This window comes from Anaeromassilibacillus sp. An250 (genome assembly GCF_002159845.1).
Classification (GTDB): domain Bacteria; phylum Bacillota; class Clostridia; order Oscillospirales; family Acutalibacteraceae; genus Anaeromassilibacillus; species Anaeromassilibacillus stercoravium.
In genome coordinates, this window is sequence record NZ_NFJK01000010.1 from 1 (window position 1) to 56824 (window position 56824).

The 56824-nt window shown below is 53.6% G+C and carries 55 protein-coding genes, 1 tRNA gene and 1 pseudogene (1 of these 57 cut by a window edge); 33 read left to right on the forward strand and 24 right to left on the reverse strand.

Annotated features, from left to right (window positions below):
- Positions 1-946: 946 nt before the first annotated feature.
- Positions 947-3406, forward strand: coding sequence for a SpaA isopeptide-forming pilin-related protein (locus B5F54_RS09975; protein ID WP_087233833.1), 2460 nt, complete (start codon positions 947-949; stop codon positions 3404-3406).
- A 252-nt stretch (positions 3407-3658) separates the two neighbouring features.
- On the opposite strand, the gene thiE is transcribed toward B5F54_RS09975, so the two are convergent.
- From thiE to thiW, 3 genes are read right to left on the reverse strand one after another with little or no spacing between them, the layout of a single operon-like run.
- Positions 3659-4312 carry a thiamine phosphate synthase gene (gene thiE, locus B5F54_RS09980; RefSeq protein ID WP_087233837.1) on the reverse strand — a complete coding sequence of 218 codons (654 nt, stop codon included), beginning with the start codon at positions 4310-4312 and terminating at the stop codon, positions 3659-3661.
- Positions 4309-5148 (reverse strand): hydroxyethylthiazole kinase, encoded by an 840-nt coding sequence (thiM, locus tag B5F54_RS09985; RefSeq protein WP_087233840.1) that lies wholly within the window; start codon positions 5146-5148, stop codon positions 4309-4311. The genes thiE and thiM overlap by 4 nt, the downstream gene beginning before the upstream one ends.
- Positions 5145-5651 (reverse strand): energy coupling factor transporter S component ThiW, encoded by a 507-nt coding sequence (gene thiW, locus B5F54_RS09990; RefSeq protein ID WP_087233843.1) that lies wholly within the window; start codon positions 5649-5651, stop codon positions 5145-5147. The genes thiM and thiW overlap by 4 nt, the downstream gene beginning before the upstream one ends.
- 699 nt (positions 5652-6350) lie before the next feature.
- On the opposite strand from thiW, the gene B5F54_RS09995 reads away from it, so the two are divergent.
- Complete coding sequence (locus B5F54_RS09995) at positions 6351-6557, forward strand: hypothetical protein (protein WP_087233846.1); 207 nt, start codon at positions 6351-6353, stop codon at positions 6555-6557.
- Positions 6554-6898: an RNA polymerase sigma factor gene (locus B5F54_RS10000; RefSeq protein ID WP_087233849.1), complete on the forward strand. Its 345-nt coding sequence runs from the start codon at positions 6554-6556 to the stop codon at positions 6896-6898. The genes B5F54_RS09995 and B5F54_RS10000 overlap by 4 nt, the downstream gene beginning before the upstream one ends.
- A 6-nt stretch (positions 6899-6904) precedes the next feature.
- Here the strand turns inward: B5F54_RS10000 and B5F54_RS10005 are convergent, their stop codons facing one another.
- Positions 6905-7177: a Smr/MutS family protein gene (locus tag B5F54_RS10005; protein ID WP_087233852.1), complete on the reverse strand. Its 273-nt coding sequence runs from the start codon at positions 7175-7177 to the stop codon at positions 6905-6907.
- Between the two features lie 134 nt (positions 7178-7311).
- On the opposite strand from B5F54_RS10005, the gene B5F54_RS10010 reads away from it, so the two are divergent.
- Both B5F54_RS10010 and B5F54_RS10015 read left to right on the forward strand, forming a co-directional pair.
- On the forward strand, positions 7312-7578 hold the full coding sequence (locus B5F54_RS10010) for a hypothetical protein (protein ID WP_087233854.1): 267 nt from the start codon (positions 7312-7314) through the stop codon (positions 7576-7578).
- Positions 7579-7581: 3 nt separating this feature from the next.
- Positions 7582-7848: a hypothetical protein gene (locus B5F54_RS10015; protein ID WP_087233857.1), complete on the forward strand. Its 267-nt coding sequence runs from the start codon at positions 7582-7584 to the stop codon at positions 7846-7848.
- 90 nt (positions 7849-7938) lie between these two features.
- Here B5F54_RS10015 and B5F54_RS10020 read toward each other — a convergent pair whose 3' ends face one another.
- Positions 7939-9000 (reverse strand): LCP family protein, encoded by a 1062-nt coding sequence (locus tag B5F54_RS10020; protein WP_237966955.1) that lies wholly within the window; start codon positions 8998-9000, stop codon positions 7939-7941.
- Between the two features lie 203 nt (positions 9001-9203).
- Complete coding sequence (gene yfbR, locus B5F54_RS10025; RefSeq protein WP_087234005.1) at positions 9204-9854, reverse strand: 5'-deoxynucleotidase; 651 nt, start codon at positions 9852-9854, stop codon at positions 9204-9206.
- A gap of 469 nt (positions 9855-10323) precedes the next feature.
- On the opposite strand from yfbR, the gene B5F54_RS10030 reads away from it, so the two are divergent.
- The 10 genes and pseudogenes from B5F54_RS10030 (at position 10324) to B5F54_RS10075 (ending at position 20401) form a co-directional block, all read left to right on the forward strand.
- A complete protein-coding gene (locus tag B5F54_RS10030; RefSeq protein WP_087233862.1) occupies positions 10324-12804 on the forward strand; it encodes a YfhO family protein in 2481 nt (826 codons plus the stop codon).
- Positions 12801-12962: a hypothetical protein gene (locus B5F54_RS17630; RefSeq protein WP_172749680.1), complete on the forward strand. Its 162-nt coding sequence runs from the start codon at positions 12801-12803 to the stop codon at positions 12960-12962. Before B5F54_RS10030 ends, B5F54_RS17630 begins: the two co-directional genes overlap by 4 nt.
- A 3-nt stretch (positions 12963-12965) precedes the next feature.
- Positions 12966-13958, forward strand: coding sequence for a glycosyltransferase family 2 protein (locus B5F54_RS10035; RefSeq protein ID WP_195450719.1), 993 nt, complete (start codon positions 12966-12968; stop codon positions 13956-13958).
- Positions 13959-13966: 8 nt separating this feature from the next.
- The gene (locus tag B5F54_RS10040) at positions 13967-15793 is read left to right on the forward strand and encodes a MutS-related protein (RefSeq protein WP_087233865.1); all 1827 of its coding nucleotides are present in this window, start codon (positions 13967-13969) and stop codon (positions 15791-15793) included.
- Between the two features lie 133 nt (positions 15794-15926).
- Complete coding sequence (locus B5F54_RS10045) at positions 15927-16190, forward strand: hypothetical protein (RefSeq protein ID WP_275532233.1); 264 nt, start codon at positions 15927-15929, stop codon at positions 16188-16190.
- Positions 16191-16231: 41 nt separating this feature from the next.
- A pseudogene (locus B5F54_RS18125) lies at positions 16232-17061 on the forward strand (prolipoprotein diacylglyceryl transferase).
- 155 nt (positions 17062-17216) lie between these two features.
- Positions 17217-17579, forward strand: a complete 363-nt coding sequence (locus tag B5F54_RS10060) for an ArsR/SmtB family transcription factor (protein WP_087233874.1) — start codon at positions 17217-17219, stop codon at positions 17577-17579.
- A 23-nt stretch (positions 17580-17602) separates the two neighbouring features.
- Positions 17603-17821: a cation transporter gene (locus B5F54_RS10065; protein WP_087233876.1), complete on the forward strand. Its 219-nt coding sequence runs from the start codon at positions 17603-17605 to the stop codon at positions 17819-17821.
- Between the two features lie 66 nt (positions 17822-17887).
- A complete protein-coding gene (locus B5F54_RS10070; protein WP_087233878.1) occupies positions 17888-19786 on the forward strand; it encodes a heavy metal translocating P-type ATPase in 1899 nt (632 codons plus the stop codon).
- Between the two features lie 180 nt (positions 19787-19966).
- Positions 19967-20401: a hypothetical protein gene (locus tag B5F54_RS10075; RefSeq protein ID WP_087233880.1), complete on the forward strand. Its 435-nt coding sequence runs from the start codon at positions 19967-19969 to the stop codon at positions 20399-20401.
- Positions 20402-20616: 215 nt separating this feature from the next.
- On the opposite strand, the gene B5F54_RS10080 is transcribed toward B5F54_RS10075, so the two are convergent.
- Complete coding sequence (locus B5F54_RS10080; protein ID WP_087233882.1) at positions 20617-21315, reverse strand: alpha/beta hydrolase; 699 nt, start codon at positions 21313-21315, stop codon at positions 20617-20619.
- Between the two features lie 109 nt (positions 21316-21424).
- The gene (locus tag B5F54_RS10085) at positions 21425-21787 is read right to left on the reverse strand and encodes a DUF6483 family protein (protein ID WP_087233884.1); all 363 of its coding nucleotides are present in this window, start codon (positions 21785-21787) and stop codon (positions 21425-21427) included.
- Between the two features lie 175 nt (positions 21788-21962).
- Between B5F54_RS10085 and B5F54_RS10090 the strand changes: the two genes are divergently transcribed.
- The gene (locus B5F54_RS10090; RefSeq protein ID WP_087233886.1) at positions 21963-22331 is read left to right on the forward strand and encodes a sulfite exporter TauE/SafE family protein; all 369 of its coding nucleotides are present in this window, start codon (positions 21963-21965) and stop codon (positions 22329-22331) included.
- Positions 22328-22717 carry a sulfite exporter TauE/SafE family protein gene (locus tag B5F54_RS10095; RefSeq protein WP_087233888.1) on the forward strand — a complete coding sequence of 130 codons (390 nt, stop codon included), beginning with the start codon at positions 22328-22330 and terminating at the stop codon, positions 22715-22717. Before B5F54_RS10090 ends, B5F54_RS10095 begins: the two co-directional genes overlap by 4 nt.
- 41 nt (positions 22718-22758) lie before the next feature.
- On the opposite strand, the gene B5F54_RS10100 is transcribed toward B5F54_RS10095, so the two are convergent.
- Positions 22759-23532 (reverse strand): heparan-alpha-glucosaminide N-acetyltransferase, encoded by a 774-nt coding sequence (locus B5F54_RS10100; protein ID WP_087233890.1) that lies wholly within the window; start codon positions 23530-23532, stop codon positions 22759-22761.
- A gap of 115 nt (positions 23533-23647) precedes the next feature.
- On the opposite strand from B5F54_RS10100, the gene B5F54_RS10105 reads away from it, so the two are divergent.
- The 3 genes from B5F54_RS10105 (at position 23648) to B5F54_RS10115 (ending at position 25797) form a co-directional block, all read left to right on the forward strand.
- Positions 23648-24031, forward strand: a complete 384-nt coding sequence (locus B5F54_RS10105) for a thioesterase family protein (protein ID WP_087233892.1) — start codon at positions 23648-23650, stop codon at positions 24029-24031.
- Between the two features lie 247 nt (positions 24032-24278).
- Entirely contained in the window at positions 24279-25406 is a 1128-nt protein-coding gene (locus tag B5F54_RS10110) for a hypothetical protein (RefSeq protein WP_087233894.1), read from the forward strand.
- A gap of 193 nt (positions 25407-25599) precedes the next feature.
- Positions 25600-25797 (forward strand): YlcI/YnfO family protein, encoded by a 198-nt coding sequence (locus B5F54_RS10115; RefSeq protein WP_087234009.1) that lies wholly within the window; start codon positions 25600-25602, stop codon positions 25795-25797.
- Between the two features lie 113 nt (positions 25798-25910).
- Here the strand turns inward: B5F54_RS10115 and mnmA are convergent, their stop codons facing one another.
- Together mnmA and B5F54_RS10125 are read right to left on the reverse strand one after the other, a co-directional pair.
- Complete coding sequence (gene mnmA / locus B5F54_RS10120; protein WP_087233896.1) at positions 25911-26981, reverse strand: tRNA 2-thiouridine(34) synthase MnmA; 1071 nt, start codon at positions 26979-26981, stop codon at positions 25911-25913.
- Complete coding sequence (locus tag B5F54_RS10125) at positions 26981-27559, reverse strand: hypothetical protein (protein WP_087233898.1); 579 nt, start codon at positions 27557-27559, stop codon at positions 26981-26983. Before B5F54_RS10125 ends, mnmA begins: the two co-directional genes overlap by 1 nt.
- A gap of 273 nt (positions 27560-27832) precedes the next feature.
- On the opposite strand from B5F54_RS10125, the gene B5F54_RS10130 reads away from it, so the two are divergent.
- Positions 27833-28486, forward strand: a complete 654-nt coding sequence (locus B5F54_RS10130; RefSeq protein ID WP_087233900.1) for a CpXC domain-containing protein — start codon at positions 27833-27835, stop codon at positions 28484-28486.
- A 49-nt stretch (positions 28487-28535) separates the two neighbouring features.
- Positions 28536-30386 (forward strand): asparagine synthase (glutamine-hydrolyzing), encoded by a 1851-nt coding sequence (asnB, locus tag B5F54_RS10135; RefSeq protein WP_087233902.1) that lies wholly within the window; start codon positions 28536-28538, stop codon positions 30384-30386.
- Between the two features lie 244 nt (positions 30387-30630).
- On the opposite strand, the gene B5F54_RS10140 is transcribed toward asnB, so the two are convergent.
- On the reverse strand, positions 30631-31806 hold the full coding sequence (locus B5F54_RS10140; protein ID WP_087233904.1) for a hypothetical protein: 1176 nt from the start codon (positions 31804-31806) through the stop codon (positions 30631-30633).
- 503 nt (positions 31807-32309) lie between these two features.
- Between B5F54_RS10140 and thiT the strand changes: the two genes are divergently transcribed.
- Both thiT and B5F54_RS10150 read left to right on the forward strand, forming a co-directional pair.
- A complete protein-coding gene (gene thiT, locus B5F54_RS10145) occupies positions 32310-32879 on the forward strand; it encodes an energy-coupled thiamine transporter ThiT (RefSeq protein ID WP_087233906.1) in 570 nt (189 codons plus the stop codon).
- Between the two features lie 161 nt (positions 32880-33040).
- Complete coding sequence (locus tag B5F54_RS10150; RefSeq protein ID WP_087233907.1) at positions 33041-33526, forward strand: hypothetical protein; 486 nt, start codon at positions 33041-33043, stop codon at positions 33524-33526.
- A 118-nt stretch (positions 33527-33644) separates the two neighbouring features.
- On the opposite strand, the gene B5F54_RS10155 is transcribed toward B5F54_RS10150, so the two are convergent.
- From B5F54_RS10155 to B5F54_RS10205, 12 genes are all read right to left on the reverse strand, one after another.
- A complete protein-coding gene (locus B5F54_RS10155; protein ID WP_087233909.1) occupies positions 33645-34163 on the reverse strand; it encodes a hypothetical protein in 519 nt (172 codons plus the stop codon).
- Between the two features lie 76 nt (positions 34164-34239).
- A complete protein-coding gene (locus tag B5F54_RS10160) occupies positions 34240-34884 on the reverse strand; it encodes a hypothetical protein (protein WP_087233911.1) in 645 nt (214 codons plus the stop codon).
- Between the two features lie 209 nt (positions 34885-35093).
- A complete protein-coding gene (locus B5F54_RS10165) occupies positions 35094-35531 on the reverse strand; it encodes a hypothetical protein (RefSeq protein WP_140400358.1) in 438 nt (145 codons plus the stop codon).
- An 18-nt stretch (positions 35532-35549) separates the two neighbouring features.
- Positions 35550-36239 carry a hypothetical protein gene (locus B5F54_RS17320; protein WP_140400359.1) on the reverse strand — a complete coding sequence of 230 codons (690 nt, stop codon included), beginning with the start codon at positions 36237-36239 and terminating at the stop codon, positions 35550-35552.
- Positions 36240-36621: 382 nt separating this feature from the next.
- Positions 36622-37170, reverse strand: coding sequence for a hypothetical protein (locus tag B5F54_RS10170; protein ID WP_087233916.1), 549 nt, complete (start codon positions 37168-37170; stop codon positions 36622-36624).
- Between the two features lie 389 nt (positions 37171-37559).
- The gene (locus tag B5F54_RS10175; RefSeq protein WP_087233918.1) at positions 37560-38372 is read right to left on the reverse strand and encodes a hypothetical protein; all 813 of its coding nucleotides are present in this window, start codon (positions 38370-38372) and stop codon (positions 37560-37562) included.
- A gap of 23 nt (positions 38373-38395) precedes the next feature.
- Positions 38396-38956 carry a hypothetical protein gene (locus B5F54_RS10180; RefSeq protein WP_087233920.1) on the reverse strand — a complete coding sequence of 187 codons (561 nt, stop codon included), beginning with the start codon at positions 38954-38956 and terminating at the stop codon, positions 38396-38398.
- A gap of 722 nt (positions 38957-39678) precedes the next feature.
- Entirely contained in the window at positions 39679-40188 is a 510-nt protein-coding gene (locus tag B5F54_RS10185; protein ID WP_087233922.1) for a hypothetical protein, read from the reverse strand.
- A gap of 307 nt (positions 40189-40495) precedes the next feature.
- The gene (gene mfd, locus B5F54_RS10190; protein WP_087233924.1) at positions 40496-43987 is read right to left on the reverse strand and encodes a transcription-repair coupling factor; all 3492 of its coding nucleotides are present in this window, start codon (positions 43985-43987) and stop codon (positions 40496-40498) included.
- Between the two features lie 251 nt (positions 43988-44238).
- The gene (gene pth, locus B5F54_RS10195; RefSeq protein WP_087233926.1) at positions 44239-44853 is read right to left on the reverse strand and encodes an aminoacyl-tRNA hydrolase; all 615 of its coding nucleotides are present in this window, start codon (positions 44851-44853) and stop codon (positions 44239-44241) included.
- A 309-nt stretch (positions 44854-45162) separates the two neighbouring features.
- Positions 45163-46119 (reverse strand): ribose-phosphate diphosphokinase, encoded by a 957-nt coding sequence (locus tag B5F54_RS10200; RefSeq protein ID WP_087233928.1) that lies wholly within the window; start codon positions 46117-46119, stop codon positions 45163-45165.
- A 54-nt stretch (positions 46120-46173) separates the two neighbouring features.
- Positions 46174-47211 carry a sugar phosphate nucleotidyltransferase gene (locus B5F54_RS10205; protein WP_087233930.1) on the reverse strand — a complete coding sequence of 346 codons (1038 nt, stop codon included), beginning with the start codon at positions 47209-47211 and terminating at the stop codon, positions 46174-46176.
- A 338-nt stretch (positions 47212-47549) separates the two neighbouring features.
- Here B5F54_RS10205 and ppdK point away from each other — a divergent pair, with 338 nt between their 5' ends.
- The 9 genes from ppdK to B5F54_RS10255 all read left to right on the forward strand — a co-directional run.
- On the forward strand, positions 47550-50177 hold the full coding sequence (gene ppdK, locus B5F54_RS10210; protein WP_087233932.1) for a pyruvate, phosphate dikinase: 2628 nt from the start codon (positions 47550-47552) through the stop codon (positions 50175-50177).
- A gap of 443 nt (positions 50178-50620) precedes the next feature.
- Positions 50621-50854: a helix-turn-helix domain-containing protein gene (locus B5F54_RS10215; protein ID WP_054323805.1), complete on the forward strand. Its 234-nt coding sequence runs from the start codon at positions 50621-50623 to the stop codon at positions 50852-50854.
- 569 nt (positions 50855-51423) lie between these two features.
- Positions 51424-52563 carry a DUF5050 domain-containing protein gene (locus B5F54_RS10220; RefSeq protein ID WP_054323804.1) on the forward strand — a complete coding sequence of 380 codons (1140 nt, stop codon included), beginning with the start codon at positions 51424-51426 and terminating at the stop codon, positions 52561-52563.
- Between the two features lie 372 nt (positions 52564-52935).
- Positions 52936-53012: transfer RNA gene (locus tag B5F54_RS10225), tRNA-Arg, on the forward strand.
- Positions 53013-53581: 569 nt separating this feature from the next.
- Positions 53582-53785, forward strand: coding sequence for a hypothetical protein (locus B5F54_RS10235; RefSeq protein ID WP_223385014.1), 204 nt, complete (start codon positions 53582-53584; stop codon positions 53783-53785).
- Positions 53782-54711, forward strand: coding sequence for a DUF6017 domain-containing protein (locus B5F54_RS10240; RefSeq protein ID WP_002304312.1), 930 nt, complete (start codon positions 53782-53784; stop codon positions 54709-54711). The genes B5F54_RS10235 and B5F54_RS10240 overlap by 4 nt, the downstream gene beginning before the upstream one ends.
- Positions 54712-54717: 6 nt before the next feature.
- A complete protein-coding gene (locus B5F54_RS10245) occupies positions 54718-55545 on the forward strand; it encodes a ParA family protein (protein ID WP_002304313.1) in 828 nt (275 codons plus the stop codon).
- The gene (locus B5F54_RS10250) at positions 55502-56428 is read left to right on the forward strand and encodes a ParB/RepB/Spo0J family partition protein (RefSeq protein ID WP_002304314.1); all 927 of its coding nucleotides are present in this window, start codon (positions 55502-55504) and stop codon (positions 56426-56428) included. The genes B5F54_RS10245 and B5F54_RS10250 overlap by 44 nt, the downstream gene beginning before the upstream one ends.
- An 8-nt stretch (positions 56429-56436) precedes the next feature.
- On the forward strand, positions 56437-56824 hold the 5' portion of the coding sequence (locus B5F54_RS10255) for a hypothetical protein (protein WP_002304315.1). 140 nt of this gene lie beyond the right edge of the window; only the first 388 of its 528 coding nucleotides appear in the window; the start codon lies at positions 56437-56439; its stop codon lies beyond the right edge, outside the window.

Below are 56824 nucleotides of genomic sequence, written 5' to 3' on the forward strand. Positions count from 1 at the left end.
GATCGCGGTTGGATTTTGTGGCTGCCGCCCGTAGGCGCGAAAGGTACTGTGTGTCCCGTGTCCCGGCCGGAGGTCCGCGAAAGACGCTGCGCGTCCGATCGGCTAATCTAAAATAAACGGGAAGGCTTCTTCCCGATAACGGTAAGGCCCCCACCCCGGGAGTTCCCAGGGTGGGGGCCTTCTGTATTTGATCCTTCTATTTCTCACATGTGGTGGGCTGTGATGGCTGCCTTTATGAAGATTTTTACCTTGCTTTCGTAGGGAACGCCGTAGGCGCGAAAGACGCTGCGCGTCCGCCGTAGGCGCGAAAGGCACTGCGTGCCCGCCGTAGGCGTGAAAGACGCTGCACGTCCAGTGAAGCACTGTGCAGTGACGATTGGCTAAGTGCTTTTGTAGAAAGGGTTACGAAATAGAAAAAGGTTCTTTCTTAAATAAATGAAATAGCAAGGCCCCTTCCCCGGAATTTTCCGGGGAAGGGGCCTTTTGCATTTTTCTTTTCAATTCGGAGGTGTGATTCGTCTGTAAGAAAATACAAAGGAAACTCGTATGGATGGACTCTTAGAGAAAAGATAGTTTAAAGCAGGTTTATCCGATGAATGGACGATGTTAATATCAACAATTTTGGGTATAATCCCGCCGGAAAATCTTGCTTTTTGTGAACAAATATGATAATATAAAAAACATTCCTAAAGCCGTATCTTAATAAGATCATAAGAATCTTATTAGAATTCCGATGCTTGTTTGCCTCTGCAAGAAACAGCGCGGTGCTTACATTGGCAACCAGCATTTTGAAGGCTGTGGGTGCGATCGGGTGCAGCAAATGGGAGGAGGCGGTATGGCCACGGACACAGCGGTATGCATGCTGTCTGGTGGCGGAGAACGAACCAGGAATTAGGACCCCAGGAAGGGGGCTTCCCAGATATGCTAGAAAGGAGAACAAAATTTTATGAAAAGGAACATGAAAACACGTCTGTTCAGCGGCCTTATCGCATTGTGCATGCTGCTGACATTCCTCCCGACGACAGCGTTTGCAGCAGACGGCGACGTGGCGCAGGTTGGAGATAAGACGTATGCAACGCTGGATCAGGCGGTGGAAGAGGCGCCGGAGGGTTCAACGATCACCCTGCTTCAGGACTGCGAATTGACCAAAGGTTTTAATAAGACGTTGACCTTTACCGGAAATGGTAAAATCACCATTGACCGCCAGCTTACCAGCAACGGCGAAGGTTGGATGTGCTTTGGCCTCAATGACCCCAGCCGCGTTTTGACCTTTGACGGTGCCGGCGTTTCTGTAGAGTGGACGTCGGATGGTACGTCTCCTTGGTTGATGCTGTCCTTGAGCGGCACATTGAATGTCACAAATGGAGCGGAGCTGACCTTTAAGTTTGATAGCCGGACAACCGGTGCCCGCAACGCTATTTATATGAATGCTGGATCGAAGATTAATGTGACGGATGGATCGACGTTCCAGATTCTTGGCGTTGGTACGGAGGGCAATGCGGGCCAAGGAATCCAGCTGGATGCAGCGGGCACCGCCAATGTAAATGTCACCGGCGGCAGTAAATTCCTGATTGACGGCACAAACCGCGGTTATGTAAACAGCCCGACGATTTATGTCGAGGATTCGACGTTCGCTATCCAGAATTGTACAAGCAACGCTTCAAATGGCGGTAAATTTACCGCCATCAATTCGCAGATTACCTTTGAGAACAACAACGGCCATGGGCTGTCTGCCAGCAATGTGACCATTGAGAACTCCGTGCTGAACTGCAATAACAATGCCCTCTATGGAATTACCTATTCCGGCGATATGACGATGGATGCAACATCGGTCATCAACGCGAACGAAAACGGCTATGGGTCTGCGGGCGGCGGCCTGCGTGCCCACGGCGTTTCCACCGTGGAAGCAAAAGCGGAAATCAATATCTTGAATAACGTCCGCAACGGCATGGAGAACTACGGAACCTTCAACATTGCAGAAGGCGCGAAGTTTACGGTTACAGGCAACGACGAGCCTTCTACCAACGGCGGCGGTATCTATAACGGCGGCAGGCTGGTTTTGCCCAGCACGGCTGTTATTATGAACAATTCCGCTCATCAAACGGGCGGCGGCATCTGCAATGCCGGAACCGTTACGATCCCTGTTGGCGTAAAGCTGTACAATAACCACGCCGGTACTGCAGGCGATGATCTCTACAACCGCAACGGAGCAAACGCCACTTTGACGGATGTAGGCGACATGTGGGTATTGGACGATTGCGACCACCTCATCGACGGCTGGTACGACGACGCTGCGGATGCCCGCTGGGAAGCCCATGCGGAAACCGAAGATGGAAACCACATCGAAGAATTCACGGATTTCTCCGAAGAAACCGGCTTGGCTACTGTTAGCGGCCTGACCTCTCTCAAAGCAGCCCACGGCAAAGACCCCATCGATAAGACCAGCTTCCCGGGCCTGGATAAGGTCATTGTGACAGAAGAAGGCGACAAGAAAGAGGATACGGCAGCAGCGGGCGATACCGTGGATTTCAAACTGACGTCCAACGTGCCGGACGACCTGCTCAACTACATAAAACCCGAAGAAGCGGACGATCCTGAGGTGGTCAACACTTTGGCAAATGTGCCCGTGGAAGATCGCGGCGAGTATAAGCTCACCTTCCATGACGACATGAATGACATGTTCATTGATCCCACTAATTTCGTGGTCAAGGTTGGGGATGACGAACTGATTCAGCCTGACCAGTATACGATCAACTACGAACCGGCGCAACATGAAGATGGCACAACCTGCGATTTTGAGATCACCGTGGACCTGGTCAATCTCTACGAGATGGGGGCCATCGACGACGAAGACATCGCAAACGCTACGCCGATCACCGTGACCTATACGGCCACATTGTCCGAGGAAGCAACGGCTGGCAGCTATCAGAACACCGCGTGGGTTACCTATCCGGACGGCGAGACAGAGAAATCCATCGTCAAGGTCAATACATATAAGATCGATGTCTTTAAGTACGACCAGACCAATGAGGAGAAAGGCCTGGAAGGTGCGAAGTTCGAGTTCTACCAGAAAGATGGCGAAGGAAATCCCATCAATGTCGTCGTTGAGCTGACTTCGGACGCGAATGGCCATATTATTCTGGATGGCCTCGATGCCGGCGTCTACTACCTGAAGGAAACAGAAGCGCCCGAGGGTTATGTTTGCAGCAACGAGGAACTGACCATTACCATTCCCGACCAGGCAGATGCGAGCAATGTTGTTACTGTCAAGTTTGCCAACAGCCCGGTCCCGCACACCGGCGGCACGGGTACCATGCTGTTCACCGTTGGCGGTATGGGTATCCTTGCAGCAGCAGGCGCCGTGATGATCGTCCCCCGCAAATTCCGCAAAAAAGAAGAATGCTGATTTACTCCCTTTCAACCGTTTCTAAAGCAGTAGGAACAGAGGATAAAAAAGGTCCCTGCTGCTTCGGCGGCGGGATTGCCGCAAGGGCCAGCGCTGTCCGATAAGCGTTTCAAAAGCGAGGCAATCCCCCAATGGCTATGCGTTGAATTATGATCGAAAAATCTTCATAAAACAGGGAAGCTCCCGTCCTGGATGTTCCAGGGCGGGAGCTTCCTATTTTATAAATCCGTATTTGTAGCCCTTTTCTCCGCATTAGGCGTTTTTGGCGCGTCCAAGTTCTACAAGCTTCTTTGCCATAGCCGCCAATTCCCGCGCGGCTATGCCCGGGGTTGCGCTCGACATAATGGCGGATACCACGGCAATCCCGCTGATGGGGCATCCTTCCAGCACAGACAAGTTGTCCTGTTTGAGCCCTCCAATGGCCACAACCGGGATGTTCACTGCCCGGCAGACCTCGGAGAGGGTCCCCACACTGGTGGGGATTGCGGCGGCTTTGGTCTGCGTTGGGAAAATAGCCCCTGTCCCCAGGTAGTCGGCTCCCTGGGACTGTGCTTCCAGCGCCTGTGCCACGGTTTTGGCCGTTGCCCCGACGATTTTGCCGGGCCCTAGCAGTTTCCTTGCCACGGAGACGGGAAGGTCGCTTTGCCCCACATGTACGCCGTCCGCGTCCACCGCCAGGGCGACATCGATGCGGTCGTCGATCAGAAGCGGCACATGATACCGCTTGGACAATTCCTTGACAGCCAGGGCCTCTTCATAAAATTCCCGGCCATCCTTGTCTTTTTCGCGGAGCTGCAACAGGGTTACCCCGTTTTGCAAAGCTTCTTCGATCACGCGGAGAAACGGTTCCCGTGCGAGGTGGTCGCTGTTGGTGACGAGATAGAGCAGGCAGTCCGATTGGTTCATAGGGATGCTCCTTCCATATGTAGATTCTGCGCGAGCGCTTCCGAGGAAATCGTCGATAAGGCGTCCAGCAAAGCGGCGTGGAATGTTCCGGACCCCCGGCCGCGCGCCCTTGTCTCTGCGGCAGCTTGTTCGCCGCAGATCCCCATGAGGGCAGCCGCTGTGACAGCGGCCTCCAGCGGCTGTCCACCGGCACAACAGGCCCCCGCCAAAGCGCTGGACATGCAGCCCGTCCCGGTGATTTGCCCCAGCATCGGGTCGCCGTTGGAGAGGAACCAACAGGACTGCCCATCCGATACGATGTCCACCTCGCCCGAGGCGGACGCCACGCAGTGAAAGCGGCGCGCGGCTTCAACGACCCATCGCGCCTGCTGCTTCGCCGTGCTGCGGGTGATCTTGTCATCCGCGGCAACGTCTACGCCGTCCGTGGTGGAATCGCCGCTGCATAGGGCGCGGAGCTCCGAACTGTTGGCCCGGATGATGGAAAATGGGGCGATCCCCGCTAATTCTGCAAAAAATGCCCGGCGCAATGGGCTGCACCCCACCCCGGCAGGGTCGAGCACGATAGGGATACCAGATTTCCCGGCGGCGCACGCCGAGCGCCGCATAGCTTCCATGCGGGAGGCGCTGATATTCCCTAGGTTTAAGACCAGGGCTTGGGCGTGGCCGGTGATTTCCGCAGCCTCATCCGGATGTTCGGCCATGATTGGGCGTGCGCCGAGCGCCAAAACCGCATTGGCGCAGTCATTGATGGAGATGTGGTTTGTGATACAATGGATCAACGGCGCCGTTTGCCGCAAATTTTTGAGAAGCAGGGCCATGGATTCCATTTGGTTCATTGGTTCGCCATCCTTTGCAGCCGGGTCAACAGCCCGTTTTTGGAAAGTGCGATTAAAAAGAGATACCCGGCAAAGCCACCGATGATCGTGCCTGCCAAGAACGACGGCACATAGGTGAACAAAACAACGCCGTCCATATGATAGAGGAACGCCATCACCGGATACGAGGCCATCGCGCCGATGATGCCGGTCCCGACGATTTCACCCGCCACGGCGGCGAGCATTTTGCCGGTCGCCCGATAGAGCAGCCCGGAGAGCACCGCCCCAAACACCGCGCCTGTGACCGCCAACAGATTGACGCCCAGAAGCCACATGCGCAGAAGGGCAATCAGCACTGCGCAGGCGAGGGCGTACCACGGCCCCAGCAAAACGGCAACAATGACGTTGATAAAATGCTGCATGGGGGCCATGCCGGGGACGCGCAAAATCGGGGATAAGACGACGCCCAGCGCGACCATCATGGCGAGAATGGCCATTTTTTTCACATTCGTTTTGGCTTTCATAGTATGCCATCCTTTTTGATACAGAAAAATAGGACACGCTGGCGGCATGTCCCTTTGAAACGATTACCTGGCAAAAATCCCCTAAAAGGCCGGTTTTCCTGCGGCCTTTGATAAGCTATCCAGACAGAAAGCTAGGGAAATGTGCAAGGACCAGCCCGGCCGCCTGCAAGGGATGACCGGTCCAAAGTCTGTTTTATGCTAGCATATTTTTCCGAAGCTTGTCAAGAAAAGGGGGCTTGTGTCGTCCGTACAAAGATGCCGCCATAGTATATGCGGCACGGAAATACACGAATCTACGCCTCGAAACTTACGAGGCGCTCTGGCCAATAACCAGTTGGAAGCTCCAAAAGTCCGCTGCGTTGCATCATGCTCTGGAAGGGAGGCAACAAGTGCAAAAAATATAAAAAGCCATTGAAGATTGCTCTTCAATGGCTGGAATATACGGACCTTACCGCCGATCCCGGCAGTATGCATTGGGTATGCATGGCGCTAATTCAAATATATCACGCGAACTTACGATTGTTCTGTCCTGTATAACTGATATTAGTATATGATAAAAAGGAATCGTTGTCAAGGGGATTTTTAAAATTTTTTAGAAAACATTTGTTCTATTTTGGTTGACTTTTTTCACCTATAGTGTTAGCATAAAATTAAAAAGAATCTTATTAAGATTCAAATGCGTTAAGGAGAAATGTCAATATGGATTACCTTGTATGGGGGGAGGAATACCTGCGGGAGGCGGAACATCTCCGCGAGCGGGTGCGTCTGCTGCGGCGTCAAGCCGCGGACGCGACAGAGGAAAAAGAGGCGGACAAGCTGGAGGGGCGGATACAACTCCTGTATGGGATGTATCTGGACTGCCTCCATGTGGGGAACTACCTGATCAAATGTGGGAGGTTGCGATGAGGCGAAAATCCAATCTGAGCTTAGAACTCTTCGGGGACCGGCTGCCGGCGATGCAGGGAAGCGGCGGCGAACCGGATGCGGAATATCGAAAGATGCTGCGGGCCTTACACGCCGCTATGGAGGGGGAGTTGACCCAGCGGCAGCGGGAATGCATCCAACTGCGGTATTTCGAGCAGATGCGCGTAAATGAAATTGCCGGGCTGCTGGGGCTTACGCCGGGGACGGTATCCGTCCATATCAAAAAGGGGCGGGAGCGCCTGGGGAAGGTCATGCGCTATTCATTCAGCCGCCTGGACCCCTCCGGGAAACCTTCACCGGAGGAAGATTTTTCGCGCACATAACACAGGCTATTTGGAATGGGGGCGCGCGGGAGGAGAAAGCAGCAGCCGGGTCTCCCCGGGGTTCAGGCAGAGGATCTTTGCGCGGATGCGTGGATGCTTCAGGCGCTGGCGCACCATATTGCCCAGGGCTTGCCCACCGTGGTACCCGTGGATTACGATGACCTCGGTTACACTGGCGGGCAGGCGGGACAAAAATTGTTCCAGCTTCCGTTTGGCGTCCGCGGTTGTGAGGCCGTGCAGATTGATTTCCACAGTGGTTTTGCGGGGATTTTGAAGCATGTGATCGCGTCCTTGTGTGAAAATTTTTCTCAAAAAAGATTCTTTATTGGATTTTATGGGGGTATATGTTAAAATGAAAGAAAGAAAATCCGGAAAGGCCCGATGGGTCGCAAGATGTTAAAGGAGGGAGGACCATGCGGTTCTTAGGCAGGTGGAAAGAACTCTATTGCGGGTGCTCCGATCAGGAAAGCGCCCGTATCTGTGCGCTTTTGGATGCGGCAGGCATCCCATATCGTTACCGGGCGAAATGCGGGCATGCGGGCGCCGCAGCCAGCGGCTGGATGCGCTTTGGCTCCTTTGGAAAATATCCCGCCGGTGTGGTGATGCAATATGTCGATGTCCGCAGGCAGGACCTAGAAATAGCAAAATTTCTTCTGGAACAAGCAGCGAGGGAGGGATAATCAATGCTGTGCTTTTGGCGATGGAAGCAGGTTTACGCCAGCACTTCCACGGTGGACTGCGACCAGGTCTGCAATGCGCTTTCCGAAGCCGGCGTCCGCTATATCCGCAAGGGAAAAACAGGCCATCCGGTGTTCTTTTTGGGTGGGGACACCGGCGCGCGCATGATGGCAAGCGCTATGATGGAAACTCCGGAGCATTCGACCATGTACTATATCTATGTACGGCGGAAGGACGAAGGAAGGGCCAACTATTTGCTATACCGCCGTTGACCGTGCGCATCGGCGGGAGGGGCTTTCCGGAAAAAGAAAAGGATTTGGAAGACAACCGTTTTCCAAATCCTTTTTGTTATGCATAGCGGGTTAATCGGAGGATTTCCCCGGGACATCGCCCTCAAAGATAAACTCAACCAGGCTTTCCGAGCACTGCTCACGGTATGGAACCAATACAGACCCCACATCTACGCGGGTGGCATAGTATTCGTCATCCCCCGGAACGCGGTGTTCTTCCATCGAATAGTTCATATAGGTGAGCGCATTTGCCGCAAGGAAAAATACCTCGTCCTTTGTCATATTGGTCTGGACCAGGCCCAGGCAATCGTACAGCGCTTTGTTGATCGTCCCAATATTGGAATTTTTAAACTTGTTCACCAAGCTGGTCAATACATTGCGCTGGCGCTGCGTGCGCTCGAAGTCGTCGCCGATCGCGCGGATACGGGAGTAGTAATGCGCCTGCTTGCCAGTGAGATTATGGGTACCCTCGGTCAGGTTGCGGCTTGGATCGCCGGAATACTGGTTGATCAGCCGGGCCTCCGCCGCTGTCAGCGTGATCTCCACGCCGCCGAGGTTGTCGATGATCTGGTCGAACGCCGAGTTATCGATCAGCACAAAGCGGTCGATATCCACGCCGAAATTGGCTTCGATGGTGGAGACGGCCAGTTGCCCGCCCCCCGCTGCGCCGTTCTGTTGATACCCCAGAGGGTAGGCGGCGTTCAGCTTATTGCTGCCATGGTAGGGGATGGCCACATACAGGTCGCGCATGAAGCTGGTCAGCTTCAATTTTTTGTGGCGGGTGTCGATAGAAACCATCATCATGCTGTCGCTGCGGCCCACATCGTTCGCTTGGTAATCATCCACGCCGAGCAACAGGATGTTGGTGATGGCATCGTCGTGGTACAGCCCACCCAACAGGTTGGGATCGCCCAATGTCTCGTCTGTGGAAGACGTGTCTTCATCGCTGCTGGAGACAGGGCTGGAACTGCTGGAAGGGGGCGCCAGCGAACTCAATTCCGTATAACCGATTTGGCTCAACAGCATGTCCGCATAGACGAGGCCGCTGCCAAATACCACCAACACCAGGCTCAAAAGCAAAACAGCAATGTTGCGGATCAGACGGATCCGCTTTTTTTTCTTATCTTGATTCACAGTATCATTCCTTAAAGCAACGGCCAAGCGGCTGTGCGAAAAATTTTTCGAAAAAAGGCGCATTAACTCGTATATTATACTGGTTTTGCAAGGAGATATAATTTTAAATAAGAAATTAAATATTTGTTAATCCCTGTATCAAATGGTATATGCAAATTCCCTCCCTTGAGAACGTGTGGAAAGGGAAAACATGGGGGATTCCACTATCCCCGGCCTTCTCCGCCCGTTCCCGGCTTGTCAGGGAAGGGACCCTTCGCGTGCAATTGGCCGGGCTGGGTTTCGTCGAGCGTCAGGGAATAGGCCGGGAGGAATTCGTCGAGGAAACAATCGGCCTCCGGCAGATGCAGGCCACGCACCGCTTTCCAGAGGCTTTCCTCCGCCTTGAGGAAATCTGTATTCCCCATGCGCCGCTCCTCCAAGCATTTGATGAGTGCCGAGAGCTTGTCCGCCGCCTTGACCAGCTTGTGCAGCTCGGCGTCCGATTCGCTGTCCCCGCCCAGCAGGGGCGAATAGGAATCCTGCAAATCGCTTGGAAGAAGGGAGAGCAGGGTCTGTTCCGCCGCCTTCTCCACCGCGCCGTAGGCGCCGCGGATATCGGGGTTATAATATTTGACCGGCGTGGGGAGATCCCCCGTCAGCGTCTCCGGCGCATCGTGGAATAGCGCCAGTACAGCGGCCCGCTCGGGCTGGACGTGCCCGCCGAAGCGTACGTTGCGCAGGGTGGCCAGCGCATGGGCTAAGACCGCGGTCTCAAAGCTATGCTCGCTCAGATTTTCCTGTCGTGTGTTTCGCATCAGCCCCCAACGGTCGATATATTTCATGCGCGAAAGCATGGCGAAAAATTCGGATGGCATTTCCTCTATACCTCCAATACCACTGAAGGGCGCAGAATCTTTCAGATCCTTCCCAAAAATAGTCAGAAATTGGAAGAATTGAAAAAAGCCGCGCCGGTCAAATGTTTTTCTATAAGAATCGGATGATAGGCGGCCAGCCAGACCGCCGTGCGCGTTGGCCTCTTTTTGTGGCTCTGGCGGGCTCGCCCATTTTTTTGCTTGTTTTCCATGGGGCTGTGCTATAGTATAATAGGTCTGGTTTTTATGGATGGAATTGGCAGGCAGAACGCTTCCTGTTCGATAAACCACGGCGGCGCGTTTCCCACAAAGATCGGCCGGAGTCCACGCTTCATCCACTTTTCCGGTCCATGGGCCGGTTTCCAGGCTTGTGGCTTTGCCCCATACGCATTATAATAATAGCATCTTGCGGGAAAAAATACCACGGTAAATGACGAAACAACGAAAAAGATAACGAAAGTCAGGTGATTCTGTGACGCGGCTGCGTTTTCCGGAAAAAGCTTCCAGCAATTATTGGAGGGCGTTCCTTTATGGGATCGGCATTTCCCTTGTATTCTTTTTGCCTTTCATCATTTGGGATAACGGCTATTTTTTGTTCTATGGCGATTTCAATGTGCAGCAGGTGCCGTTCTACCAGATGTGCCACGACGCCATCCGCAGCGGCAACATTGGCTGGAGCTGGACCACCGATCTCGGCGCGAATTTTATCGGTTCCTATACCTTCTATCTGCTGGGAAGCCCGTTCTTCTGGCTGACGCTTCCGTTTCCCAGCGAGGCGGTACCATACCTGATGGGGCCGCTGTTGATCTTGAAATTTGGCTGCGCGTCTTTGACGGGATTTATCTACTTAAAGCGGTATGTCCGTACGCCGGACTATGCGGTCCTGGGCGGGCTGCTCTATGCGTTTTCCGGCTTTTCGGTGTACAATATCTTCTTCAACCACTTTCACGAGGCCATCATCGTTTTCCCGCTGCTCCTGTGGTCGCTGGATGAATACATGGCCACCAAGCGGCGCGGCGTGTTCGCTTTGCTGGTTTTTGCCAGCTGTTTTATGAACTATTATTTCTTCGTGGGACAGGTAGTATTCTGCGTGATTTACTTTTTCCTGCGGCTGGCCGTCAAGGATTGGCGCATTGGCCTGCGGGATTTCGCGCTGCTGGCCTGTGAAGCGGTGCTTGGCCTGCTGTGTTCCTGCGTGCTGCTGATCCCGACGGTGCTCTGCGTGATCCAGAACCCGCGCATCGACAACCCGCCCAACGGCTGGAGCGCGCTGCTCTATAGCTGGAACCAGCGGTATGTGCACATCCTGGAGTGCTTTTTCTTCCCGCCGGACATCCCGGCGCGCCCCAATTTTACCCCGGATTCCGAGGCAAAATGGGCGTCCCTGGGCGCGTGGCTGCCGCTGTTCAGCATGACAGGCGTGTTCGCCACCATGCAGGCGCGGCGCAAAAGCTGGGTCAAAACCCTGCTGCCCATCCTGTTCTTGATGGCGTTTGTGCCGGTTTTGAATTCCGCCTTCCAGATGTTTAATTCCGGTTACTATGCCCGCTGGTTCTACATGCTCACCCTGATGATGTCACTGGCGACCGTGACCGCGCTGGAAAATCCGCGCGCCGACTGGAAGCGGGCGATCAAATGGACGCTCGGTTTTACCTTGGGCATCGCGCTTCCAATCGGCCTGATGGTCCAGACAGGCGCCAATGGCGACGGGGAGACCGTCTCCATCGGTCTGGAAGCGTATCCCTCGCGCTTTTGGGCGTATGTGGCGATCGCCCTGCTCAGCCTGCTGCTGCTCACCTTTTTAATGAAGGACTACCCGCTGCGCCGGCTCCGGCAGGAGCTCTCCAAGCGGAGGGGACGGTTCTTCTTCCCGCGGCGGTTCAACGGGGAGCGGACAAAGCGCTTTGCGCGGTACTGCATGTGCGGCGTGGCGGTCATCACGGTGGTATATTCCCTGTATTTTATCACGCTCGGCAAGACGCAGAGCAGCGACAACCACATCCATATGATCCCCTATTCGCTCAACGGCGGGAAAGACCTGGGGATTGACACGAGCGATTGCCGGATCGACGTGTATGACGGCATGGACAACCAGGCGATGTTTTTCCAGATGCCCACCATCCAGGCGTTCCACAGCATTGTGCCCGGCTCGGTGATGGAATTTTATCCCACGATCGGCATCCAACGCGACGTGGCGACCCGCCCGGACGTCAAATATTACGGCCTGCGCGGGCTGACTTCCTGCCGCTGGCTGCTGGACCCCACCACGAGCGGCGGTACATTCGAGCAGGACGGGGAACCGCAGATGCCCGGCTGGGAGTATGTCGGTACACGAAATGGCTTTGATATCTGGGAAAACCAGTATTTCATCCCCATGGGTTTCTGCTACGACAGTTACATCACCCGCGAGGAATACGACCAGGTGCCCGAGGACGACCGCAATTTGCTGCTCCTCAAGACCATGGTACTGGACGACGAGCAGGCCCTGCGCTATGGGGACATCCTGAACCATTTTGAGGGCCTCAATTCGGTCTCTTACACGGAATCCGGCTATTTTGCCGACTGCCTGGCGCGCCGCAGCATGTCCTGCTCCAGCTTTGAACGGGACAACAGCGGCTTTACCGCAACGATCCAAGCGGATAAGGACCGGCTGGTCTTTTTCAGCGTCCCGTATGAGAGCGGATGGAGCGCCACCGTCAACGGCGAACCGGCGCAGATCGAGCAGGTGAACGTCGGCTTTATGGCGGTGCGCGTGCCTGCGGGAGAGAACACCATCCGGTTTGACTATGAGACGCCGGGCCTCAAATTGGGGGCCGGCGTGACGGTGGGGGCATTCCTGCTGCTGGGCGTATACTGGCTGGTCACGCGCCGGTACGACCGCGCACACCCGCCCAAGCGCCGCACGTTCCGGGTGAAAGAACCTTCGGTCGAAAAAGGAGAGGATGTCGGATGAACCAGATCCGTTTGTTGCTGTTGGGCATTTCCACCATTCTATTTGGGATTGCCCTCATTCTTGCCATCCCCGGCTCCCCCGCCATCGGCGTGATTATTGCGACCCTTGGCTTGATCTTTTCGCTGGCCGGGGCGTCTGGGCGAAAGGAGGAGAAATAAGCCATGCATGAGAATCCAAAGACGCATATCCCGACGGTCTATCTGGTGGTGCCCTGCTACAATGAAGAGGAGGTGCTCCCGGAGACCGTCAAACGCCTGACGGCAAAGCTGCAACAGATGCAGCAGGCGGGCCTGGCCGGGGAAAAGAGCCGCATGCTGTTCGTGGACGACGGGAGCAAAGACCGCACCTGGGAGCTCATCTCCGCCTTCAGCGCCCAGAACCCGCTGGTCACGGGGCTGAAACTGGCGCACAACCGCGGCCATCAGAATGCGCTGCTGGCCGGGCTGATGGAGGCGAAGGACCGCGCGGACTGCGCCATCAGCCTGGACGCAGACCTACAGGACGACATCGAAGTGCTGGACGAGTTTGTGCAGAAATTCCTGGAGGGATGCGATGTGGTCTATGGCGTGCGGAAAAAGCGCGAGACCGATACCTTCTTCAAGCGCACAACCGCCCAGGGCTTTTATAAAGTCATGCGCATCCTGGGGGTGGAGACGGTCTATAACCATGCGGACTACCGCCTGATGAGCCAACGGGCGCTCGACGCGCTTTCCGAATACCGCGAGGTCAATCTTTTCCTGCGGGGCATCGTCCCGCTGATCGGATACCGCAGCGACTACGTCTATTACGACCGGCATGAGCGGTTTGCTGGCGAATCGAAATACCCGCTGAAAAAGATGATCTCCTTTGCGCTGGACGGCATCACGTCGTTCAGCGTCAAGCCGCTCAAAATCATCTCCAATTTGGGCATCCTGGTCAGTGTGCTGAGCGTCGGCGGATTGATCTACGCCCTGATCTCCTATTTTACGGGGAATGCCGTGGCGGGGTGGACCGCGACCGTCTCCTCCATCTGGCTGCTGGGGGGCATCCAGCTGCTGTGCATCGGCGTGGTGGGCGGCTATGTCGGAAAAATTTATAGTGAAGTCAAGGCGCGCCCCCGCTACCGCATCGAGGAGAAGACGGGCGGGGACGAACCCGGCCAACCGCGGAAATAGGTGCGCCTATGGAAAAGAAACCTTTGGATTTTTATCAGGAGCTTTCCCAGGACTGTACAGCGGCGCTGGAACAGGACCGGAAAGAGTATAACCGCTGTTCGTTTCTCCGGGGCGTGGCCATGCTCTGTATCATTGGGGCGTGTGTCGCCGGGTATGTGCAGAACCAGCCGCTGTTTTATGGCGCCGGTGCGCTGGCATTGCTCGCGTTTGTGTGGTTGATCGGCCGGCACAGCCGCATTGTGGAGCGGCAAACGCACCATACCGCCCTGCGGGACGTCGCAAAAGCGTACCTCGACCGCAGCGGCGACGGTTGGAAGGATTCCCCGGTGGACGGCGCCGCCTACTTGTCGGAGGATTACCCGCCGGGGCGGGACCTCGACCTCTTTGGCAAGGATTCCCTGTATCAATACATCTGCGCCGCGAGCACGCCGTTTGGCCGGGACTGCCTGGCGGATTGGCTCAAGCGCGGGTGCGGCAGCCTGCCGGAATGGAACAGCCGCCGGGAAGCGGTGGAAGAATTGGCGGAGAAGCAACATTTCTCCGCGGAATATCAAGCGTTCGCGCTGCCGGAACGGGACGCTAAAAAGGGGACCACCAGCGACGTTTGGGACCGCTTCCTCCATACGGAAGGGCGGCGGCCTGTTTTCCGGGGGCTTTTGCTTTGGGTCCTTCCCGTTTTGACATTGCTGTGCCTGTTTTCCGCCCTGCTGGGATTCTATCCGCAGATTGGGCAAATCGGCTTCAGTTGCCTGGCGCTGGTGCAGCTGGGGACGGCCCTCCTGTGCTTAAAAGGGCATAACCAGCAGTTCGGGCCGGTGTACCGGTTCCATAAGATGGTTTTGCCCTACCGGAAACTGGCCGCCCGTTTTGCGCAGGAGACCTTTAAAAGCGGCTATTTGCGGGATTTGCAGGACCGCCTACAGCAAAACGGCGGGGCGCAGCAGGCGCTCAAAGAGCTGGAGCAGATTTCCGGCTCGATCGCCGCGCGGCACAACGGCTTGGCGCTGCTTCTCTACAATGCGCTGTTCCTCTATGACTTTCACTGCGCCAAACGGCTATATGCCTGGAAGAAGGCCTACGGCCCCTACATCCAGGGATGGTTGGAGGCGCTTGGGGAGGTGGAAGCGCTCCTCAGCCTGGGGGTGCTGTCCCAGGTGAAAGCGGTCCATACGTTTCCGGAATTGCGGGACGCCGCGCAGCCCTTTCTGGATGCGCAGGACCTGCGCCATCCGTTGATCCCCGAGGAGCGGGCGGCCGGCAACGATTTCTCCCTGCGGCAGCGGACCTGCATCATCACGGGGTCGAATATGTCCGGAAAGACGACCTTCCTGCGCACTGTTGGGACCAATCTGATCCTGGCCTTTGCCGGGGGAGCGGTGGCGGCAAGGCGCTTTTGTGCTTCGCCGATGGCGGTGTGCACCTCCATCCGCGTGGAGGACAGCGTCAGCGAGGGGATTTCCAGTTTCTATGCGGAGCTGCTCCGCGTCAAAACGATCATCGACCGCAGCCAATCCGACGCGCCCATGATCGCCTTGATCGACGAAATCTACCGGGGGACCAATTCGCGGGACCGCATCATCGGCGCGCGGGAGACCATCCGCAGGCTGGCGCGGCCGAACGTCCTGACCCTGGTGACGACCCACGACTTTGAGCTGTGCGATTTGGAGAACGATCCCCGCACGCCCGCGGTGAATTACCACTTTACCGAGCACTATTCCGGCCGGGAGATCCGGTTTGATTACCGAATCCGGCCCGGGCGCTGCCGGACGACCAATGCACAGCACCTGCTGCGGCTGGTGGGGATACTGCCGGAGGAAGGCGAAGGCTTCCAATAGAGGCTGGGAAATTGCATAAAAATTTTCCTGAGTTGAGGTGAAAATAATTGAATCTCCTTGACAGAAAAAGCAAATCGTGTAGAATACAGCTCAAGGAGGGAGAATTATAAATAATAATTCAAAAGGTTTATCCATTGCGGCTCTAGTTTGCGGTATTTTGGGAATCATTGGTTCCTTCATCCCGATTGTATGCTATGTGACGTTTATTCTGGCGATCCTTGGCATTGTCTTTGGCGTAAAAGCGCGTAAGACGGCCTTGCCGGGAGAGACGGGCCTTGCTACGGCTGGCTTGGTGCTGGGCATCATCGGAACCGTATTTGGCGCGTTGGGTGTGATCTGTGTCATTTGCGCGCTGGGTGTGGTTGGCGCAGCAGGCGCAGCGGGCGCACTGGGATAACCGACATTTAAAACAGAAAATGCAAGCATTGCATTCTTGCGATGCTTGCATCTTTTTTTGGAGAGATTGCCTTGATTCCTACATTTGAACTTTTTGGAAAGACCTTCGGGATTTATCCCGTCTTAGCGCTCGTGGGCATTTTCACAGCGGGGATTTATGCCTGCCGCCAGGCGCGGAAAAAGGGCCTGGATGAAAATGATATGATTATGGTGTTGCTGGTGTCTGCGGTTGGGGTATTGCTGGGTGGGCATCTGCTGTATGGGTTGGTCAATGTGCTGAGCGCGCCAGGGTCCGCCCCAAATTTGCTAGCCAGCGATTCCCCAAAGGCATTTTTTGAGAACGCTTATATCTTGTTTGGCGGTTCGGTCTTCTATGGCGGGCTGCTGGGGGGATCTTTGCCGGCGCACTGTATGTCCGGAAAAAGGGGTTTGCGCTGCCCGAGTGGGCTGACCTCTTGGCCCCGGCCATCCCGCTGTTCCATTTTTTTGGACGGATTGGTTGCTTTTTAGGGGGCTGCTGCTATGGCGTCCCTTGCAGCTTTGGGTTTACCTATACGCACAACCTGATCGAGCAGGCCAACGGGGTCAGCCGGTTCCCCATCCAGCTAGTAGAGGCGGCGTTCAATTTGGCGCTGTTTTTCCTGCTGTGGACCTTACAAAAGAAAGGAAAATTCCAGGGGAAGCGGCTCGTCCTGTATCTCCTCTGCTATTCGGTTGGCCGGTTTGTTTTTGAATTTGGCCGGGGGGATACTTACCGCGGCATCTGGTTTGGCCTATCCACCTCGCAGTACATCAGCGTCGGATTGTTTTTGGTTGCCGTTGTTTTTTTGCTTTATCAGCGGTTTACAGGCCGGGCAACACAGAAGCTGTAGAAAAGCCCAAAAAAGAAGATTCTACTGAACAACTTGCTGCCTATGCAAATGGGCGGCAAGTTTTTTTTGCAGGCTCATAAGAACAGGGTTGACTTTTCAAAGTACTTGTATATAATAATAGATGAACAATAGCTCATATGAAAGAGTGTGATAACATGACAGACCAAAACGGTGTGGAGCGCTGTGAATTTATCCATGCGCACGAGGACATTGTGGAGAAGGTCACACGGGATATGCCGGACGACGAGATCCTGTATGATCTGGCTGAACTGTTCAAAATCTTCGGCGACTCCACCCGCATTAAGATCCTGTACGTTTTGTTTGAATCGGAGATGTGCGTCTGCGACATTGCACAGCTGCTGAATATGACGCAGTCCGCCATTTCCCATCAGCTGCGCGCGCTCAAGCAGAGTAAGCTGGTGAAATACCGCCGGGAGGGGAAGACGGTCTTCTATTCCCTGGCGGACGGCCATGTCCGGACGATCATCGACCAGGGCATGGAGCACGTGGCAGAATAACAACTTTTAAGGAGGATTTTTCCATGAAAAAGCGCTTTCAATTGACGGACCTCGATTGTGCAAACTGTGCCCGCAAGATGGAGGACGCCATCAAAAAGATCGACGGCGTCAACGATGCGAACGTCAGCTTTTTGACGCAGAAGATGATGGTGGATGCCGACGACGCCCGTTTTGACGCCATCATGCAGGAAGTCGTCAAGGTCTGCAAACGCGTGGAGCCGGATTGCGTCATCAACCTCTAAGTGTGCGTCCCTTTTTCGCAACTCGGTCGGCGAAATCACTTCATTTTTGATGCAGGAGGGATTTCTATGAGAAAGAAACAGAAAAAGACCCTGGTTCGCATTATCCTCAGCGCGGTCCTTTTGGTGGCCGCGGCACTCATTCCGGTGGGCGGAATCGTGAAATTGGTTCTATTCCTCATCCCGTACGCTGTCATCGGCTGGGATGTGCTTTGGAAGGCCATCCGCAACATTGCGCATGGCCAGGTGTTCGATGAAAACTTCCTGATGGCGATCGCCACCGTGGGCGCCTTTGCCCTTGGGGAATACCCGGAGGGCGTTGCCGTAATGCTCTTCTATCAGGTGGGCGAGCTGTTCCAGAGCTATGCCGTGGGGCGTTCGCGCCAGTCGATCGCTGCTTTGATGGATATCCGCCCGGACTATGCCAACATTGAGCAGGATGGGAAGCTGGTCCAGGTGGACCCGGAGGATGTGGCGGTCGGCGATACGATCGTCATCAAGGCGGGCGAAAAGATCCCGCTGGACGGCGTGGTGTTGGAGGGCAGCGCCGCCGTGGATACGGCGGCGCTCACCGGCGAATCGCTGCCGCGCGATGTGGACCCCGGGGACGATGTGGTCAGCGGCTGCATCAATCAGAGCGGCCTGCTCAAGGTGCGCGTGACAAAGGTGTTCGGTGAATCCACAGTGGCGAAGATCCTCGACCTGGTGGAGAATTCGAGCAGCAAAAAGGCGCGCGCGGAGAACTTTATCACGCGCTTTGCGCGGTACTACACCCCGGTCGTCGTGATCGGAGCCGTGCTGTTGGCGGTGCTACCGCCGCTGCTCTTCGGGGGCGATTGGAGCGATTGGCTGCAACGCGCATTGATCTTCCTGGTGATTTCTTGCCCGTGCGCGCTGGTCATCTCGGTGCCGCTCAGCTTTTTTGGTGGGATCGGCGGGGCCTCCAAGCAGGGCATCCTGGTCAAGGGCAGCAACTATTTGGAGGCGTTGGCCAAGACCGAGACGGTGGTGTTTGACAAGACCGGTACCCTGACAAAGGGGACCTTCCAGGTCACGGCCGTACACCCGGACCGCATCAGCAAAGGCGAGCTTTTGGAGCTTGCCGCGCTGGCGGAGAGCTATTCCGAGCATCCGATTTCCCGTTCCTTGCGCGAGGCGTACCAGAAGCCAGTGGACGCCTCCCGTGTGACCGACGTGGAGGAGATTTCCGGCCACGGCGTGCGCGCGAAGGTCGATGGGCATGATGTATATGCCGGAAACGGCAAATGGATGGATCGGATTGGGGCGAGCTGGCGCAACTGCCACCGCACCGGCACGGTGGTGCATGTGGCGGTTGACGGCGAATATGCAGGCCATATTGTGATCTCGGACGCGGTCAAGCCGGATGCAGCTGCGGCCATTGAAGCGCTCAAGCGCGAGGGGGTCAAAAAGACCGTGATGCTCACCGGCGACGTCAAGGCGGTCGGCGAGGCTGTGGCAAGGGAGATCGGCATCGATGAGGTGCATGCGGAGCTCTTGCCGGGCGATAAGGTCGATCAGGTGGAACGCCTCCTGAAGAATACCAGCGGCAAGGGGAAGCTCGCCTTCGTGGGCGATGGCATCAACGATGCGCCGGTGCTTTCCCGCGCGGATATCGGCATCGCCATGGGCGGACTCGGTTCCGATGCGGCGATCGAGGCTGCGGACATTGTACTGATGGACGACAAGCCGTCGAAATTGGCAGTGGCGGTCCGGATTTCCCGCAAAACGCTGCGCATTGTGCGGCAGAACATCGTATTTGCCCTGGGCATCAAGCTGCTGTTTTTGGCCTTGGGCGCCTTCGGCATGGCCAACATGTGGGAGGCCGTGTTCGCAGACGTCGGCGTCTCCGTGCTGGCTATCCTGAACGCGTCGCGCGCTCTGCGCACCTCCGGGCAGGAGGTGCCGGAGCCGTCCGTCCCAGTGGCGCTCCAAGAAGGCAACGGATAAGAAATCCTCTTTTTAATAGGCAAAGACGCCGGTTTTCCGTTTGGGAGAATCCGGCGTCTTTTCTTTTAAAAGGAAACATGCCTGCAATGCGCCCATTCGATATAGCGCCCGTGCAAGATTTATGTTATCATACGGTGGGAAGACAGCGCCAAAAGGCGAGAGGAACATGGAGGGAATTGTATGGATGACAAGATCCGCTATTGGTTTCAGGGATTCGAACAGGGTGTCGCCGCGTTGGGAACATCCCAACAGGAAGCGCTGTTTCACGAATGTGGGAAAAATTGCGTACAGCAGGGCACTTTGGAGTTTTATCAGTCGCTCTACCGGACGGCGGAAGGCAACCTCGACCGCTTTTTTGAGGCGGTCAACGACACCCCTGGCTTGCGGGGCGAAGTAGTGGAACCGGATACGGTCTACCTCCTTGCCTTTGCGCAATGCTCTTGCCCGCTTGTTACAGAGGGATATGTGCGGTCGCCGCGGCTGTGCGAGTGCTCCAGGCAAAGCGTTCTATACGTTTTGCGGACGCTCTGGCCGGAAAAGCGCTTTGAAGTGACTCTGTGCGGCACGATCCTGCGCGGCGCACAGGAGTGTGCCTGTAGGATTACTGTGCAATAAGTGCCCGCCGTCCTGCGGAGGGACGAACCTGTATTAAAGAAAAAGCAGCGGAGAATGGTTTTCGGCCTTTCTCCGCTGCTTTTGTTGTGTAAAGCCCCCGAAATGGAATCCCCAAAAAATACAACCGTCTGGGAACCATACCACTGTACAGGGCGGTTCTCATGCGCCCACCAGACGGCATTTGCCTGAAATTGCACCAAACGTCCCGCTGCGGTTTAAAAGCTTTGACCGCAAAGCCAGTCGATTGCCCGCAGGAAGCGCTCCGGAATCTCCCGGAAATGGCCGCCGGGATTCCACTCCAGGGTGCAGGAAACGCCATGGCCTTTCAAAAGCTGGAGGATTTCGCGGGTGCAATCCCCCACGCGGGCCATGCGCGGGTTCCGGGCCTTTTCCTCCGCCGTGCCAAGGGAGAGGTAGACCCGCCGGACGGCCGGGTTTAACGGATGCGACCGGAAGTATTCAGCCGCGCCGTCGTACCAGAGGGAACCGGAGAGACAGCCGATCTGCCCAAACGCCCCGCACTGCGTGGCGCTCCAAAGGGCGTGAAGGCCGCCGAGCGAGTAGCCCACCAGCGTTGTGCGGGCAGGGTCCGCTGTGACGGGCAGGGCCTTGCGCGCTTCCGGCAGGAGCGTTTTTGTCAAAAATTGCAGATAGGCCCCGCCCTCCCCGGAAAAGGCGGGCGCTTTTTGCGAGAGCGCAGGCGCTGGCCAAGGCGTATATTCCCGGTCGCGGTCCATGGGAGGGACGGCCAGGAACACGCAGTTTTGCTGTTTTATATGGGCGAAGATGGCTTCAAAGTCCGCGGCGGGCATGTCGCCGTCGTTGGAGAGCATCAGGGAAAAGCCGCCCGGCGGGATTTTCCCTTCCGGTACGAACAGAGGGCAGTCGCGCCCTGCCAGTAAAATGCTTTTCATCGGTTTCCCTCCCGAAAAAATGAGGTATCCGGTTGGCTAGGGATGCCTACGCGGACACTGAGAATGGGACGTTCTTTTGCTTGCAAGCTTCCTCGGCCGTGGAACGGCTTTATTCCATCTGAATCCCGAAGAGCTTTGTCACGGCGTGCAGGCCCTCTTCGATCTCCTGCCGGGAATAGTTGTGTGCTTCCAAATAGGCGTCGTCAAACTGGTTCAAGCGGGAGTAAAAGGCCAGAGCCAGCTCCAGCATCGGTAAGCGCGCGGGGTCCAGCTCCTCATAGAGCCGGTTTTCCGCCTCGTTGACCTTGCCCTCGTCCAACATGCGGATCAATTCGATGTAGAGCTGGTCCGAATCCGAAAGCTTTTCCTTTTCCACGATTTCATAATCCGGCTTGTCCTTCCCAAACAGGAGACGCGCCAAAATCACGCCGATCATTTCAATCTGACGTAAAATCCAATCCTGCTGAAACATATTGCATCCCCTCTTTTCCATTTCATCATAGCATAATGCCCCCGGTGGGGCAAGATAGGATGAATGATTTGTATAAATAACAAATAATAATACGATTTGTATAACAAATGCCGGTATAAAACGATACCAACCTTCCAATGCTAACAGGAGATTTTAGGCAGAGGGAGGCAGGAAGATGGAAAAATTGCGCGGCCTGAAGAAATTTACCCCGGCGCTAATCGGCACGCTCTGCGGTATGCTGAACGGACTGTTTGGCGCGGGGGGAGGGATTGCCGCCGTGCCGCTGCTCAAGGCGTCGGGCATCCCGCTCAAGAAGGCGCACGCGACCTCCCTGGCGGTCATCCTGCCGGTTTCCATCGTCAGCGCGATCCTGTACCTGGCCAACGGGACCATCCGGTTTTCCGATGCATGGCCATATTTACCAGGCGGGCTCCTTGGTGCGATCCTGGGCGCGCTGCTAATGGAGAAGATCCCGGATAAGCTCCTGCGCAAGGCGTTCGGGGCCTTCATGATTTATGCAGCCGTGCGGCTGCTCCTGCGATGAGCGGGTGGCTGGTCGCGGGGATCGCAAGCCTGGTCGCGGGGTTTGTCAGCGCGCTTGGGCTGGGCGGCGGCGGGATCCTCGTGCTCTATCTGACCTTGTTCCTCGGGATGGAGCAGATGCAGGCGGGCGGCATCAACCTGATCTTTTTCTTGCCCCTTGCCGCGGTCTCGATCTACATCCACATGAAGCACCGTCTGATCGACTACAAATTCGCCCTGAAATGCGCGCCGTTTGGCGTGGTGGGCGCGTTCTTGGGCGTATGGCTTGCAAATGCCCTGCATCCTGTATGGGTCAGCAAGGGATTTGCCGTATTTGTGCTGATCCTGGGCATACGGGAACTGTTTTCCAAGGGAAAGAAGGAGGAAGACGGGCCGGACAAAAAATAACTGCCCCGTGCGGTTCGCACAGGGCAGCGTATGAATGGTTTTTAAGAGACGCTGGACAGGATCATGGTGACCAGCCAGGAAATGCCGTAGATCACCGGCTGATGCACCACGTAGATCACCAGCGCGTGGCGGCCCAGCCAGGAGAGAAAGGGCACGCGGGAGCGGTAGGCAAAAGCGGGGAAACGCCCCTCGACCGCGAGGCGGCCGATGCTTGTTCCGGCAAAAAAGACGAAAATCCACGGCAAAAGCGGGAAATAGTCTGCGGAGAAAAAGTTGGGGCTGTGAAGGCCCAGGGGCGCGAGCCAATCCGTGGCATAGAGCACATCGGGGAGCGGGATGCAGATGGGGCCGATGCCGAGCAGACGGCTGCCCACCTGCCGGGTACATAGGTAGAGAAGCGCGCAAAGGATGGTGGGAATCCAGGTGAACGGGCGTTTCCTGCGCAAATGCGGCTGGATCAGCCCGAATAAAATCATGCAGATTGCGAGGAAATGCAAGATGCCAAATAGAATGCACTCCGCCGGGACCACCAGCCACGTGACCAATGTGACCACCGCCGCAATCCCCGCCAGTTTGAGGCCGCGCAGCAGGTTGGAATGCGAGAGGTTGGAGGAGATGCCGGCGATCAAAATAAAGAGGCCGGCAAACCAGGGTTCTGCGGGCATGAAAAAGTTGAGCAGGGCTTTGCCAAACTCCAAGTTAAATAGATAGGCGAGCGTATAGAAGGCATGATAGAATACCATGCAGAACACGGCAAAGCCGCGCAGCTCGTCCATCAGATGAATGCGCTTCGTTGCACGCTCCGTTTGTTCCATATTCGTCGCTCCTTTGTGAAAATGGGAAACGGAAGAACTTCCTTCCGAAGGGAATGTCTGCTATAATAAGACGGCAAACTCATCAGAATTATAACAGGAATAGGAGGCAAATACAATGGATAAGACTTTGACAAAGGAATATGTAGTGAAGCCGGAGATGCTGGCAACCGCCGTGGGAAGCGGCAGTGTGGAGGTTTTGGCTACGCCGATGGTAGCTGCATTTTTAGAGGGCGCGGCCGCAGAGCTGGCGCAGAAGGAACTCCAGGATGGCTGGACCACCGTGGGAAGCCAAATCACCATCGAGCACCTTTGCCCCACCGTGACGGGCGTGAAGGTGGAGGCGACCGCAACATTGACCGAAGTGGACGGGCGTATGTACCGCTTTACGCTGGAAGCCAGGGACAATGCGGGCGTGATTGCGCGCGGCACCCACGAGCGCGTCAGCGTGGAAAAGGAGCGCTTTTTCGCAAAGGCGCAGGCACGCAGCCAGTCCAACTAAACGGTGTTTTATGCACAGCGCGGAGATGTCCCATCCGGCGAATGAAAGAAATGGCGGCAGGAATCGATGGCGCTTTGCAAGATGTTTCTCACATGAAATACTTTTATTTCAACAAAAATCGATTTTTTGATGGACAAAATGAAACATCTGGTGTATAATATTGTCTAATGTGCTAAAAATGCCGAAAATGATTCGTCGGAACTGCGCAAAATAGATTTGCGTGCCGGCAATTAAGGAGAGTGTAATCATGAAAACATGGAAAAAGTGCCTGGCGGCTGTCCTGTCGCTGGTCATGATGGTAAGCGCTACCGCTTGTTCTGGGACGGACAAAAGCTGGGCGGTCAAGAGTGAGAACCTCACCGTTCCGATCGGCGCTTATATCTATAACCTGTACAGCGCTTATCAGCAGGCGTACTACATGGTAGAGGACGCCACCCAGCCTGTATTGGAGCAGACCGTGGAGGATCAGGATGCAGCTACCTGGATGAAGGATTTTGCCCTGCGCCAGACCAAGTCCATCCTTGTGATCGACGACATGATGCGGGATATGGGCCTCAGCCTCACCGAGGATGAGCTGCAGCAGGTTTCCGACCAGACCGACAGCTTCTGGGGATCGATCTCTACTGCTATGACCGAATATGGCGTGGCGAAGTCTTCGTTTAACTTGGCGTATGCCGACTATTACACCAAGTTTACCAAGGTGTTTGACGCAACCTATGGCCCTGGTGGGACGGAAGAAGTCTCTGACGAGGATGTGAAGGACTATTATCTGACCAATTATAAGGCGTTTTCGTATGTTATGGCGCCGATCATCGACATGACCACCGGTGCAAGCCTGAGCGACGACGAGCTTTCCCAGCTGGATACGGAATTTAAGGGGTATGCCTCCCAGATCAACGACGGTTCTATGACCATCCAGGATGCGGCCGACGCCTATAAGGCTTCTTCCGGCGACGACACGGTGCAGGTTTACACCGATGCGGCGGATTTCAGCGGCGAGACGGCTTCCTATCCGTTGGAGTTCGGCACGGAGTTGGACACGCTGGAAAACGGCAAGGCGAGCGTCATCGATGTGCAGGGGCTGTACAAGGTCCTGCTGGTCAAGGACGACATCAATGCGACGGCGGACGAGCGCATCAGCGACGAGACGAGCCGCACCAGCATCCTGCAAACCATGAAGCAGGAAGAATTCCAAGCAAAGATCGACGACGCAGCGGACAGCTATAATGCGACGGTCAACCAGAGTGCGATCGACTCCTACCAGCCGGATATGTTTGTACAGGAGACGTCCTCGGTTGCCGCGTCCACGGACGAGACCTCTTCGCAGGAGGGCACGGATGGCTCCGGCGAGGAAACCTCTTCGGAAGCCGCATAATTTCATCATAAGAATCGCGCCGGGGGCCATGCAAATGGTTCCCGGCAAATTTTTTGCCCGTTGTCAGGCAGAAACATCTTTTTGGTAAGGCAATCTTTGTTGGGATGCGGTAGGATAGGTCATGGGGAAGACGGGACTGCCCATCTGGGAGCATACCGGAAAGGACTCCCCCTGTCAAAAGGAGGTATTTGTCATGAAGGCGTTTCAGATTCCTTCCAAACCATCGACGACGTCAAAATCCATCCGGTTTCCCAACGATGTGATCCAAGGGGTGGAAACGGCCATCCGGGGCCGGAATTGCAATTTTTCCATGTTTGTCGTGGAAGCGGTCCGCGCTTCTTTGGAGAGGCAGGAAACAGGGGAGGACACCTTGGAAAGAAAAGAAGGATGATAAAAGAACTTTCTTTTTGAGATCGCCTAAAGGTAAAAGGAACCAAGCCGGTCCAAGGCAATATGCCTACGGGCCGGCTTGGTTCCTTTTATAGGTCTGTTTTCTTCCTGGATTCAGACAATCGTCCCTCCGCCGACGACCAGGTCCCCGTCGTAGAAGACGACAGCCTGCCCCGGCGTGATGGAACGCTGCGCCTCTGCGAAGTCCACCCGCACGCGGCCGTGTTCCACCGGGGTTAAGACTGCCTCGGCGGGGCGCGCCTGGTAGCGGACCTTTGCGTGTACCTGTAAGGGCTTGTCCAATGTATCAAAGGGGATGAAGTTCAGGTCGTCCGCCAGCAGGGACGACGCATATTGGCTGCCCTCTTCCCCAAGGGTGACGCGGTTCAAGACAGCGTCGATTTTTGTCACATACATGGGCCTGCCGAAGGAGACGCCCAGCCCCTTGCGCTGGCCGATGGTGTAGTGCGTGATTCCCCGGTGGCGGCCCAAAACATGGCCTTCCGCATCCACAAAATCGCCCTCCGAGGCTTTTTTCCCCGTATAGCGCTCCAAAAAACCGGCGTAGTCGTTGTCCTCAACAAAGCAGATTTCCTGGCTGTCCGGCTTGTGCGCCACGCGGAGCCCGGCTTCCTCCGCCATGCGGCGGGCCTCCGGTTTGGTGTATGCGCCCAGGGGCATCAGCGTATGCGCGAGCTGGTCCTGTGTCAGGGAATAGAGCACATAGCTCTGGTCCTTGCTGGCCGGGGCCTTTTTCAGCAGCCAGCGCCCGGCGCTGTTTTGCTCGATCACCGCGTAGTGCCCGGTGGCGATGTAATCATACCCCAGCAGCCGCGCCTTTTGCAGCATCGCGTCGAATTTCAAGTGCCGGTTGCATGCAATGCAGGGATTCGGCGTGCGGCCCGCCGCGTACTGCCCGGCAAAATATTGGATGACGTCGCGCTCGAATTGCTCGGTGAAATTCAAGACCAAATGCTCGATGCCCAATTGGTAACACACCCGGCGCGCGTCGTCGATGTCGTCCAGGGAACAGCAGCCGCCGGAGGCGCTCTGCTGCATGTAGGCGTCCGGCCGCAGGCGCATGGTCATGCCCGTCACGTCGTAGCCGGCTTTTAACAGCAAAAGAGCGGCGACCGAACTGTCCACGCCGCCGCTCATGCCCAAAAGAACTTTCTTCTTGCTCATTATTCCGCGTCGTCCTCCGCCGCTTCGCCAAAGATGTCCGGCTTGCCTGCGGTTACGTCGGATGCAGGGGCGGGCGCATCCTCCAACTCTGCGTGCTTTTCGGCCTCCTGGCGTTCCTCTTCCGCTGCGGCCGCATCGTGCGCCTCATTGACAAAGGGCGCCGCTGGAATATCGTCGTCGGCTTCATCCGCATGGCCGGCGCAGTGGGCGAGCTCTTCCCGCTGCGCCGCATCCAGGTCTTCATAATACGGGCATACGTCGCAATCGTCGTTGCAGCCCGCGCACTGGTCTTCCTCTTCCACCGGGGAGGCGATCTCGTCCAATTTGTTGAACGCCTTGCGCATACGCGCTTCGCTTTCCTCTACAGCCTTGCAGAGCTGCTCCGCCTGTGCGTCCTCCGGATTGCGCAGGTGCTCCATATAATATTTTCCAAGCGCAACATAGGCGCGCGCGGTGTTTTCCCGCTCGTTTTTGATGACGATCCGGAGCCGGTTGATCATGGCGGCTTTGCGGTTTTTCTCTACGACATAGTCGACGGCTTTTGTTACTTCATTGCCAATTACACTGAAAATACCCATCGTTTTCCCTCCGGTCCCGCTGATGCGGCGATATTTGGCATGACGCCTTTTCTGATGCGCTCCAAGCGCTCTTTTTGAATTAACCTTATTATACCGCAAAATAGGCAAAAAGAACAGTGAAAAATTTGTATCCGGTTGGACGGAATTTTCCTTTCCGGGCTTGAAACGTTGTACCTTGCAAGGGATTGTGTTATACTAATTTTTAAACGACATTCTTTCCAAAAGGCTGGATACAGCCCGGGATGATTTGAGAAACTAGGGAGTGAACGATGCATGTCAACCGAGATCAGCCGGCCGGTGAGCTGCCCGCGGTGCGGGGAGGCGGTGGAAACACGGATGTGGCCGGGCATCAACGCCGAGGTGAACCCAAACCTGCGGGAACAGGTGCTTCAGGAGACCCTGTTTAATTGGACGTGCCCCGCCTGCGGCTATGTCGCACAGATGGCTTATCCCTGCCTGTACCACGACAAGGGGCGTAAATTGATGGTCTATCTGGTTCCAAACGGAGGGAAAGAGGAACTGGATGCGGTCGATGTGGACCGCGCATTCCCGCAGATCGGTTACGTGCAAAAGCGCGTGGTTTCCTCCCTGGCGGAGCTCAAGGAGAAGATTTTGATCTTTGAAGCCGGCCTGGACGACCGCGCGGTCGAGCTGGTGAAATGGGCCCTTTCTGCTGTGGTGGAGAAAAAGGATGGAAAAAAGCCACGGGAAGGGTATTTTTCCTTTGCGGAGGAGGAAAAGAACCGCATCGGGTTTGTGTTCTTTTTCCAGGGGAGCGCGGAGCCGGTGCTGAAAACCACCCGGATGGACGCTTACCGCCGTTCGCTGGAGATTGTGGAAGAGGTCCACCCGGAGCAGAAGGGCTTTGCGCCGGTGGACCCGGTGCTCGCGCAGAAGCTTCTCGACGCATACAAAGAAGAGGATTGAAATTCCGGCGCCGGATGCACGGCGCTTTTGAATAAGTGAGGTGCCAACCATGTGTGGAATCTGTGGTTTTACGGGCGAAGTGCTCGACCGCGACGAGGTAATCAAGCGGATGACGGACGTCATCACCCACCGCGGCCCGGACAGCTCCGGCGTATTTGCCGGGGACGGCGTGACAATGGGGTTCCGCCGCCTGTCCATCATCGACGTGGGGAACACGGGCGACCAGCCCATCTATAATGAGGACCGCACCCTTGTGCTGACCTTCAACGGGGAGATCTACAATTATCAGGACCTGCGCAAGGAATTGCTGGAAAAGGGCCATAAATTTTATACCAATACGGATTCTGAGGTGTTGGTGCACGGCTTTGAGGAGTGGAAAGAGGGCCTTTTGAACCGCCTGCGCGGGATGTTTGGCTTTGCCATCTGGAACACGGTGGACAACAGCCTTTTCCTGGCGCGCGACTATTTCGGCATTAAACCGCTCCACTATACACAGGTGGGCGATTCGTTCGTCTATGGGTCCGAGATCAAGAGCATTTTGGAATTCCCGGGCTTCCAGAAGAAGTTCAACCGCCATGCGCTGGACAACTACATTTCGTTTGAATACGCCCCGCCCCCGGAAACCTTCTTTGAAAACGTGTTCTGCCTGATGCCCGCCCATTACCTCTGGTATAAGGACGGCAAGGTCACGACCACGCGCTATTGGGAGCCGAAATTTGACGCGGACGAAAGCATGACCGAGGAACAGGCCGTGGACGCGATCGAGAAAGTGTTTGAGGAATCCGTCGCGGCGCACAAGATCAGCGATGTGGAGGTCGGCTGTTTCCTGTCCAGCGGCGTGGATTCCAGCTATGTGTCCACCTATTTTAAGGGGCAAAAGACCTTTACCGTCGGGTTTGACTACGGGGAAAAGTACAACGAGATCGACTGGGCCAAGGGGTTGAGCAAAGAGGTCGGCTTGGAGCACCATTACAAAGTGATCTCCACGGAGGAATATTGGGACAGCATCCGCAAGGTGCAGTACCATATGGACCAGCCCCTCGCGGACGCCTCCTGCATTGCGCTATATTTTGTCTCCAAGATTGCGAGCGAGTATGTCAAGGTGGTCCTTTCCGGCGAGGGCGCGGACGAGCTCTTCGGCGGCTACAATATCTACCACGAGCCGGACGACCTGGCGGGCTATAAAAAGCTGCCGCTGTTCCTGCGCAAGGCGTTTGCGGCGATCGCCAAGGCGCTGCCGTTCCGCTTCCGCGGCAAGAGTTTCCTGATCCGCGGCGCACAGCCGATCGAGGAAAGCTTCATCGGCAATTGCAGCATGTTCACCATGGAGGAGAAGCGCAAGCTGCTGCGGGAGGGGATGCCCTGTACCCGCCCGCAGGAACTGACGCGCCCCTTCTACGACCGCGTCCAGGGCAAGGACGACGTGACCAAGATGCAGTATCTGGACATCAACGTCTGGCTGGCCGGGGACATCCTGCTCAAGGCCGACCGCATGAGCATGGCCAACTCGTTGGAGCTGCGCGTGCCGTTCCTGGACAAAGAGGTGTTCAAAGTAGCCTCCCGGCTGCCGCGCCGCCTGCGCGTCAACCCGGAAAACACCAAGTATGCGATGCGCAAAGCGGCCATGCGCCATCTGCCGCCCGCCACGGCCCAGAAGAAGAAGCTGGGCTTCCCGGTGCCCACGCGCGTGTGGCTGCGGGAGCAGAAGTATTACGACATTGTCAAGGCGGTATTTACCGGCGAGACGGCAAAGCAGTTCTTCCATACGGATGCGCTGGTCAAGCTCCTGGACGAGCATTTCCAGGGCAAGTGCGACAACAACCGCAAGATCTGGACGATCTACGTGTTCCTGATCTGGTACGACATTTATTTCAGCGACCCCGACAAGGTGAAGCTCTGATTGAGAAAAAGAAGCCGCCGTGCAGGACAAGCTCCTGTACGGCGGCAATTTGTTTGGCTTTATCTGTGTGTTTCCGGCGGGTACATAAGATGGGCAATCCTGGGAGCAGGACGGAAACAGTTTTGCTTCTTCGGATTTCGTTCAATGGCGCTGCTGTCGAATGGTAGCTGGCGCCGCTTCCCCGCGCGCAGCAGGGGCAACCGCATCTGTTGGGCTATGTGGACGCTTCAATGAAGCGTAAGTGTCAATACAGGACCACCGTGCCGCCCTCCACCGCGCAGGCGCATTCATAGCTCTGCTGCTCCCCGGTGAGGCAGTCGAAGATGGAATGGAATTCAAAGGAATCCTTCTCGTCGGCGAGGATGTATTTGGCGATGATGAAGCGGTCCTCCACGCAGGTGATGAAGTCGCCCAGCTCCTTGCTGTACCGCGCGTGGAGGCTGGAATTCAGCACGCCCACGGCCTCCAGATAATCGCCGCGGTCCACGATTTTGTAGGCGCGGCCGTCCTCCGTGTCGATGCAGAAATACCCCTCCTGCTCGTCCGGGCGGAGGTTGAGCTGCGCCACAATCTGCCGCTTCCCGGTGCGCTTATCGACGGCGCAGAGGCGCTGGTCGTTGGAGGGAAAATGTTTCGCACGGAAATAGATGGATTCCGCATTCATACCCGCGTAGCGGACCAGCCCAGCCGTGCCTGCGCTCAGGATCAATTCCAGCGGGACGCGCTTTTCCCCCGCCTTGGCGGAGACGATAAAATCAAACAGCGGGCACAGCCAGACGTTGTCGTTGACATGGTCGCCGAGCCAGCGCCGGTTGCGGTAGCAGTTCCATTTTTCGGTCTCATCGCCGTGCGGCTGAAGCACCAGAAGCTGTTGGTCGCCGTCCAGGTTGTATGTAACGAGGTCGCGGGCAGCGGCGTTGCAGATGCGCGGGTCCCGCAGGTAATAATAGGCTTCTTCTTCCAGATCGAACAGCAGGGCCACGCGCGCAAACCCGGTCAGGCGGCGGTATTCCGAAAAGAGCTCCGCGTGTGAATCGTCCTCTTCGGTAAAGAGGATGATGCGGCTCTCATCCAGCGCGGCGCACTCGGAAAAATTCCCCACCAGGCTCAGCACCACCGCGTGGCGCTCTTCGCCGGTGATTTTGTCAATGGCCAGAAGCTCCACATGGCTGCTGCCGTCCTCCAGGAGCAGCAGGATCACATCGGAAAAACTGAAAAAATGCGGCACAAAGGCGGGCCTGTCCAGGATATAGTTGGCCAGGATGCGCTCCCGCCTGGTGATCCGGTTGTATTCCAAAAGGAAAAGGCTGTTGTGGCCCTCCTCGTTTTTTTCTTCGGCATAGTAGATCCGGTTGTCGCTGATTTCGATGAGCTGATCGTTGCAATTGGCAAAGATGTTGCGCAGGTCCACGACCTTCATTCCCACACCCCCTGTGGCGCGTTTTCCGACGGGTTTTGCCGTTTTCCAACCATCCGTGGAAATATTTACAAGTCTTTTCTGTTATTATAGCATACCGAACCGGAGAATAAAACAGAAAAAGACAGATGGATTTGGATAGAAAAATCCATACAAGATTCGGGGTGGATTTATCTTTAGAGAGGGAAAAGGGATGGCCCTGCGCGGGATTTCCGGCACTTTTTTGGAAAGCGGCCTTATGGCAAAAAGGGCCGTTCCTTGACAGATCATCTGGAAGCAGATATGATAAATAAAAATGAATAAGGGGTGATGGGTGTTCCCGGCTGAGAGAACGCGAATCGACGCGTTTCAACCGTACCTGATCTGGATAATGCCAGCGTAGGAAGATTATGGTTTGTGCCCCGCGGTTGCCCGCGGGGTATTTTTGTGCGTTTCGATTCCAGCAGACCTGCGCTCAGGGGCGGACACAGGCCGGCGGGATCGCCCGCACACAGGAGGGAATGTTTATGAAAAAGAACAACACAACGGTGATCTTGGTGGAGAGCGCGCTGATGATCGCCCTTTCGGTCGTGCTCGATTTCTTCAAGCTCTGGCAGATGCCGTTTGGCGGCACCGTCACCTGTGGGATGGTCCCGCTGGTGCTGCTTTCGTTCCATCAGGGCCCGAAATGGGGGATTGGCGCGGCGTTCACCCACAGCCTGTTGCAGATGCTCATGCGGTTTGACGCGCCGCCCGCCAAGACATTCGGTGCATTTGCCGTGGTGATTTTGTTGGATTATGTGATTGCCTTCACCGTCGTTGGAGCGGCATCGGTCTTTGGGAAGCCGTTCCGGAACCGCAGCGTCAGCGTGGCGGTGGGAACCTGTGCGGTGTGCCTGATCCGCCTGCTGTGCAGCTTCCTCTCCGGCGTGACCGTATGGACGGAGTATACGCCCGAAGGCTGGGCGGTCTGGCAGTATTCATTGACCTACAATGCGCTCTATATGATCCCGCAGACGATCCTGACGGTGGTCCTTGCGGTGGTGCTCATGGCGGTGATCGACCGGTATGAGGGGCGGAAGGCAAAGACCATTTGATTGTATCGGTGGGTCCCCCTTCACGGAATTTGGAGATGTTCCATGAAGAGGGTCCTTTTTTGTTCTAACGAATCGTTCAAAAAGGGTGGACTTTATACGCCAAAGATGATAAAATAATAAAACATTCCATACTTTTGCATGATATTGGAGGAAAGAATCTTATGAATATGACAAAAACATTCAAAAAGGTAGGCGTCCTTGCGATCGTTCTTCTGATGATTGCCGCGCTGGTCGGCTGCGGCGGGAACCAGGAGGAGAAACAATGGGAAGAGGACGTCACAGCGATCATGAATGACATCACGCTGTCCCAGACCGATTTTAATACGGCGTTGGCGGGCATCCAGCCGGGGGACGCTGACTCCCAGACGGCGATGCTCAATGCGATTGACACCCTGGAAGAGGATTTCAACGCGCTGAAGGCCGTGGAAGCGCCGGAGAAGTACCAGGCGGTGCAGGAAGAATTCAACACAGCCGTGGATAAAGCTTTGGAAGGCACAGCGGCATTCCGTGAGATGGCAAACAACCTCGGCGACGGCGGGGATCTGACGGTTGTCAGCGATAAGCTCTCCGAAGGCCAGACGAAGTACGAGGAGTTCCTGGAGCTTTGGCAGACAGCGGTCAACAATCTTGCGGAGATTGCAGGCTAAATTTGAACAGGCAAATACGAAGGGGCTGTTGCAGATGATTCTGCAACAGTCCCTTCTTTATGCTTGGAAAAAGCAGTTCCATACCGTCCTCGGTTTGCAAGGCGTTTGCCCATGCAAATTAAGCGAATTCTTCCAGAAAAGCGGCCAAGTCCTGATAAAGCTGCTGGCCGTGCATGCCCCCAAACCCGACGTCATACTGGGTGCCGTTCATGGTGAAGTCCCCCGTGCTGTGGACGGTGATGGCCAGGATGCCCGATGGTTCGTGCGCGTCCGTCAGATCGATCGCGAGGCGGTAGACTTCTTCCCCGATACCGCCATATGTCTGATTCGGGCTTTTAAATAGGACATAGCGGTCCAGAATCTCCAGAAAAGCTTCCTGTTTTTCTGTATCCGTGTAGGAAAAAGAGAGCTCCCCCTCCTTTTGGGGCGGCAGATGCGACGTTGCTACGGTATAGTAATTTACAATATGGATCTTTTCTGTAGAGCTGAAGTCCCGCACAACATTCCCCAGAGAGGCTGGATGAAAGAACAGGGCGAAACAGAGGAGAATTGCCAAGAGAATGCCAATCCAGATCAAAGGCCGGGGAATGGGGTTTCGCAAGCGTTGCACGGGGAAGCGGATTTCTTTTGGAGTCATTTTTTATCCTCTCTCCTAAAAGGACAACGGGATCAAATTTTCCACAGGATACGGCCGTGGATGCCGGGAGAGACCGTTAGGAGGAAACTTCCCAAAGGGGCGAATGGGATTTCTCGGCAAACAGACGCAATAGCGCTTCATAAAACGCTTGATTTCGTTGCCCAAACCGCCCGATTCCACAGGGGGCCCCCTCCAAATTCATTTTCCCTTGGGAATTGATGCCGTAGGACACGGAATCCAGGGTGCCGTCCGGTTTCTCGTAACTGAGATAGATGTCCAGAAAAACGATGCCGCTATTTTCAACAAAATTGCCATTGTCGGTGATGCCAATCCAGCTTTTCCAATTTACCTTCCGGTTGACCGGGTACCCGTCCAAAAACGATGCGAGATCCTCCAATTCGGAGGGGGATTTGGTAAAGATACTGGTTGTAGTAGTTTTTGGGGGCACGTCCCCCGGCTGAAACGAGATTTCGTATTTCAGAATACTTGCGGATATAAGGGAATTTCCCCCGGTTAGGCCGTCCACGGCGAGGGGGCGCGTGTAGAAAAAGTAGACGGCCAAGAAGAAACAGAGAAGGGAAATAAGCAAAATCTTTTTGCATTTGGGATTTCGCAGTTCTGCAAGCTTCAAGGGAATTCCCTGCCTTTCCAGTATGGCATAGGAGGTAAACAAACGGGCATCCGTTGAACGGGCTACATGGATCAAGGCGATGCAGCCCAACTGCCGCCTTCCTACGGGGAATTTGTTTGCGCACAGATATTGCATGGATTGTGCATACCGTTCACCAGCGACCGAAAAAGGAGTTAAGAAGGCCCACTTCCCAGATAGAACGGATCATTGAAAAAATATGTGGGATCGTTTCAATGGCAATGAGAATCAACAGCAATACCGATGTGGAAATATCCGGCCGCCAGGAACGATGGAGATTTTCATACTTTTGAGATGGATCCGTCCTCAAGAGGAATCCCCCGTTTCCTGAAAAATACGTTGAAAAGGGCTACACCGGATAGGACATGCAGCAATGTGATGGTCCCGCTTTCGGGAGCCAATACTGGATAGAACATTCCCCAGTAAAAAGCCGAGGTAAGCCCAATCAAACCGACAAACAACAAGAGAAAACCGAAGGAAAACCGGTGCAAGCGTCCTTCGCAGGGAGTCGCCAAGAGGCACAGGATAAATCCAAAGGCAATTTCCGTGACGAATACGAAGCCCCACTTTATAACAAACCATTGGGGCTCATAAGTAAGGGAACGTTGCTTGTCCAAAAATCCGATAATAAAAGGTGTTGTTATAATTATAATTGCGAGTACAAATAACAGAATGATTTTTTGAAAAATAATTGTTGGATTAGAATTTTTTTGCATCATAGCATCATGAATGTGACATTAATGATTATTGCTCAATTCGGCTATCCATTCACTACTGCCTCTGGATAAAATAACCTGATAACGGCATCCAACCGCTTCTTGATCTCCTACAACAATACTTTCCCAATTTGAAGGAGGGGTAATGCTCCAACTTCGTTTCGTTCCCATATCATAGTTTTTGACTTGATTGGTGATACTTCCACCACTTAGTCTAAATCCAATCTGTCCTAGTCTAACTTCACTTCCTACACAATATACTCCATTCCCCATATAATCTCCTGCCGCATATGGTGAAGTGTAACTGCCAGTTACTTTTGTAAGATGAATCAATTCTCGATCGTCCACATTAGAAGGGGAAATTGAGTAGTATATTGTAGTCGTAAGAGTTACAAGTAGACTATCGTCCATAGTTTCTTCAGTATTAGTACCAGATGAACGAAGTGCATTTTCAAATTTATCTGCATTTTCATCGCTATTAAATATAAGTTTTTTCAGATCAGTCCTATAATTTGATACTCCTATGGTATTTCTGCTTTCAGGAAGTATTTGTGTTTTGGAAAATGTAAATTCAGTACCTGACCGTTCGACTAAGTTCTCAATGCGAATATCATAGAGGCTTTTTGAAGGAGACTCTACTGCCGAAGCTGGAACAGAAATAACACAACAAATCATTGCCAAAGACAAAATGAAAGAAATAAGCTTTTTCATTTTTATTCTCCTTTACTCAAAATTATTAGTAAATTTTCTTTATATTTTCTGTACATTTCCATTGGACTAATCACACCTCTCGAAAATCTTTAACAGATTTATTCTATTGCAATAATAACATTTTATTAAAAATATGTCAATAAAAATGGTAGATTTGCAAATTAGAAATAGTTGTGTGTAATTTAGAGGATTTGACGAGATGATTTTATGGATTATCAATCAAATAATAGTTTAAATGAGAAAGAAAACTCCCGGAACAGGCACCTATTCCACGCCCTGCTCCGGGAGTTGCAATCTCTAAAAAGATTTATTTCTTTACGCTTTTCCGCGCGCTGTTCCGTTCGCCCCATATTTCTTCCCGCACGACCGGCGAGAAGGAACGTTACGGCGAAATGGTTCCGTTGCCCTCTCCGCCAATCCATGCAGAGAGCTTTTGATAGAGCCCCTTCCCTTGGAAATTGCATAGGCCAACATTGTAGCGCGTATTTCCCCACCGCAGGTCTCCGTCCTCATATAAAATGAGCGTGATGAGTTTTTCCGGTGTGCTGACGCTTATGATCAGATAGTGAAGCTGTCTGGGCTTTGACCGCTTCCACTGTTGAAAAGAGCGGGAATAGGTATAGGCATTGACAATCTGAAAAAAGTCTTTACAGTTTCCTGGAAAGGTTTCGCTTCTCCCATCGAGTTGCCTCTGCGCGAGAAGGACGAGGTCGTCATCCACCTCTTCGCCCACATCGTAGACGCCGCCCCAAATGCTTTGAATCTGGCGGCATTCCCAAATCCCGGCGTGATTCGAAAAGGAGCCCGGTTGTTTGTAAACAACAGCGATGAGCATGCAAATCAGGACGGCCAGAAGCAAGAAATGGTCAGAAACCCATTGCTGGATGGATGCGGTTGCGCCATGCTTTAATAGAAATTTAGATTTATACATAAGGCGGCGCCCCCTTTTTTCCTTGTCGATTCGATAAATAACCCCCTACGATAGTTCAATATATTTCCATTGAGCCAATCGTTCCCTTTCGAAAATCTCAATAAAGATTTTATATAGTCATCATATAATACCGGGCAAAGGCATGTCAATAGAATCCATAAATGTTTATAAGAAACATATATGAGCTTTTAATTGGTTGGCTAGCAAACAAAACTCCCGGAACAGGCGCACATCCGACACCTTGCTCCGGGAGCTGCCATTTCTAAAAAGATTTATTTCTTTACGCTTTTCCGTGCGTCCTTTATCCGATTTTCAACTACCGTGGAATTCTCACGGCCAACGGAGTAGATTGTTCATAGGACACGCGGCAGATGCCGGGAGGAAGGCCGTTAGGAGGAAACTTCCCAAAGGGGCGAATGGGATTTCTCGGCAAACAGACGCAATAGCGCCTCATAAAACGCTTGATTTCGTTGCCCAAACCGCCCGATTCCGCAGGGAAAACCGTCAGCATGCATATCGCCTTGAGAATTGATACAGTAGGTTACTGCATCTAATGACCCATTCGAATCCTTGTAATAGAGATGAATTTCCAAAAGGATGCCCTCGTTGCCCTCGCAGGAATCCTCCACAGAATTCGTATGGGAGCTTATACCCAATTGTCTCTTGCGGTTTACAGGATATTGATTCAAAAATTGGGCGACGCTTTGCAGTTCAGACGGAGCCTGAGTAAAAATGCAGATTACGTTTGCGGTAGAAGCCTCAGAGGAACGGGGAGTCTCTGTTAAATCTAGCGGCCCCTCACGTTTTAGGATACGGACGGATACAAAAGGGTTTTTGCCTGCCATATCTTCTGCAGAGAAAGGGCGCGTGTAAATAAAATATGCAGCAAGGAAGATCCCCAAAAGGGTTGGAATCAGAATTCTTTCTCTGCCGAACCAATGAAAAACAAAATCGAAAACGAGAATAGCCGTCCATATTACTTCATAAATGATGGTTTCGATTATGGCGCGATTCCTTTTTAGGCTTAGACCTTCTTTTTTCCATACCCGCATACATACCACAATGTCCGGATAAGACCCGATGAAGCAGCCAACGCTTACGCATAGGATTGCCAACGGAATCGGAATGTTTTGTTGAAGCTGGACCGGGGTAAGGATTAGAATCACGCTAACAATTAACCAGATAAGCCGTCTAAGAGCCATTCTATAAACTCCTCTAACGGAAGTTAAAAGGCAACTTCATCAACTATGCGCATGGGATATGATCCTTCGTAATAATGGGTGACAGCAGGGAGATCTTCTTCCCGCCCGCTTGTATCAACTACTGTTGCAACAACCACATATTTGGATTGGAAATAGGCAAAACTTCCGTCAGAGTACTTTACTTCTCTATACGATTTGTATACAGTGCCATATGTATAATCAATTTCAAAACCTGTCGCAATGACCACTTCTGCTGCACCATAAAGAGATTTTGCTATTAACTTTGCAGTAGGATCAGGAACAACTCTTTGGACCACAGCAGATACTCTGGATACAAAATCTGCCCATTCTTGTACACTCGTAGTCCATACTTCTTCTCCGTTTCCAAACCAAGGGCCATAGATCATACTATCGGCAATTGATGCTGTTCCAGTGGCACCTATGGAAACATCATTTGCTTGGGTGATAACTTTTTCCGAGACATTATTTTCTTTCGGAAAAGCAAATGAAAAAGTTGGGCTATATGTTGTTAGAGCCAATATTAAAACCATAAGAGTGCAGAAAAACTTTTTGTTGTTTTTCATTTTTATTCTCCTTTACTCAAAATTATTAGTAAATTTTCTTTATGTTTTCTATACATTTCCATTGGACTAATCACACCTCTCGAAAATCTTTAACAGATTTCTTTTATTATAATAATAACGTTTTATTAAAAATATGTCAATAAAAATGGTAAGTTTATAAATTAGAAATAGTTTGGTGTAATTTAGAGGATTTGACGAGACGATTTTATTGATTATAAATCAAACAATATTTTAAATGGGAAAGAAAACTCCCGGAACAGGCGCACATCCGACGCCCTGCTCCGGGAGTTGCAATTTCTAGAAAGATTTATTTCTTCACGCTTTTCCGCGCGTCCTCCATTAGGTTCAGCGGGAAATCCAAGGCGGAAACTTTTTTAGTCGACAGTTGATGCACTTATTTGGGAAAATATTTAGAACTTTTATCTCCTGCTTACTATGTAAGCTCCATATGTAAGCCAAGGGCCTGTCATGTCAACCAAAAATAGGAACCGATTACCAAACAGAGACAGATCAAAGAAAATCCCGTAAATAATAAGAGTTTCCATTTGTTTATGGCCGTTCGCTCTTCCCGCCATAACAGGAGATACTGAAGGATCCCAGTTACACAAATAATTCCAGTGGCAACAAGGCCAAAAGTAAGACGGATCGGACGGGGAAAATTAAAACAAATTGAAATTAATAGAAGAGCAGAGGCGAAGTATCTTAAAATATTACCAATGTTTTCAAATTTCTTCATTGGCCTTCATCATCATTTGACCCTCAAAAATCTGTGTGTCGCTTGTTAAATAATCGGTTCTACCAGGGTCGCTGTAGAAGGTAGTTATGACCATCGTTTCATAGTGGGAAAATGCACCTCCAACCTCAATTTCCCGATATCGTTTTTGAATCGTGACATAATAAGTATGTGCGGAACTTTGATCATCTTCTACAGAAGAAAGAATCGTAGCCCCTACAGCACAAACAGACTGAATCGCAGGGTAGGGAATAAAAGGACCAATTGCAGCCATTAATACCGCACTTACTCTAGCCTGAAATTGTTTTTCTTCTCCAGAAGGGACATAGATCGAAAAGTCTTCTGAAACATCCCCAAACCATGGCCCTGCACTTTCTGCGGCAATTGTGTCACTGTCATAATTCGTTAAAGGAGCTTTTGTACTGACTGCCGAAGCCGGAACAGAAATAACACAACAAATCATTGTCAAAGACAAAATGAAAGAAATAAGCTTTTTCATTTTTATTCTCCTTTACTCAAAATTATTAGTAAATTTTCTTTATGTTTTCTATACATTTCCATTGGACTAATCACACCTCTCGAAAATCTTTAACAGATTTCTTTTATTATAATAATAACGTTTTATTAAAAATATGTCAATAAAAATGGTAAGTTTATAAATTAGAAATAGTTTGGTGTAATTTAGAGGATTTGACGAGACGATTTTATTGATTATAAATCAAACAATATTTTAAATGGGAAAGAAAACTCCCGGAACAGGCGCACATCCGACGCCCTGCTCCGGGAGCTGCCATTTCTAAAAAGATTTATTTCTTTACGCTTTTCCGTGCGTCCTCCATCAAGTTCAGCGTTTCGCCCAGCACGTCCAGCGGGGTCATCGGGGGGAGGATCTTCACGCTGATGTACGGTTTCCCGCTTGCGTTGAGCGTCACGCGCTTTTTGAGGGTGGAGGTCAGCGCCGCCATCTGCGCCATGTCCGCTGGGTTCTTCAGGCTGAAGCCCGGCTTATACAGCAGCAGGCAGTCGTCGCGCTGTTTGACCTCGCTGATGCCCAGGCCGGAGGCCAGGTTGCGCAGCAGCGCGACTTCGATCAGCCCGTTGACGCTCTCCGGCGGCTCGCCGAAGCGGTCGATCAGTTCGTCGGTCACGTCCAGCGCGTCCTCGCGGGTACGGATGTCTGCAATGCGGCGGTAAATTTCCAGACGCTGGCTGAGGTTCTCGATGTATTTGTCCGGGATGTGCGCCTGAATCTGCATATCCACCAGGCATTCCTGGCCGTATTCCTGCACCTCTTCGCCCTTCTCGCGGCGGATCGCCTCGCTGAGCAGGCGCAGGTACATGTCGTAGCCCACGGTCTCCATATGGCCGTGCTGTTCGCCGCCCAGAATGTTCCCTGCGCCTCGGATCTCGAGGTCGCGCATCGCAATCTTAAACCCGGACCCGAATTCGGTGAATTCCCGGATTGCGGACAGCCGCTTCTGGGAGATCTCGGAGAGCACCTTGTTCGGCGTGAACGTCAAATAGGCATAGGCGCGCCGTGCGGAACGGCCCACGCGCCCGCGGAGCTGGTGCAGCTGCGAGAGGCCCATGCGGTCCGCGTTCTCGATGATGAGCGTGTTGGCGTTCGGCACGTCCACACCGGTTTCGATGATGGTGGTGCATACCAGCACATCGATTTCGTGCTCCAGGAGCTTCCGCCAGACCTCGGAGAGCTCGTGCTCCGCCATCTTGCCGTGGCCGAACCCGACGCGCGCCTCCGGAATCTGCGCCTGGATGCGCGCGGCGGTGCGCTCGATGGACGCCACGTCGTTGTGCAGGTAGTAGACCTGGCCGCCGCGCCGCAGTTCCCGGCGGATGGCCTCGTTGATGACCGCGTTGTCGTGTTCCAGCACATAGGTCTGCACCGGATGGCGGTCGTGCGGCGCCTCCTCGATCACGCTCATATCGCGAATGCCGGACAACGCCATATTTAAGGTGCGGGGGATGGGCGTTGCGGAGAGAGTCAATACGTCCACATTGTTGCAGAGGGACTTCAGTTTTTCCTTTTGTGCCACACCGAACCGCTGCTCCTCGTCGATGATGACCAGGCCGAGGTCCTTGAATTTCACGTCTTTGCTGACCAGGCGGTGGGTGCCCACGATCATGTCGATTTCCCCGCGCTTGAGCTTGCGGAGAATTTCTTCCTGCTGCTTCGGCGTGCGGAAGCGGGAGAGCAACTCCACGCGGACCGGGAAGCCCTCCATGCGGCGCGTCACCGTCTGGTAGTGCTGCCAGGCCAGGATCGTGGTGGGCACCAGCAGCGCGCACTGCTTGGAGTCGCACACGCATTTGAAGGCGGCGCGCAGGGCGACTTCCGTCTTGCCGAAGCCCACGTCGCCGCAGAGCAGCCTGTCCATGGGCGCCTCCCGCTCCATATCGTTTTTGATCTCATCGATGCAGCGGAGCTGATCCTCCGTCTCGTCGAATTCGAAATGGGATTCAAAGTCGCGCTGCCATTCGTTGTCCTCGGAAAAAGCGTGCCCCTTGGCCTGCATCCGGTCGGCGTAGAGCTTGATGAGCTCCTTCGCCATGTCCTTCACGGCGGTGCGCACGCGGGCCTTGGTCTTTTGCCACTCGGTGCCGCCCAGCCGGTTCAGCTTGATGTTGGCGTCTTCGCGCGGCCCGATGTATTTGGAGACCATGTCTAGCTGGGTGACCGGGACATAGAGCGTATCGCCCTTGGCGTATTTGAGCTTGATGTAATCCTTGACAACCCCGTGCATGTCGATTTTATGGATTCCCTCGAACACACCGATGCCGTGCGAAGCGTGTACAATATAGTCGCCCGGCTGCAATTCCGCGATGCTGTAGATCTCCTGGCTGTTTTTGGCGCGCTTGGGCTTGCGCTGTTTGGTGGTGAGCAGGCGGCCATGGGTAATCAGCCCGAAAAAGGCGCCGGGGAATTCCATGCCGGCGGAGAGCGCGCCGGCGGTCACGACGACCGTGCCGCGCTGGATGGTCTGCGGGTTTTCCAGGTAGTCCGCAGGCAGGCCGGCGGCTTGCAGGTCCGCCGCAACGGTGCGCGCGCTCCGTTCGTTTCCGGCCAATACCACGCAGGACCACTTGTTGTGGAGCATGTTCCGCAGGTCCTCTTCCAGGAGCTGCGTGCTGCCGCCCCACACAGAGAGCTGGCGCGCGGTTACGCCGATGAGCGTGCGGATGGGCGTGTCGTAACTGCCGCGCGCAAAGGTATCCAGATAGACCGTATCGTGCGAAAATTGCCCCACCGCGTAGGTCCAATCGGCGCTGTAGGTGTCCAGCCCACGGCAGAGGACGCCCTCCTCCAAATAATCCTTGAGGTCCTCGCCCCATTGGAAGGCGGTGCTGCGGGCGCGGTCCTTGACCTTGGTCCCCTCGCTGACAAACAGGAGCATGTCGTCCGTCCGGTAGTCGAACAGCGTGGCGATGCGCCCATACAGTAGGGGGAAGAATTTGTCCGCACAGCCGAGATGGACGCCCTGTTCCAGCTTTTCCGCCTGTGCGCGCAAAATCTCCTTGGCCTTGGGCGCAGCCTTTCCGCGCAGCGAGGAGGCCAGTTTTTCGATCTTTTTGGCGAGCACCTGCGGGTCGTCGACCAACGCCTCCACAGCGGGCGCAAGGGTCAGCTTCTCGATGGATTCCGTGCGGCGCTGCGTCTCCAAGTCAAACAGGGAGAGTGTATCGATCTCGTCGCCCCAGTATTCCAAGCGCACGGGATTGGCGGCGTCCGGCGTGAAGATGTCCAGGATGCCGCCGCGCTGGGAGAATTGCCCGGTGCCGTCGATCTGCGCGGCGCGCTCATAGCCGCAGGCGACCAGGGCGGAGACCACCTCTTCCATGGGGATGCTCTGCCCGGCGGAGATCGTGATGGTGCGCTTGCGCAGCTCCTCCGGCGGGATCGTATATTGCAGGGCCGCGTCCAGGCAGGCGATCACCGCGTCGCACTCGCCGTTCAGGATGCGCGCTAGGGCCTGTAGGCGCTGATGTTCGTATTCATGGGAAGCGCCCTCCGCGTCGCGGAAGGTGAAATCACGCATGGGGACAACCAGCGGGTGCATCCCCATGGCGGAGAGGTCGTCGCAAAGGCGCTGCCCTTCGCTCTCGTCCCCGGCAAGGATGAACGCCTTGCGATGCTGGTTGGCGCAGAGCGTGTAGATAAAGGCCGCCTTGTGCACGCCGGATAAGCCGTTGACCGCGGCGGGAAGCTGCCCGGTTTGGACGGCATTGTCCAATGTTTGAAATTCTTTTAAGCGGTTTAAGGTGTTGCAAAGAAATTTCATATCGACTCCATACTGTGCGCAATGCAAATGCATTACGTTCTGTTAATCAGAAATAAAAACTACAAATAGGAAATATTTGATAACATAAGTAAGGCCAAAAAGCGGATGAACGGTGGGAAGACGTTGCTTGAAAGCCTATCAAAGATGGCCAGCAACACACGGAAGTATCTGTTACAAAATATACTATATGTATCAATTTACATAAACAATCCAAATTGTATACGAAGATAGGGGCAGGGAACCGGCGCAACTCAAGCCCCGTTGAAGCGGTTCATCGCCTCCGTACTGTTGCCGTTGACCATAAGCGCCACAGCCTCAGCCGCATGGTCGAATACATCGGAGAGCTGCTTCTGTTCCTGCTCCGTAAAGCGGCTCAGCACCCAATCCGCCAGATCCCACCCGGGGTTGGGTTTTGCGCCAATCCCGAGCTTTATCCGGGGAAAGGTATCTTTTCCGCTCAAATATATGATATTTTTCATGCCGTTATGCCCGCCGTCGCTGCCCTTCATGCGGATGCGCATCCGGCCCACCGGCAGGGAGATGTCGTCGAACAGGACGATCACCTTCTCCGCGGGGAGCTTATAAAACTGCATGGCCTCCTGCACGCTCTGCCCGGAGAGGTTCATAAAGGTGGAGGGCTTGAGCAGCAGGACGCTTTTCCCGCCGACCTCCGCGCGCGCGCAGAGCCCCTTGAATTTGAGGCGGTCGATCTGGACGCCGGCCTTTTCCGCAATCCGGTCGACGGCCATAAAGCCCGTGTTGTGCCGGGTGCCGTCGTATTTGCTGCCCGGGTTGCCCAGGCCGACGACCAGATATTCCACAGGCCCGGTGACCGGCGCGGGCCGTCTGAAGAACTTCTGAAACATAAAAACTCCCTTTCTATTGCCGGGTGGCACGTTTTTACGGGGCGCCCGGCGTTGGAATGCCTCGTGAACCGATGCGGCCGCCCCTGGGGGCGCGCCCGGACCGGCCGGGCGCTTTGCCGCACGAAAACGGGCGGATGGAACGGAAAGCGTGGTCCATCCGCCGGGTTGGTATATGATTTCTGCGCGAAAACCGGCGAATCCCTGCGGAACCCGTCGGTTTTGCCGGACAGAAGAAGCAGGCGGGATAGCTGCGCTACCCCGCCCGTGTGTACAAAATCAAAGGAAAACAGTCAGAGAGACCGCGCCCGGTTATACAAACATCGGGCTGACCGGCTTGTCCTCATAGATGCGCTCGATGGCTTCCGCGAAGAGCGGGGCCACGGGCAGGACTGTGAATTTCGGAAGCATCTTTTCTTCTGGCAGCGGGATGGTATCCAGGAGCACCAGCTCCTTGATCGCGCTGTCGCGGATGCGGTCGATCGCCGGGCCGGAGAGGACCGCGTGCGTGGCGCAGGCGGTGACGTCCTTCGCGCCCTTTTCCATGATGGCCGCCGCAGCGTTGCACAGGGTGCCTGCGGTGTCGATCATGTCGTCGACCAGGATGACCTTTTTGCCCTCAACGCTGCCGATGATGTTCATAACCTCGCAGACGTTGGCCTTCTGGCGGCGCTTGTCCACGATCGCCAGGCTGCATCCGATGCGGGCCGCGAAATTGCGCGCACGGGTGACAGAACCCAGGTCGGGAGAAACGACAACGTATTCGTCGCTGTTTTCGCCCACGCGCTCCTTCATGAACGAGGAGAGCAGCGGCGCGCCCAGCAGATGGTCAACCGGGATGTTGAAGAAGCCCTGAATCTGCGCTGCGTGCAGGTCCATGGTCAGCAGGCGGTCGGCGCCCGCCGTGGTGAGCAGGTCTGCAACGAGCTTTGCAGAGATCGGGTCGCGGGCCTTGGCTTTGCGGTCCTGACGGGCATAGCCAAAGTAGGGCATAACAGCCGTGATGCGGGCGGCGGACGCGCGCTTCATGGCGTCGATCATAATCAGTAGTTCCATGAGATTGTTGTTGACCGGTTCGCAGGTGGACTGCACAATAAAGCAATCGGAGCCGCGCACGGATTCAAAGAGCGAAACCGAGATTTCCCCGTCGCTGAACGTGCCGACCTCGCTCTTGCCCATGGACAATCCCAGGCACTCCGAAATCTGCTTTGCCATGCGCTGGTTTGCGCTTGCGGCAAAAATCTTGATGTCCTTGCCATGAAAATTCATTTTTGCTTCCCCCTATATTTTGTGTGACTCTTTCCCTCTTGGAATGCCCCGGCATCAAGGCGTCCCAATCACCGTAAAAGGCGCAACGGCCTGGCTGGATGAAATATTGGTGTGTTCGCAGGAGGCGAAACACAGCGACGCGCCATCGCCCACCGTACAGTCCGTCAGAACAACGCTTGGCCCAATGGAGCAATCCGCCCCGACCGCCGTATTCCCACGCAGGATGGTGTTTGGCAAAATGCGGGTGGAACGCCCAATGGTGACGTCCGGGCCGATTAGGACGCCGTCCGTGCAGGGGATCTCCACGCCCGCCAGCATTTGGGCATGCAAAACCCGCTCCCTGGCGATTTCGTTCAGGGAGTTCAGCTGCACGCAGTCGTTCGCGCCCATCACCGCCGCCGGATCGGATGCGATGTAGGCTCCCGCGTTCTTATTCTGTTCGATCAAGAGGCGCACTGCGTCGGTGAGATAATACTCGCCCTGTGCATTGTCGTTGCGGATGCAGCCTAAGATGGAGAGCAGGTCGTCCGTGCGGAACCAGTAGGCCCCGGAGTTGATCTCCCGCACCGCAAGGGTCGCTTCGTCGGCGTCCTTCTGTTCCACAATGGCGCGCACGAGCCCCGTCGCCGGGTCGCGCACGATGCGGCCGTAGCCGGACGGATCGTCCAGCTCCGCGCTGATCACCGTGACGGCATTGCCCTGGCCCACATGCGCTGCTAAGGCGGTTTTGAGCACCTCCGCGCTGACAAACGGCGCGTCCCCGTTGAGGACAAGCGTGTTCCCGCCGTTGTGCGCGCGCAAAAACGGCTCCGCCATCATCACGGCGTGCCCCGTCCCGCGCTGTTCCGCCTGCAACACATGGTGCAGGTTCGCGCCGCCGGGCTTTTGCGCCGCTTGCAGGTAAGCTTCCACCTGCTCGTGCTTATGTCCCGTCACCACGCACAGTTCCTTTACCCCCGCGCCCTCCGCGGCGTCCATCACCCATTGCAACATGGGTTTGAACAGCACGGAAGCCAACACCTTCGGGTGGTTTGATTTCATGCGCTTTCCCTCGCCGCCGGCGAGGATAACGGCACAGGTCTGCTCTGGCATAGGCAAAATCCTCCGCATAAACTTTTAAAAGTTCCATTGGCGCTTGGGCCTTCCCTGTATCCGGCCGCAAGCACGAAAACGCCTGGCTTGCTATAAGCACACCCGGCTCTTGTTATTATTATCTCATATGTACGGAATTTTTCAAGCATTAATTCATGTTTCCAGCCGGATTTGTGGAACTTCCTCGGTTTTGCGCCGGAAAATTTACAAATCTCGGTGGGTTTTATTGAAAAAGAACTGGTAATCCAGCGGCTTTTTTGATATAATACGGGGAGAGCAAGAATGAGAATGTGTGTGACCTGTGCTCGTTATTTATTTTATTTAGGAGGTATATGTTCATGAGCCATAAGTATGTCTACCTTTTCTCTGAAGGAAACAAGGACATGCGTGAACTGCTCGGCGGCAAGGGCGCAAACCTTGCTGAAATGACAAAAGCAGGGATGCCTGTTCCGCAGGGTTTCACCATCAGCACCGAGGCGTGCACCCAGTATTATAAGGATGGCAGAAAGATCAACGATGAGATCCAGGCCCAGATCTATGAGTATCTCGGCAAGATGGAAGAGATTTGCGGCAAGAAGTTTGCCGATCCGGAGAACCCGCTGCTGGTTTCCGTCCGTTCCGGCGCCCGCGCTTCCATGCCCGGCATGATGGACACCATCCTGAACCTCGGCTTGAACGACGTCGTGGTTGAGGGCCTTGCGAAGTTCACCAACAACCCGCGTTTCGCATACGACTCCTATCGCCGCTTCATCCAGATGTTCAGCGACGTTGTTATGGAGCTGCCGAAGCCGGAATTCGAAAAGATCATCGACCAGAAGAAGGAAGAGAAGGGCGTCAAGCAGGACACCGAGCTGGACACCGAGGACATGAAGGACCTCGTCAAGCGCTTCAAGGCCTTCTATAAGGAAAACAAGGGCGAGGATTTCCCGAGCGACCCGAAGGTGCAGCTCATGGAAGCGGTCAAGGCCGTGTTCCGTTCCTGGGATAACCCGCGCGCAAACGTCTATCGCCGCATGAACGAGATCCCGTACGACTGGGGCACTGCTGTCAACGTGCAGGCCATGGTCTTCGGCAACTCCGGCGATAAGTCCGGCACGGGCGTTGCGTTCACCCGCAACCCGGCAACCGGCGAGCATAAGCTCTTCGGCGAGTACCTGATCAATGCACAGGGCGAAGACGTTGTGGCCGGCGTCCGTACGCCGTCCCCGATCAGCCAGCTGGAGCAGGATATGCCCGAAGTGTACAAGCAGTTTGCAGAGATCGCAGACCGTCTTGAGAAGCACTATAAAGATATGCAGGACATGGAGTTCACCATCGAGAATGGCAAGCTCTACATGTTGCAGACCCGTAACGGCAAGCGCACCGCAAACGCTGCCCTGAAGATCGCCGTTGACCTCGTACACGAGGGCATGATCGACGAGGAAGAGGCAGTCCTGCGCGTAGAGCCGCAGCAGCTCGACGCTCTGCTGCATCCGCAGTTCGACGCGGACGCCCTGAAGAAGGCGACCGTCGTTGGCAAGGGCCTGGCGGCTTCCCCCGGCGCAGCTTGCGGCAAGATCGTCTTCACGGCTGAGGACGCAAAAGAGTGGGCCAAGAAGGGCGAGAAGGTCGTTCTGGTCCGCCGCGAGACCTCCCCGGAGGACATCGAAGGCATGCAGGTTGCTGAGGGCATCCTGACCGTCCGCGGCGGCATGACCTCCCACGCAGCGGTTGTTGCTCGTGGCATGGGTACCTGCTGCGTTTCCGGCTGCGGCGAAATCAACGTCGACTATGACGCAAAGAACTTTACCCTCGGCGGCAAGACCTACAACGAGGGCGACTATATCTCCATCGACGGCTCCACCGGCAACATCTACGGCGAAGCCATCCCGACCGCTCCGGCTTCCATCGCGGGCGATTTCGGCCTGTTCATGGGCTGGGCGGACAAGTATCGCAAGCTGAAGGTTCGCACCAATGCGGATACCCCGCGTGACGCGCACCAGGCTCGCGAGTTCGGCGCAGAGGGCATCGGCCTCTGCCGTACCGAGCACATGTTCTTCGAGGGCGACCGCATCAAGGCGATGCGTGAGATGATCATTGCGGACAACACCGAGGACCGCAAGAAGGCGCTGGACAAGATCATGCCGTATCAGCAGGGCGACTTCGAGGCTCTGTTCGAAGAGATGAACGGCTATCCGGTCACCATCCGCTTCCTGGACCCGCCGCTCCATGAGTTCCTCCCGACCAAGGAAGAGGACATCGCGGAGATCGCCAAGGAGCTGAACGTGACGGTTGAGAAGGTTCACGAGGTCATCGAGAGCCTGCACGAGTTCAACCCGATGATGGGCCACCGCGGCTGCCGTCTGACGGTCACCTATCCGGAGATCGCAGAGATGCAGACCACCGCTGTGATCAATGCAGCGATCAACGTCCAGAAGAAGGGCGTCAAGGTGATCCCGCAGATCATGATCCCGCTGGTAGGCGAGGTCAAGGAGTTCGACTTCGTGAAGAAGATCGTTGTCGCTACGGCGGACAAGATCATTGCAGACTCCGGCGTTGAGCTGAAGTACGAAGTCGGCACCATGATCGAGATCCCGCGCGCTGCCCTGACCGCAGACAAGATTGCGGCAGACGCAGACTTCTTCTGCTATGGCACCAACGACTTGACCCAGATGACGTTCGGCTTCAGCCGTGACGACGCAGGCAAGTTCCTGGATGCTTACTATGACAATAAGATTTATGAGTCCGATCCGTTTGTGCACATCGATGTGGATGGCGTTGGCCGTCTTGTAGAGATGAGCGCAAAGGCTGGCCGCGAAGCAAATGCAGCCCTCCATCTGGGCATCTGCGGCGAGCACGGCGGCGACCCGACTTCCGTCGAGTTCTGCCACAAGGTTGGTTTGGACTATGTCTCCTGCTCTCCGTTCCGCGTGCCGATCGCGCGTTTGGCTGCGGCGCAGGCTGCTGTTAAAGAGAAAAGAGCGTAATAAAACGAGTTAACAGGATAGCACACGGTTTCAGAACGAGGGTATCCCAAAAGTCATGAAATGACTGAAGGATACCCTCGTTTTTTAAACCCAGATATTTTTCCAGACAGAAAGAGGGCGCCCCTTTCCTATGAATCGAAAAATTCGTAGTTTTGGGACACCCTCTTTTGTCTGGTTTGCGCTGAAAACAGCATTTGTAAACGTTAAGCCTGCGGGCAATTGCTCCTAGGTGGGACAAACTTTACTCAAGCGCTTGGTAACATAAGATACAGGGGATCGCAAGGAAATAAATGGCCTGCCATATGAGGAGCCACATGAAAACACTTCCTTTTTTCGATGGTTTTCTCCATTTTACTGCATAACGCGGTATTCGTCAATACTGCAATTTGCGGTAAGAATGAATAAAAAAACAGGACTGCGTTATTCTGATGTTAGGTGATCACATGTATCAACGTATCAGAGATTTACGGGAAGACAGGGACCTGACACAGGCGGAAATGGCGCAAATTCTTTATTGTTCCCAGCAGGTTTACAGCAATTATGAGTTGGGACAGAGGGATATTCCCACAAAGGTTCTCATCAGCTTGGCAAAGTACCACCAGACGACGACCGATTATCTATTGGGCTTGACGAATTACCGGGGAATTCCAAAGGAATATACGGAAAAATCCGAATAAGGATAGGATGGGCCACCGATGTATATGCCAGGAGAAGCGCTTTCTTACTCAATGGATCAACAGGCGATGCAAAACCGCTTTTCCAGGGAGGAAGGAAAGTGATCGAAAGTCCTCAGCGTACAGCTGGGGACTTTTTTCTTACCATACAAAAACCGCCAGCTGTCGGTGCTTACCTGTTTCCTGTAGCAATATATTGAGAGGGAATGTCCCAAAGGCGATCGTTATAGGGGGCTTACAAGCTGAGAAATGTTGGAGACGAACGGAGCGATCATAACAGGGAGCCTGCAAATAAAAAGTCAAGCCCAAAATCAAAAAAATTGAGAGCTTGAAAAAGGGTACGACAAAGTAACCAGTGAGCGAAATATCCATCGGCGGAGGCGAAGATATAAGGAATGTAAGATGTCTTATAGAAAGATGATATAGGGCTCCTTCAAAACAATGAAAGATTTTTGCTGTGTCTGCGCAGGGTTGGTCCGGGAAAAAGTCCCATAAAATTTGGGAACATATGTGTAACACCCTGTGCTACAATAACAATAAGAGCCCGATCAATTTTGAAGGAGGAAATGATTATGAAGAGGCATGGACGGCTTTTCGTCTCCCTATTGTGTGCATTTTGTGTCGCATCGATGCCTGTCACTTGCGCATGGGCGGAATGTGCTACACAAAGTGACTCGAATCTTTTGTCCGTTGAAAAATCTACCGAAACCTTTGCGGATACAGCCGTTTTAACAGAAGGAACGGCTCTGGGAAATTTGGCAAATGGCGGAACCTGTGTGGCCGGCGGTGGATATGTATTTTATGTACGCAATGGAGATATCTGGCGTATGGCGCCGAACGGCTCTGGGGACACTTGCATCCGGGCCGCGGACGGTACGGGTATTTGGAACCTCAGTTATCGAGACGGCTGGCTCTATTATGCCCGGAGCGATCAGGGAATTTATCGCTGTGATATATCTGGTAAGCAGACCACCTGTTTGGTAAAGCTTCCCGGCGTAATCGGCCAATTCTGGTTGGATAAGGATCAGATCGTGATTGCCTGCGGCCGGGATTCGGTCTATGATTTCTACCGCTGTGCGCTGAACGGTACGGGTTTAACAAAGACCTGTACTAATCCAGGTAGATTTATGTATACCTCCTTGTCCTATGCAGACGGCTGGCTCTATTTTATGGGCGGAAGGTTTGGCGAAAGTGATGCGGTCTTATATCGGATGAAGCCCGACGGGAGCGGAAAAAGCCAAGCAGTCCCTGGAAATGTAGACGATGATTTCTACATTATGGACGGTAAGTTGTATTACCAGGAGGTCTTGAACTATCATGCGGAAACAACAAGCGATGATACCACATATTATACCGGAGAATATGGGGATTTTTATGTGAAAAATCTGTCGACTGGAGAGAGCACTCGGTTGATGCAGCATTATATCGTTGAAAATAACGAGTATGTGTTTTTAGATTTGGAAGGCGCAGCGTATGGAAAACTGTTTTTTGATAAGGAACAGACGCTTTATATGACGGATGCGAATGGAAAGAATGGCAAGGTGTTGCCTTCCCCGGCCCCGTCCTTTTGGGACATTCAGTATGCTGGAGGGTGGATTTTCTGCCGTGGATGTGATACGCCTTCGACCTGGGTGACCCCGAGCAACGCCTATCGAATGCAGGAAAACGGAAGTAATAAACTAAAGCTGTACAACGCTTCGATTTCAATATAGGTTTTGATGATAGGGGATAGATGAAGAAGTGGGGATGCTGTTCGAGGGATGGCGTCTCCACTTTTTCATAGGGAAACGAGGGGATTTTCCTAAGAGTAAACCTGTGGAAATATTGACAAGCTTTGGCAGACCACCTATAATATAAAAATAGGTGTATTTGCCTCTATAAAATTAGATGGATAGAATGAACCCTTTTTAAAATCGAAGGGGCCAAACCCAATTGGGCTTGAAAACAGAATATTTTATATGCCTCCATAGTTAAATGGATATAACGAGCCCCTCCTAAGGTTGCGTTACAACGGCCACCTCAAAAAAAACTAAATAAGGGATTGCAGTTCGACTTTGATCGGGCTATAATCATATATCAGACACGTCCATATAGCTCAGCTGGATAGAGCACACGCCTCCTAAGCGTGGGGTCGGAGGTTCAAATCCTCTTATGGACGCCAGTGAACAACGCCGAAAGCCTTTGTTTTCAAGGGTTTTCGGCTTTTCTTATATAAAAAGCTACGAAAAAGCTCTTTCACTGTATGAGATAAAATTCTACTCCAAAATTTGATTTTTGACAACCCCTCCAGAATCGAACGGTTGTTATAAGACAAAATCGCCAGCTAATTTTTAGCAGAAAACGGGCTGTTCTTGCTAATGAAAATGCCCTTCCTGCTAATCAGCCCCAAAATCGTGCCAAAAATCCAGCTAATCAAAAAAGGCGGATGTTTTGAATACCATGCAGTTATAGCAGATAAAATTAAATATCGTTATGTACATAGAGCGTCTATTTGCCCCGCATTGGGGATGGATAGGCGCTCTTTTTTTATGCCCAAACCCATGGGCAAATACAAGAGATTGGAGGTGTTTTATTTGAGCAAGCCTGTTTATACCGCAGACAAGCCGAGCGACTGTCATTACTGCTACTTCTGGACGAATGGCAGAAAGGGCTGCCGTCTGGGTAGAAATAATTGCTACTACTTAATCTCTTTGCCGCCGAAACCCAAGTCGGAATGTGATGGCTGTCCCTATGGGCGAGATCACCCGTGCATTGGTTGGTGTACGAAGAAGGTTATGCGTGAAGTGGGGCTTCGTTGATATGGATGTGTATGAACAGGAATACCGCTTCTACTATTTTGCCCGATGTCCTTACGAAAAGACGGATACGACTTTCCGCAGCATTCCGCTGACAACAGAAAGTTTTCCGCAGAAAGAAGGTGGTGAAGCCGTGTGAGTTTTGATTATTTTTACGGTCAGCAATCCGATCTATTCACATTCTATCGAGTTCCGAAGGTGTTGTTCACGAACGAGAGGTTCTGGAATATTTCTGCCGATGCCAAGATGCTGTATGGCATTTTGCTTGACCGCATGAGCCTGTCTGCCAAGAATGGTTGGATAGATAAAAACGGTAGAGTGTATATCATTTTTACAATCGACGAAGCGAAGATGGCTCTGAACTGTGCTGAACAAAAGGCTATCAAGCTGCTCAGTGAACTTGAGAAGAAAGCAGGATTGATTGAACGTAAGCGCCAGGGTTTGGGAAAGCCCAACCTGATCTATGTGAAGAACTTTATCTCTGCTGTGGATTCACAACTCTTGAATTGTGAAAATCACAATTCTGGAACAATGGAAATCACAACTCAAGAACTTCCGAAATCACAATGTAATAATACTGATATTAAAAATACTGAATTTAGTGATACTGATTCTATCTTTCCTTCCGGAAATGGTGGAATGATGGACGAGAATGACCGGTATCAAGAATACTTTGATTATTTCTCGGATCAGCTCAGTATGGATTTGTTGAAGAAGGATTACCCTTACGATTCCGAAATGCTGGATAACATTCTGGAGTTGATCGTTGAAACAGTTTGCACGAAGCGACCGTTGATTCGCATTGGTGCAGAGGAGCGTCCGGCAGAAATTGTCCGCAGTCGGTTTATGAAACTGAATGCCGAACACATTCGATATGTTATGGACTGCTTCAAGGAGAACACCACAAAGATTAGAAATATCCGTCAGTATATGCTGACTACGATATACAATGCGCCGACGACAATAGACACCTACTACGATGCTCTTGTTCGGCACGATATGTCACACGGATATTTGGAAGGAGGATTTAAGAAATTGAAAATGAAGCGAGAGGAAGGAGAGTGACGATAAATGTCGAAAAAAGCAACCATCATTGCGGTGGTCAATCAGAAAGGAGGCACTGGAAAGACCACCACCACCGAGAATCTGGGCGTTGGCTTGGCTCTTGAAGGAAAAAAGGTGCTTCTGGTAGACACCGATCCCCAGGCTTCCCTGACGGTCAGTTTGGGCAATCCCTGCCCGGATGATCTGTCTCCGACACTTTCCGATCTGATGGGAAAGATTATGATGGAAAACCCTATTACTCCCGATGAAGGGATTCTTCATCATCCGGAGGGCGTTGATTTGGTGCCGTCCAACATCGAACTCTCAGGTATGGAGGTAGCACTGGTCAATGCCATGAGCCGGGAAACCATTCTCCGGCAATACCTGGATACAGTCAAACAGAATTATGATTACATTCTTCTTGACTGTATGCCGTCTTTGGGTATGCTGACCGTCAATGCGTTGGCAGCTGCCGACAATGTGCTGATACCGGTTCAGGCAGCATACCTTCCTGCAAAGGGTCTGGAACAGCTGCTTGGAACCATCAACAAGGTCAAGAGGCAAATCAACCCGAAACTGAGGATTGAAGGGATTCTTCTGACGATGGTGGACAGCCGCACCAACTACTCCAAAGACATCAGCAATCTGATTCGGGAGAGCTACGGCGGAAAGCTGAAGGTTTACAAGACCGACATTCCCCGCTCTGTCCGTGCAGAGGAAATCAGCGCAGAGGGAACCAGTATCTTCAAGCATGATCCCAAAGGCAAAGTTGCCGAAGCCTATAAAATTCTGACGAAGGAGGTGTTAAACAATGCAGAAAAAAGGCGCAAACATCAGCTTGAAGGGGTACGATGATATTTTCTCCACCGATCAATCCAGAGCTGAAGCCCAGCAGGAGCGTGTGCAGGAAATTCCGCTTTCTGAGCTACACCCCTTTGAGGGACACCCCTTCCGTGTGGTTGATGATGAAGAAATGATGAAAACGGCAGAGAGCGTCCGAGATTTCGGAGTTCTCACTCCTGCGATTGTCCGTCCTGACCCCGACGGTGGTTATGAAATCGTTTCTGGTCACAGGCGGCACCGGGCATCGGAGCTTGCGGGTAAGGAAACCATGCCTGCGATTGTTCGTGACCTGGACGATGATGCAGCCATTATTTTGATGGTTGATGCGAATTTGCAGAGGGAGAGTATCCTGCCGAGTGAAAGAGCATTTGCTTATAAGATGAAGCTGGATGCGATTAAACATCAAGGTCAACGCACCGATTTAACTTCATCCCAAGTTGGGATGAAGTTGCAGGCAATGGATATAGTCGGTCAGGAGGCAGGAGAAAGCAGAAATCAGGTACACCGTTATATCCGTCTGACCGAACTGATTCCGGAACTGCTGGATATGGTAGATACGGGTCAGATCAAATTCAATCCTGCGGTGGAGCTTTCCTATCTGGCAAGTGAAGAACAGAAGGATTTTCTTTCTGCAATGGATTATGCTCAAGCAGCTCCTTCCCTTTCGCAAGCACAGCGAATTAAAAAGCTCGCACAGGAGGGCGAGTGTACGCTGGATGCGATGTGCGAGATTATGAATGAAATCAAGAAGGGAGAGCTGGACAGAGTAACCTTCAAAACGGATTCGTTGCGAAAATACTTCCCGAAGTCCTATACCAACAAGCAGATGGAGGATAAAATCATTCAGCTTTTGGAGCAATGGCAGAAAAAAAGAGAAAAATCAATGGAAAGGTAAGGTAAAAAATGTTTACACCCAAAAACATTCAGGGCGCTTTGGAAGAACTCTACGACCTTTGCGATCCTGATTATATGGTAGATATGCTCGTAAACTACAGTGAGGAGTTCGATGATATTTCTCCTGCGCTTCTGGCAAAGTCGTTTCAGAAAAATGCCGAGATGATTAGCGAGTATCGAGTATTGTCCTCTGCTGGTGAGGGTATCGACTATCAGGGAAAGGTACTTCTGAACAGCAGAGCCGTGCGGCTTCTGTCCTATGTAGAAGATATGAGCGGCGATGAAAAAGTTCGCACGATTCAGAGCAAGGAGCTGTGGTTAGCAGAAGATATGACATTCTATGTGGTGTCCTGTATGTCTACGATCACGATGGACAAGGAAGAAGCCATTTGTCTTA

Bases quoted from the DNA above. Each gene is read 5' to 3' on its own strand.
- B5F54_RS10250 (WP_002304314.1), top strand. From the start codon at position 55,502: ATGCAGAAAAAAGGCGCAAACATCAGCTTGAAGGGGTACGATGATATT.
- B5F54_RS10140 (WP_087233904.1), bottom strand. From the start codon at position 31,806: ATGAAGGTCGTGGACCTGCGCAACATCTTTGCCAATTGCAACGATCAG.
- ppdK (WP_087233932.1), top strand. From the start codon at position 47,550: ATGAGCCATAAGTATGTCTACCTTTTCTCTGAAGGAAACAAGGACATG.
- B5F54_RS10245 (WP_002304313.1), top strand. From the start codon at position 54,718: ATGTCGAAAAAAGCAACCATCATTGCGGTGGTCAATCAGAAAGGAGGC.
- B5F54_RS10085 (WP_087233884.1), bottom strand. From the start codon at position 21,787: ATGTTTCAGCAGGATTGGATTTTACGTCAGATTGAAATGATCGGCGTG.
- B5F54_RS10010 (WP_087233854.1), top strand. From the start codon at position 7,312: ATGCGGTTCTTAGGCAGGTGGAAAGAACTCTATTGCGGGTGCTCCGAT.
- B5F54_RS10060 (WP_087233874.1), top strand. From the start codon at position 17,217: ATGACAGACCAAAACGGTGTGGAGCGCTGTGAATTTATCCATGCGCAC.
- B5F54_RS10155 (WP_087233909.1), bottom strand. From the start codon at position 34,163: ATGACTCCAAAAGAAATCCGCTTCCCCGTGCAACGCTTGCGAAACCCC.
- B5F54_RS10235 (WP_223385014.1), top strand. From the start codon at position 53,582: ATGGGCGAGATCACCCGTGCATTGGTTGGTGTACGAAGAAGGTTATGC.
- B5F54_RS10095 (WP_087233888.1), top strand. From the start codon at position 22,328: ATGAGCGGGTGGCTGGTCGCGGGGATCGCAAGCCTGGTCGCGGGGTTT.
- B5F54_RS10040 (WP_087233865.1), top strand. From the start codon at position 13,967: ATGGAAAAGAAACCTTTGGATTTTTATCAGGAGCTTTCCCAGGACTGT.
- B5F54_RS17630 (WP_172749680.1), top strand. From the start codon at position 12,801: ATGAACCAGATCCGTTTGTTGCTGTTGGGCATTTCCACCATTCTATTT.
- B5F54_RS10220 (WP_054323804.1), top strand. From the start codon at position 51,424: ATGAAGAGGCATGGACGGCTTTTCGTCTCCCTATTGTGTGCATTTTGT.
- B5F54_RS10180 (WP_087233920.1), bottom strand. From the start codon at position 38,956: ATGAAAAACAACAAAAAGTTTTTCTGCACTCTTATGGTTTTAATATTG.
- B5F54_RS09995 (WP_087233846.1), top strand. From the start codon at position 6,351: ATGGATTACCTTGTATGGGGGGAGGAATACCTGCGGGAGGCGGAACAT.
- B5F54_RS09975 (WP_087233833.1), top strand. From the start codon at position 947: ATGAAAAGGAACATGAAAACACGTCTGTTCAGCGGCCTTATCGCATTG.
- B5F54_RS10200 (WP_087233928.1), bottom strand. From the start codon at position 46,119: ATGAATTTTCATGGCAAGGACATCAAGATTTTTGCCGCAAGCGCAAAC.
- mfd (WP_087233924.1), bottom strand. From the start codon at position 43,987: ATGAAATTTCTTTGCAACACCTTAAACCGCTTAAAAGAATTTCAAACA.
- B5F54_RS10205 (WP_087233930.1), bottom strand. From the start codon at position 47,211: ATGCCAGAGCAGACCTGTGCCGTTATCCTCGCCGGCGGCGAGGGAAAG.
- B5F54_RS10080 (WP_087233882.1), bottom strand. From the start codon at position 21,315: ATGAAAAGCATTTTACTGGCAGGGCGCGACTGCCCTCTGTTCGTACCG.
- B5F54_RS10215 (WP_054323805.1), top strand. From the start codon at position 50,621: ATGTATCAACGTATCAGAGATTTACGGGAAGACAGGGACCTGACACAG.
- B5F54_RS10130 (WP_087233900.1), top strand. From the start codon at position 27,833: ATGTCAACCGAGATCAGCCGGCCGGTGAGCTGCCCGCGGTGCGGGGAG.
- B5F54_RS10105 (WP_087233892.1), top strand. From the start codon at position 23,648: ATGGATAAGACTTTGACAAAGGAATATGTAGTGAAGCCGGAGATGCTG.
- B5F54_RS10070 (WP_087233878.1), top strand. From the start codon at position 17,888: ATGAGAAAGAAACAGAAAAAGACCCTGGTTCGCATTATCCTCAGCGCG.
- B5F54_RS10090 (WP_087233886.1), top strand. From the start codon at position 21,963: ATGGAAAAATTGCGCGGCCTGAAGAAATTTACCCCGGCGCTAATCGGC.
- B5F54_RS10035 (WP_195450719.1), top strand. From the start codon at position 12,966: ATGCATGAGAATCCAAAGACGCATATCCCGACGGTCTATCTGGTGGTG.
- B5F54_RS10100 (WP_087233890.1), bottom strand. From the start codon at position 23,532: ATGGAACAAACGGAGCGTGCAACGAAGCGCATTCATCTGATGGACGAG.
- pth (WP_087233926.1), bottom strand. From the start codon at position 44,853: ATGTTTCAGAAGTTCTTCAGACGGCCCGCGCCGGTCACCGGGCCTGTG.
- asnB (WP_087233902.1), top strand. From the start codon at position 28,536: ATGTGTGGAATCTGTGGTTTTACGGGCGAAGTGCTCGACCGCGACGAG.
- B5F54_RS10000 (WP_087233849.1), top strand. From the start codon at position 6,554: ATGAGGCGAAAATCCAATCTGAGCTTAGAACTCTTCGGGGACCGGCTG.
- B5F54_RS10015 (WP_087233857.1), top strand. From the start codon at position 7,582: ATGCTGTGCTTTTGGCGATGGAAGCAGGTTTACGCCAGCACTTCCACG.
- B5F54_RS10170 (WP_087233916.1), bottom strand. From the start codon at position 37,170: ATGTATAAATCTAAATTTCTATTAAAGCATGGCGCAACCGCATCCATC.
- B5F54_RS17320 (WP_140400359.1), bottom strand. From the start codon at position 36,239: ATGAAAAAGCTTATTTCTTTCATTTTGTCTTTGGCAATGATTTGTTGT.
- thiM (WP_087233840.1), bottom strand. From the start codon at position 5,148: ATGAACCAAATGGAATCCATGGCCCTGCTTCTCAAAAATTTGCGGCAA.
- B5F54_RS10065 (WP_087233876.1), top strand. From the start codon at position 17,603: ATGAAAAAGCGCTTTCAATTGACGGACCTCGATTGTGCAAACTGTGCC.
- thiE (WP_087233837.1), bottom strand. From the start codon at position 4,312: ATGAACCAATCGGACTGCCTGCTCTATCTCGTCACCAACAGCGACCAC.
- B5F54_RS10125 (WP_087233898.1), bottom strand. From the start codon at position 27,559: ATGGGTATTTTCAGTGTAATTGGCAATGAAGTAACAAAAGCCGTCGAC.
- B5F54_RS10165 (WP_140400358.1), bottom strand. From the start codon at position 35,531: ATGATGCAAAAAAATTCTAATCCAACAATTATTTTTCAAAAAATCATT.
- thiW (WP_087233843.1), bottom strand. From the start codon at position 5,651: ATGAAAGCCAAAACGAATGTGAAAAAAATGGCCATTCTCGCCATGATG.
- B5F54_RS10005 (WP_087233852.1), bottom strand. From the start codon at position 7,177: ATGCTTCAAAATCCCCGCAAAACCACTGTGGAAATCAATCTGCACGGC.
- yfbR (WP_087234005.1), bottom strand. From the start codon at position 9,854: ATGCCATCCGAATTTTTCGCCATGCTTTCGCGCATGAAATATATCGAC.
- mnmA (WP_087233896.1), bottom strand. From the start codon at position 26,981: ATGAGCAAGAAGAAAGTTCTTTTGGGCATGAGCGGCGGCGTGGACAGT.
- B5F54_RS10150 (WP_087233907.1), top strand. From the start codon at position 33,041: ATGAATATGACAAAAACATTCAAAAAGGTAGGCGTCCTTGCGATCGTT.
- B5F54_RS10075 (WP_087233880.1), top strand. From the start codon at position 19,967: ATGGATGACAAGATCCGCTATTGGTTTCAGGGATTCGAACAGGGTGTC.
- B5F54_RS10110 (WP_087233894.1), top strand. From the start codon at position 24,279: ATGAAAACATGGAAAAAGTGCCTGGCGGCTGTCCTGTCGCTGGTCATG.
- thiT (WP_087233906.1), top strand. From the start codon at position 32,310: ATGAAAAAGAACAACACAACGGTGATCTTGGTGGAGAGCGCGCTGATG.
- B5F54_RS10115 (WP_087234009.1), top strand. From the start codon at position 25,600: ATGAAGGCGTTTCAGATTCCTTCCAAACCATCGACGACGTCAAAATCC.
- B5F54_RS10185 (WP_087233922.1), bottom strand. From the start codon at position 40,188: ATGAAAAAGCTTATTTCTTTCATTTTGTCTTTGACAATGATTTGTTGT.
- B5F54_RS10175 (WP_087233918.1), bottom strand. From the start codon at position 38,372: ATGGCTCTTAGACGGCTTATCTGGTTAATTGTTAGCGTGATTCTAATC.